53 protein-coding genes and 1 pseudogene (1 of these 54 only partly in view) are annotated in these 55,407 nt (G+C 67.9%); 32 read left to right on the top strand and 22 right to left on the bottom strand.

The genetic code is table 11. From position 1 onward, the window contains the following. Both C0481_RS10625 and acpS read left to right on the top strand, forming a co-directional pair. Window positions 1–372, top strand: partial view of a pyridoxine 5'-phosphate synthase gene (locus C0481_RS10625; RefSeq protein WP_293403445.1) — the final stretch only. Its footprint begins 387 nt before the window's first position; 372 of the gene's 759 nt are visible here — the last part of the coding sequence; its start codon lies beyond the left edge, outside the window; the stop codon is at window positions 370–372. Continuing rightward, window positions 369–767, top strand: coding sequence for a holo-ACP synthase (acpS, locus tag C0481_RS10620; RefSeq protein WP_293403443.1), 399 nt, complete (start codon window positions 369–371; stop codon window positions 765–767). Before C0481_RS10625 ends, acpS begins: the two co-directional genes overlap by 4 nt. A gap of 2 nt (window positions 768–769) precedes the next feature. Here the strand turns inward: acpS and C0481_RS10615 are convergent, their stop codons facing one another. Together C0481_RS10615 and C0481_RS10610 are read right to left on the bottom strand one after the other, a co-directional pair. Beyond that, a complete protein-coding gene (locus tag C0481_RS10615; protein ID WP_293403441.1) occupies window positions 770–1,132 on the bottom strand; it encodes a nuclear transport factor 2 family protein in 363 nt (120 codons plus the stop codon). A gap of 23 nt (window positions 1,133–1,155) precedes the next feature. Continuing rightward, on the bottom strand, window positions 1,156–2,052 hold the full coding sequence (locus tag C0481_RS10610; protein ID WP_293403439.1) for an EamA family transporter: 897 nt from the start codon (window positions 2,050–2,052) through the stop codon (window positions 1,156–1,158). A 247-nt stretch (window positions 2,053–2,299) separates the two neighbouring features. Between C0481_RS10610 and lepB the strand changes: the two genes are divergently transcribed. From lepB to aspS, 7 genes are all read left to right on the top strand, one after another. Then, window positions 2,300–3,073 carry a signal peptidase I gene (gene lepB, locus C0481_RS10605; RefSeq protein WP_293403437.1) on the top strand — a complete coding sequence of 258 codons (774 nt, stop codon included), beginning with the start codon at window positions 2,300–2,302 and terminating at the stop codon, window positions 3,071–3,073. Beyond that, window positions 3,070–3,768, top strand: coding sequence for a ribonuclease III (gene rnc, locus C0481_RS10600; RefSeq protein WP_293403435.1), 699 nt, complete (start codon window positions 3,070–3,072; stop codon window positions 3,766–3,768). Before lepB ends, rnc begins: the two co-directional genes overlap by 4 nt. After that, window positions 3,765–4,700: a GTPase Era gene (gene era, locus C0481_RS10595; protein WP_293403433.1), complete on the top strand. Its 936-nt coding sequence runs from the start codon at window positions 3,765–3,767 to the stop codon at window positions 4,698–4,700. The genes rnc and era overlap by 4 nt, the downstream gene beginning before the upstream one ends. Window positions 4,701–4,740: 40 nt before the next feature. Continuing rightward, window positions 4,741–5,472 carry a DNA repair protein RecO gene (gene recO, locus C0481_RS10590; RefSeq protein WP_293403431.1) on the top strand — a complete coding sequence of 244 codons (732 nt, stop codon included), beginning with the start codon at window positions 4,741–4,743 and terminating at the stop codon, window positions 5,470–5,472. A 73-nt stretch (window positions 5,473–5,545) separates the two neighbouring features. Beyond that, window positions 5,546–7,795 (top strand): DNA topoisomerase IV subunit A, encoded by a 2,250-nt coding sequence (gene parC, locus C0481_RS10585; RefSeq protein ID WP_293403429.1) that lies wholly within the window; start codon window positions 5,546–5,548, stop codon window positions 7,793–7,795. 72 nt (window positions 7,796–7,867) lie between these two features. Continuing rightward, window positions 7,868–9,196, top strand: a complete 1,329-nt coding sequence (locus C0481_RS10580) for a serine hydrolase domain-containing protein (protein ID WP_293403427.1) — start codon at window positions 7,868–7,870, stop codon at window positions 9,194–9,196. Between the two features lie 96 nt (window positions 9,197–9,292). After that, window positions 9,293–11,122, top strand: a complete 1,830-nt coding sequence (aspS, locus tag C0481_RS10575; RefSeq protein WP_293403425.1) for an aspartate--tRNA ligase — start codon at window positions 9,293–9,295, stop codon at window positions 11,120–11,122. A gap of 53 nt (window positions 11,123–11,175) precedes the next feature. On the opposite strand, the gene C0481_RS10570 is transcribed toward aspS, so the two are convergent. Both C0481_RS10570 and C0481_RS10565 read right to left on the bottom strand, forming a co-directional pair. Continuing rightward, window positions 11,176–12,063, bottom strand: coding sequence for a pentapeptide repeat-containing protein (locus C0481_RS10570; protein ID WP_293403423.1), 888 nt, complete (start codon window positions 12,061–12,063; stop codon window positions 11,176–11,178). Window positions 12,064–12,348: 285 nt separating this feature from the next. Beyond that, the gene (locus C0481_RS10565) at window positions 12,349–14,835 is read right to left on the bottom strand and encodes a ribonucleotide reductase (protein WP_293403421.1); all 2,487 of its coding nucleotides are present in this window, start codon (window positions 14,833–14,835) and stop codon (window positions 12,349–12,351) included. A 168-nt stretch (window positions 14,836–15,003) separates the two neighbouring features. Between C0481_RS10565 and C0481_RS10560 the strand changes: the two genes are divergently transcribed. Together C0481_RS10560 and C0481_RS10555 are read left to right on the top strand one after the other, a co-directional pair. After that, window positions 15,004–15,399 carry an NADH:ubiquinone oxidoreductase subunit NDUFA12 gene (locus C0481_RS10560; RefSeq protein WP_293403419.1) on the top strand — a complete coding sequence of 132 codons (396 nt, stop codon included), beginning with the start codon at window positions 15,004–15,006 and terminating at the stop codon, window positions 15,397–15,399. Between the two features lie 2 nt (window positions 15,400–15,401). Then, on the top strand, window positions 15,402–16,064 hold the full coding sequence (locus tag C0481_RS10555; RefSeq protein ID WP_293403417.1) for a DUF2155 domain-containing protein: 663 nt from the start codon (window positions 15,402–15,404) through the stop codon (window positions 16,062–16,064). Here C0481_RS10555 and aat read toward each other — a convergent pair. From aat to C0481_RS10535, 4 genes are all read right to left on the bottom strand, one after another. Further along, entirely contained in the window at window positions 16,004–16,651 is a 648-nt protein-coding gene (aat, locus tag C0481_RS10550) for a leucyl/phenylalanyl-tRNA--protein transferase (RefSeq protein WP_293403415.1), read from the bottom strand. The two genes, C0481_RS10555 and aat, sit on opposite strands and share 61 nt — an antisense overlap. Before the next feature lie 64 nt (window positions 16,652–16,715). Continuing rightward, window positions 16,716–18,068, bottom strand: coding sequence for an acetyl-CoA carboxylase biotin carboxylase subunit (gene accC / locus C0481_RS10545; RefSeq protein ID WP_293403413.1), 1,353 nt, complete (start codon window positions 18,066–18,068; stop codon window positions 16,716–16,718). Window positions 18,069–18,072: 4 nt separating this feature from the next. Further along, window positions 18,073–18,558 (bottom strand): acetyl-CoA carboxylase biotin carboxyl carrier protein, encoded by a 486-nt coding sequence (accB, locus tag C0481_RS10540; RefSeq protein WP_293403411.1) that lies wholly within the window; start codon window positions 18,556–18,558, stop codon window positions 18,073–18,075. Window positions 18,559–18,568: 10 nt separating this feature from the next. Further along, entirely contained in the window at window positions 18,569–19,018 is a 450-nt protein-coding gene (locus tag C0481_RS10535) for a type II 3-dehydroquinate dehydratase (RefSeq protein WP_183770249.1), read from the bottom strand. 87 nt (window positions 19,019–19,105) lie between these two features. On the opposite strand from C0481_RS10535, the gene thiS reads away from it, so the two are divergent. The 4 genes from thiS to C0481_RS10515 all read left to right on the top strand — a co-directional run bounded on the left by thiS (window position 19,106) and on the right by C0481_RS10515 (window position 21,605). Beyond that, the gene (gene thiS / locus C0481_RS10530; protein WP_293403407.1) at window positions 19,106–19,306 is read left to right on the top strand and encodes a sulfur carrier protein ThiS; all 201 of its coding nucleotides are present in this window, start codon (window positions 19,106–19,108) and stop codon (window positions 19,304–19,306) included. Window position 19,307: 1 nt separating this feature from the next. Next, the gene (locus tag C0481_RS10525; protein WP_293403405.1) at window positions 19,308–20,096 is read left to right on the top strand and encodes a thiazole synthase; all 789 of its coding nucleotides are present in this window, start codon (window positions 19,308–19,310) and stop codon (window positions 20,094–20,096) included. Continuing rightward, window positions 20,096–20,746, top strand: a complete 651-nt coding sequence (locus tag C0481_RS10520) for a DsbA family protein (RefSeq protein ID WP_293403403.1) — start codon at window positions 20,096–20,098, stop codon at window positions 20,744–20,746. Before C0481_RS10525 ends, C0481_RS10520 begins: the two co-directional genes overlap by 1 nt. A gap of 61 nt (window positions 20,747–20,807) precedes the next feature. Next, the gene (locus tag C0481_RS10515; RefSeq protein ID WP_293403401.1) at window positions 20,808–21,605 is read left to right on the top strand and encodes an SDR family oxidoreductase; all 798 of its coding nucleotides are present in this window, start codon (window positions 20,808–20,810) and stop codon (window positions 21,603–21,605) included. Here the strand turns inward: C0481_RS10515 and C0481_RS10510 are convergent, their stop codons facing one another. From C0481_RS10510 to C0481_RS10495, 4 genes are all read right to left on the bottom strand, one after another. After that, window positions 21,606–23,096, bottom strand: a complete 1,491-nt coding sequence (locus C0481_RS10510; protein WP_293403399.1) for an FAD-dependent oxidoreductase — start codon at window positions 23,094–23,096, stop codon at window positions 21,606–21,608. A 97-nt stretch (window positions 23,097–23,193) separates the two neighbouring features. Next, on the bottom strand, window positions 23,194–23,946 hold the full coding sequence (locus C0481_RS10505) for a DsbA family protein (protein ID WP_293403397.1): 753 nt from the start codon (window positions 23,944–23,946) through the stop codon (window positions 23,194–23,196). Window positions 23,947–23,997: 51 nt separating this feature from the next. Next, the gene (locus C0481_RS10500; RefSeq protein ID WP_293403395.1) at window positions 23,998–25,401 is read right to left on the bottom strand and encodes a M48 family metalloprotease; all 1,404 of its coding nucleotides are present in this window, start codon (window positions 25,399–25,401) and stop codon (window positions 23,998–24,000) included. A 117-nt stretch (window positions 25,402–25,518) separates the two neighbouring features. Beyond that, a complete protein-coding gene (locus C0481_RS10495; protein ID WP_293403393.1) occupies window positions 25,519–28,182 on the bottom strand; it encodes a ribonuclease E/G in 2,664 nt (887 codons plus the stop codon). 420 nt (window positions 28,183–28,602) lie between these two features. Between C0481_RS10495 and C0481_RS10490 the strand changes: the two genes are divergently transcribed. The 4 genes from C0481_RS10490 to C0481_RS10475 all read left to right on the top strand — a co-directional run bounded on the left by C0481_RS10490 (window position 28,603) and on the right by C0481_RS10475 (window position 34,253). Next, on the top strand, window positions 28,603–29,796 hold the full coding sequence (locus C0481_RS10490; RefSeq protein ID WP_293403391.1) for an N-acetylmuramoyl-L-alanine amidase: 1,194 nt from the start codon (window positions 28,603–28,605) through the stop codon (window positions 29,794–29,796). 96 nt (window positions 29,797–29,892) lie between these two features. After that, window positions 29,893–32,277, top strand: a complete 2,385-nt coding sequence (locus C0481_RS10485) for a penicillin-binding protein 1A (protein ID WP_293403389.1) — start codon at window positions 29,893–29,895, stop codon at window positions 32,275–32,277. A gap of 76 nt (window positions 32,278–32,353) precedes the next feature. Beyond that, window positions 32,354–33,476, top strand: a protein-coding gene (gene prfB, locus C0481_RS10480; RefSeq protein WP_293403388.1) for a peptide chain release factor 2 whose coding sequence is annotated in 2 segments (ribosomal slippage) — window positions 32,354–32,422 and window positions 32,424–33,476 — 1,122 coding nt in all. Because the reading frame shifts where the segments join, the coding sequence is not laid out codon by codon here. Between the two features lie 69 nt (window positions 33,477–33,545). Beyond that, window positions 33,546–34,253 carry a 2-phosphosulfolactate phosphatase gene (locus tag C0481_RS10475; protein WP_293403386.1) on the top strand — a complete coding sequence of 236 codons (708 nt, stop codon included), beginning with the start codon at window positions 33,546–33,548 and terminating at the stop codon, window positions 34,251–34,253. Window positions 34,254–34,390: 137 nt separating this feature from the next. Here the strand turns inward: C0481_RS10475 and C0481_RS10470 are convergent. From C0481_RS10470 to tyrS, 4 genes and pseudogenes are all read right to left on the bottom strand, one after another. After that, window positions 34,391–34,753: pseudogene (locus C0481_RS10470) on the bottom strand (polymer-forming cytoskeletal protein); the annotation flags it as partial. 55 nt (window positions 34,754–34,808) lie between these two features. Further along, window positions 34,809–35,972: a M23 family metallopeptidase gene (locus C0481_RS10465; RefSeq protein ID WP_293403384.1), complete on the bottom strand. Its 1,164-nt coding sequence runs from the start codon at window positions 35,970–35,972 to the stop codon at window positions 34,809–34,811. 294 nt (window positions 35,973–36,266) lie between these two features. Next, the gene (locus C0481_RS10460; RefSeq protein WP_293403382.1) at window positions 36,267–36,731 is read right to left on the bottom strand and encodes a peroxiredoxin; all 465 of its coding nucleotides are present in this window, start codon (window positions 36,729–36,731) and stop codon (window positions 36,267–36,269) included. 10 nt (window positions 36,732–36,741) lie between these two features. Then, complete coding sequence (gene tyrS / locus C0481_RS10455) at window positions 36,742–38,073, bottom strand: tyrosine--tRNA ligase (RefSeq protein ID WP_293403380.1); 1,332 nt, start codon at window positions 38,071–38,073, stop codon at window positions 36,742–36,744. A 189-nt stretch (window positions 38,074–38,262) separates the two neighbouring features. Between tyrS and C0481_RS10450 the strand changes: the two genes are divergently transcribed. Both C0481_RS10450 and C0481_RS10445 read left to right on the top strand, forming a co-directional pair. Continuing rightward, the gene (locus C0481_RS10450) at window positions 38,263–39,375 is read left to right on the top strand and encodes an anhydro-N-acetylmuramic acid kinase (protein WP_293403378.1); all 1,113 of its coding nucleotides are present in this window, start codon (window positions 38,263–38,265) and stop codon (window positions 39,373–39,375) included. Window positions 39,376–39,390: 15 nt separating this feature from the next. Further along, on the top strand, window positions 39,391–40,689 hold the full coding sequence (locus C0481_RS10445; protein ID WP_293403375.1) for an amidohydrolase: 1,299 nt from the start codon (window positions 39,391–39,393) through the stop codon (window positions 40,687–40,689). Window positions 40,690–40,748: 59 nt separating this feature from the next. Here the strand turns inward: C0481_RS10445 and C0481_RS10440 are convergent, their stop codons facing one another. Then, on the bottom strand, window positions 40,749–41,399 hold the full coding sequence (locus C0481_RS10440; protein WP_293403373.1) for an alpha/beta hydrolase: 651 nt from the start codon (window positions 41,397–41,399) through the stop codon (window positions 40,749–40,751). Between the two features lie 179 nt (window positions 41,400–41,578). Here C0481_RS10440 and C0481_RS10435 point away from each other — a divergent pair, with 179 nt between their 5' ends. Genes C0481_RS10435 through C0481_RS10390 form a run of 10 tightly spaced genes read left to right on the top strand, consistent with a single transcriptional unit; the run spans window position 41,579 to window position 49,086 of the window. Further along, a complete protein-coding gene (locus tag C0481_RS10435) occupies window positions 41,579–42,025 on the top strand; it encodes an Rrf2 family transcriptional regulator (RefSeq protein ID WP_293403370.1) in 447 nt (148 codons plus the stop codon). Continuing rightward, the gene (locus C0481_RS10430) at window positions 42,022–43,155 is read left to right on the top strand and encodes a cysteine desulfurase family protein (RefSeq protein ID WP_293403368.1); all 1,134 of its coding nucleotides are present in this window, start codon (window positions 42,022–42,024) and stop codon (window positions 43,153–43,155) included. The genes C0481_RS10435 and C0481_RS10430 overlap by 4 nt, the downstream gene beginning before the upstream one ends. A 12-nt stretch (window positions 43,156–43,167) precedes the next feature. Continuing rightward, on the top strand, window positions 43,168–44,637 hold the full coding sequence (sufB, locus tag C0481_RS10425) for a Fe-S cluster assembly protein SufB (protein ID WP_293403366.1): 1,470 nt from the start codon (window positions 43,168–43,170) through the stop codon (window positions 44,635–44,637). Then, a complete protein-coding gene (locus tag C0481_RS10420; protein WP_293403364.1) occupies window positions 44,634–44,906 on the top strand; it encodes a hypothetical protein in 273 nt (90 codons plus the stop codon). Before sufB ends, C0481_RS10420 begins: the two co-directional genes overlap by 4 nt. 23 nt (window positions 44,907–44,929) lie before the next feature. Beyond that, window positions 44,930–45,304: a hypothetical protein gene (locus C0481_RS10415; RefSeq protein WP_293403362.1), complete on the top strand. Its 375-nt coding sequence runs from the start codon at window positions 44,930–44,932 to the stop codon at window positions 45,302–45,304. Continuing rightward, window positions 45,304–46,050, top strand: coding sequence for a Fe-S cluster assembly ATPase SufC (gene sufC, locus C0481_RS10410; RefSeq protein WP_293403360.1), 747 nt, complete (start codon window positions 45,304–45,306; stop codon window positions 46,048–46,050). Before C0481_RS10415 ends, sufC begins: the two co-directional genes overlap by 1 nt. Beyond that, window positions 46,047–47,078, top strand: coding sequence for a Fe-S cluster assembly protein SufD (sufD, locus tag C0481_RS10405; protein ID WP_293403358.1), 1,032 nt, complete (start codon window positions 46,047–46,049; stop codon window positions 47,076–47,078). Before sufC ends, sufD begins: the two co-directional genes overlap by 4 nt. A 2-nt stretch (window positions 47,079–47,080) precedes the next feature. Continuing rightward, window positions 47,081–48,295, top strand: a complete 1,215-nt coding sequence (locus C0481_RS10400; protein ID WP_293403356.1) for a cysteine desulfurase — start codon at window positions 47,081–47,083, stop codon at window positions 48,293–48,295. A gap of 8 nt (window positions 48,296–48,303) precedes the next feature. Continuing rightward, window positions 48,304–48,666 carry an SUF system Fe-S cluster assembly protein gene (locus C0481_RS10395; protein WP_293403354.1) on the top strand — a complete coding sequence of 121 codons (363 nt, stop codon included), beginning with the start codon at window positions 48,304–48,306 and terminating at the stop codon, window positions 48,664–48,666. Between the two features lie 18 nt (window positions 48,667–48,684). Continuing rightward, the gene (locus C0481_RS10390; protein ID WP_293403352.1) at window positions 48,685–49,086 is read left to right on the top strand and encodes an iron-sulfur cluster assembly accessory protein; all 402 of its coding nucleotides are present in this window, start codon (window positions 48,685–48,687) and stop codon (window positions 49,084–49,086) included. Here C0481_RS10390 and C0481_RS10385 read toward each other — a convergent pair. After that, complete coding sequence (locus C0481_RS10385) at window positions 49,083–49,751, bottom strand: glutathione S-transferase (protein ID WP_293403350.1); 669 nt, start codon at window positions 49,749–49,751, stop codon at window positions 49,083–49,085. The genes C0481_RS10390 and C0481_RS10385 overlap by 4 nt on opposite strands. 97 nt (window positions 49,752–49,848) lie before the next feature. Here C0481_RS10385 and C0481_RS10380 point away from each other — a divergent pair, with 97 nt between their 5' ends. Beyond that, window positions 49,849–51,039: a low temperature requirement protein A gene (locus C0481_RS10380; RefSeq protein ID WP_293403348.1), complete on the top strand. Its 1,191-nt coding sequence runs from the start codon at window positions 49,849–49,851 to the stop codon at window positions 51,037–51,039. Here the strand turns inward: C0481_RS10380 and C0481_RS10375 are convergent. The 4 genes from C0481_RS10375 to C0481_RS10360 form a co-directional block, all read right to left on the bottom strand. After that, window positions 51,026–51,826, bottom strand: a complete 801-nt coding sequence (locus C0481_RS10375) for an enoyl-CoA hydratase/isomerase (protein ID WP_293403345.1) — start codon at window positions 51,824–51,826, stop codon at window positions 51,026–51,028. The genes C0481_RS10380 and C0481_RS10375 overlap by 14 nt on opposite strands. 80 nt (window positions 51,827–51,906) lie before the next feature. After that, window positions 51,907–52,962: a diguanylate cyclase gene (locus C0481_RS10370; RefSeq protein WP_293403343.1), complete on the bottom strand. Its 1,056-nt coding sequence runs from the start codon at window positions 52,960–52,962 to the stop codon at window positions 51,907–51,909. Between the two features lie 111 nt (window positions 52,963–53,073). Beyond that, entirely contained in the window at window positions 53,074–54,660 is a 1,587-nt protein-coding gene (locus C0481_RS10365; protein WP_293403341.1) for a DEAD/DEAH box helicase, read from the bottom strand. 279 nt (window positions 54,661–54,939) lie between these two features. Further along, on the bottom strand, window positions 54,940–55,407 hold a 468-nt coding region (locus C0481_RS10360; RefSeq protein WP_293403339.1), incomplete at its 5' end, for a toprim domain-containing protein.

Raw genomic sequence — 55,407 nt, 5'->3', positions numbered from 1 at the left:
GGCGTGCGGGTCTCGTGCTTCATCGACGCTGACCCCGCACAGGCCGCCGCCGCCAAGGCCATGGGCGCGCAGGTGGTCGAGTTCCATACCGGGGCCTATTGCGACGCCGTCCGTGAGCGCTCGCCGGACGCGCCGGCCCTGCTGGAGGGCTTGCGGGCCGCTGCGGCGGAAGCGGGACGCCTGGGCCTGGAAGTGCACGCCGGGCATGGCATCGACTACGAGACCGTCAAGCCGATCGCGGCGATCCCGGAAGTGATGGAGCTGAACATCGGCCACTTCCTGATCGGCGAGGCGATCTTCGTAGGCCTCTCGCCGGCGATCCACCGCATGCGCGCGTTGATGGATGAAGCGCGGGTGGGGAAAGCAGCGTGATCATCGGCATCGGGTCCGATCTGTCCGACATCCGCCGCGTCTCCGACACGCTGGCGCGGTTCGGCGAGCGCTTCACGAACCGCATCTTCACCGAGATCGAGCGGACGCGCTCGGAGCGCAAGCCGGACCGCGCTTCGAGCTACGCCAAGCGGTTTGCGGCCAAGGAAGCCTGCGCCAAGGCGCTGGGCACCGGCATGCGAGCGGGCGTGTTCTGGCGCGACATGGGCGTTGTCAATATGCGTTCGGGCCAGCCGACCATGGCGCTGACCGGCGGCGCGGCCGAGCGGCTGGCGAAGATGACGCCGCCTGGCCACAAGGCGGTGATCCACCTGTCGCTGACCGACGACCACCCCTATGCGCAGGCCTTCGTGATCATCGAGGCTGTGCCGGAGTAGGCCTAGGCCATCTGGCGCGGGTCGTAGAAGAAGGTCTCGCGGGCGATCTTGTCGCCGCGCCAGGTCTGCCAGGCGACTTCCTCCATGGCTTTGGCCGGTCCCTCGTGCGGGGTGAAGGTGAAGCGCCAGCGGATGACGACCGTGTCGCCGTCGATGAGCGGCGGGGCGAGGAGCTCGGTTCCGACGCTGGCCATCCGGGCCAGGGTGCGGGCTTCCCCGTCCATCAGCAGATCGCGGCCGACGCGGGGAGCACCCTGATTTTCCTGCATCGAGGTGTCGTCGTGATACCAATCGCGGATGGCGCCGACATGATCGCCCGACAGAACCTGGGCGGTGAAGGCGTCGACGGTCTTGCGCTCGGGCATGGGCGATCTCCTCGCCCGGAAAGCTAAGCTCGCACGAGGCGCCGTTCCAGGCGCGGCCAGAAGATATTCAGCGCCAGGCCGCTCATCACCAGGGCGGCGGCCATCAGCTTCCACGCGGGCAGGCTCTCGCCGAGGAACACGGCTGAGGCGCCCATGCCGAACACCGGGACCAGCATGGCCATCGGGGTGATGGTCGCAGCCGGGTGGCGCGACAGCAGCCAGCCCCAGGCGGCGTAACCGAACAAGGTGTTGCCCACCGATTGCCAGAGCACCGCGGCCCAGGTGGCGGCGTCGGCGGCGCGGACGCCCTCGATCATGGCGGCAGGGCCTTCGAAGACCAGGGCGAGGATGAGGAGGGGCGGGACGGAGAACAGGCTGGCCCAGACCACATAGGCGAGCATGTTCACCTGGCCGGCGGCTCGGGAGAAGGCGTTGCCGCCGGCCCAGCTGGCCGCGGCGGCCAGGACCAAGACTAGGCCAATCGGCGTCACCGAGGCGTCAGTGTTGTGGCTGACGATAACCAGAAGCCCGACGGCCGCCAGCGCCAGGGCGGCGATCTGGAAGCTGCGCAGGCGCTCCTTGGCCAACCACATGGCCAGGCCGATGGTGAAGAACACCTGGGTCTGGACGACCAGCGAAGCCAGGCCCGGGGAGATGAACCCGTTGATCGCGATGTAGAGCAGGCCGAACTGGCCGGCGCCGATCAGGACGCCGTAGGCGGCGAGGTTTTTCCACGGCACGTCCGGCTTCTTCAGGAAGAACACCGCCGGCAGCAGGGCGAAGGTGAAGCGCAGCACCGCGAAGGTCAGCGGCGGCAGGTGGTCGAGGCCGATGCGGATGACCACGAAGTTGGTGCCCCACACCGCCACCACGGCGAGAGCGAGCAGCACGTGGGTCAGCGGCAGGCCTGGGCGAGTCATGAGGTGGTGATACTCCCGGGTCGGCGCGGGGCAAGGCAGGAAAGTTGCGGGTGGTCGCTAGAAGCCCTGGATATCTCGTCGCAGGCCGCGTGCGAAAGAAAGCCCAATGCTGGCCTGGAGTTTGCTTGGGTTGGCCGCAAAATGGCCGTATCGCGCCACGAGGAGAGTCCTCCGTCGCGCGCTTGCTCAAGGCCAATGCAACGTCTAGCTAGGCGAACTGTCCGCTGCTTCGGGCTAAGGATGTAAGATGACCGACCGCGCAGAGACCGCTTCTGAAAAAGCCAGCGGGGTGAACGATTTCGTCGAGATCGTGAAGACCGTGGCTTACGCGCTGCTGATCGCGCTGTTCCTGCGGGTCTTGTTCTTCCAGCCGTTCACGATTCCGTCGGCCTCGATGGAGCCGACCCTGCTGGAAGGCGACTACATCATCGTCTCGAAGTACTCCTACGGCTATTCGCGCCACTCGATCCCGTTCAGCCCGCCGCTGTTCAAGGGCCGGATCATGGAGCGCGCGCCTGAGCGCGGCGACATCATCGTCTTCAAGCTGCCGCGCGACGGGCGCACCGACTACATCAAGCGACTGATTGGCCTGCCGGGCGACCGGGTGCAGATGCGCCAGGGGCGGTTGTGGATCAACGGCAAGGAAGTCGTCGATAAGGAACTGCCGCCGGTGATGATCGACTCCGGCTACGGCTTCACCCGCAACGTCCAGCGCTTCCAGGAAACCCTACCGGGCGGCCGGACCTTCACGACCTATGACTTCGGCCCCGACGGCGACGTCGACAACACCCCGACCTTCGTGGTGCCGGAAGGCCACTTCTTCTTCATGGGCGACAACCGCGACAACTCGCTCGACAGCCGCGTGCCGGCCGAGATCGGGGTGGGCTTCGTTCCGGCCGAGAACCTGGTCGGCAAGGCGCGGATCATCCTGTTGTCGTGGAACCCCGGGGCGTCGCTGTTCAAGCCCTGGACGTGGGTGCTGAACGCGCGGCCCAGCCGGTTCTTCAATATCCTCCAATGAACAGGCGAGAAGCCGCGGTCGCCGAACTCGAGGGCCGCATCGGCCACGTATTCCATGACCGCGAGCTTCTGGAGCGCGCGCTGACGCACGCCAGCGTTGGAGACGGCGCGCTCAAGGTGCGCCACTACGAGCGGCTGGAGTTCCTGGGCGACCGGGTACTGAACCTGCTCGCGGCCGAGCGGCTGATGGCGCTGAACTCTGAGGCGCGGGAAGGGGAGATGAGCCGGCTGATGGCCGGGCTCGTCAACTACCATGCCTGCGCCCGCGTCGCCCGGCGGATCGGCCTGCCGAACGCCCTGCGCATGGCGGCCAGCGCCAGCAAGATCGGCGCGCGCGACAAGGACACCGTGCTGGGCGATGCCTGCGAGGCGCTGATCGGGGCGATCTACATCGACGACGGGCTGGAAGCGGCTCGGGCCTTCTTCCTGGAGTTCTGGGCCGAGGAGTTCGCGCGCCTGGACGAACCGCAGATCAAGGATCCGAAGACCCAGCTGCAGGAATGGGCCCAGGGCCGCGGCATGCCGCTGCCGCTTTACAAGGTGGTCGGACGCGAAGGCCCCGACCACGCTCCCTCGTTCACCGTTTCGGTGACCGTGGGCGATTATGAACCTGAACTTGCCGAAGGCCGTTCCCGTCAGGAGGCCGAAAAGGCCGCGGCCACGGTGATGTTGCTCAAACGCGAAGGACCTCAATGACCACCCGCGCCGGCTTCGCCGCGATTATTGGAGCCCCGAATGCGGGCAAATCGACCCTGACCAACCGACTGGTCGGGGCGAAGGTCACGATCGTGACCCAGAAGGTCCAGACCACCCGCTTCCCGGTGCGCGGCGTCGCCATGGAAGGCGAGTCGCAGATCGTGCTGGTCGACACCCCCGGCATTTTCTCGCCGCGCCGCCGACTGGACCGGGCGATGGTGCGCTCTGCCTGGGGCGGAGCCGACGAGGCTGATGTAACCGTGCATCTGGTGGACGTGCAGGCCGAGCTGGCCGCCGCCGAACCGGGCGCCAAATCCGCCGACAAACGCTCGGCCGCCGACGTCCAGATGATCGTCGAGGGGCTGAAGACCTCGGGCAAGAAGGTGATCCTGGCGCTCAACAAGATCGACGGCGTCAAGCGCGAGCGTCTGCTGGCGCTGGTCCAGGGGCTGTACGACGCGGGGGTCTACTCCGAGGTCTTCATGATCTCGGCCGCCGATGGCCAGGGCGTCGATGACCTGAAGACGCGGTTGGCCGAGCTGATGCCGGAAGGGCCGTGGCTCTATCCCGAGGACCAGACCGCCGATCTGCCCGCGCGGCTGCTGGCCGCGGAGATCACCCGCGAGAAGCTGTTCCTGCGGGTGCACGAGGAGCTGCCCTATGCGGCGGCGGTGGAGACCACCGCGTTCCAGGAGCGCAAGGACGGTTCGGTGCGCATCGAGCAGTCGATCTATGTGGAGCGCGAAAGTCAGCGGCCGATCGTGCTGGGCAAGAACGGTCAGACCCTGAAGTGGATCGGCCAGAAGTCGCGCGAGGAGCTGATCGAGCTGTTCGATCGCCCGGTGCATCTGTTCCTGCACGTGAAGGTGGACGAGCGCTGGGCCGACAAGCGCGAGTTCTATGGCGACGTGGGCCTGGATTTCGACGTCTAGCGCCCTAGGTTGGCGTGATGATCCCGACGGCTCGCGGTTGATGGAATTCGAAGACGACGCCTACGTGCTGTCGGCTCGCGCCCACGGGGAGACCGGGGCGATCGTGGAACTGCTGACCGCGCGGCACGGAAAGTACGCCGCCCATGTCGCGGGCGGGGCCTCGCGGCGGATGAAGCCGTTCCTGCAGGCCGGGGCGCGGACCATCGTCCACTACCGTGCGCGGGTTTCGGACCAGCTTGGCTCGGCGCAGCTGGAGCCGGTGGGCGAGGGGCCCTCGGCGCTGTTCGACGACCGCATGGCGCTGGCCGGCCTGGCCGCCGCCGCGGCGGTGGCGGCCGCCGCGCTGCCCGAGCGTGAGCCGCATCCGGGGGTGTTTCTGGCCTTCGAGGCGCTGACCGCGGCGCTGATGGCGCCCGAGATCTGGCCGGCGGTGTTCGTGCGCTTCGAGGCGGGGCTGCTGCAGGACCTGGGCTTTGGCATGGACCTGTCCAAGTGCGCGGCGACCGGGTCGGTCGACGACCTGATCTATGTCAGTCCCCGGACGGGGCGGGCGGTGAGCCGCAACGCCGGCGAGCCTTACAAGGACCGGCTGCTGGCGCTGCCGCCGTTCATGCTGTCGGCCCAGACCGGGCTGGCGGCTGGAGACGTCAAGGCGGGCCTGGACCTGACCGCGCACTTCCTGGAGCTGTTCGTCTTCGGCCCCGTCAACAAGCCGCTGCCGCCGGCCCGTGTGTGGCTGGTCGAGCGGCTGTTGGAGGCCCAGCGGCTCTAGCCCTCAATCCGCCGCGGCGACTTCCGCGGCGTCGCCCGTTAGAACGGGACTGAACTGCGAGTTTGATTCGATCATGACCAAGCACACTCCCCCGCCGGGCGACGGCGAAGGCGACCGCATCATCGACGAGCCGCTGACCGAGGCCCTGTCTCGGCGGTACTTGGCCTATGCGCTCTCGACCATCACCGGCCGGGCGCTGCCCGACGTGCGCGACGGGATGAAGCCGGTCCACCGGCGGTTGATGTACGCCATGCGCCAGCTGCGGCTGGACCCGAACACCACGGCCAAGAAGTGCGCCCGCGTGGTCGGCGATGTGATCGGTAAGTACCACCCGCACGGCGACACCGCGGTCTATGACGCCCTGGTGCGCTTGGCCCAGGACTTCGCCCAGCGCTATCCGCTGGTCGACGGCCAGGGGAACTTCGGCAACATCGACGGCGATAACGCCGCGGCCATGCGATACACCGAGTGCAAGCTCACCGTGGCTGCGCAGCTGCTGCTGGACGGCATCGACGAGGACGCGGTCGACTTCCGCCCGACCTATGACGGCGAAGACGAGGAGCCCGTGGTGCTGCCGGCCGGGTTCCCGAACCTGCTGGCCAACGGCTCGAGCGGCATCGCCGTGGGCATGGCGACCTCGATCCCGCCGCACAACGCCGCCGAGTTGATCGACGCCTGCCTGGTGCTGCTGGAAGATCCGAACGCCGATACCGCGCGCCTGATGGAGCACGTCCAAGGCCCCGACTTCCCCACTGGCGGGGTGATCGTCGAGCCGCGCGAGAGCATGCTGGAGACCTACGCCACCGGTCGTGGCGGGGTGCGGGTGCGGGCGCGCTGGGAGAAGGAAGACACCGGGCGCGGGACCTACCAGATCATCGTCACCGAGATTCCGTACCAGGTGAAGAAGGCCGATCTGGTCGAGCAGCTGGCCGACCTGATCGAGACCAAGAAGGCGCCGCTGCTGGGCGACGTGCGCGACGAGAGCGCCGAGGACGTGCGCCTCGTGCTGGAGCCCAAGAACCGCAACGTCGAGCCCGAAGTGCTGATGGAGAGCCTGTTCAAGCTCTCGGCACTGGAGAGCCGGTTCCCGGTCAATATGAACGTGCTGGACGCCAAGGGCGCGCCGGGCGTGATGGGCCTGCGCCAACTGCTGCAGTCGTTCCTGGATCACCGCCGGGAGGTGGTGGTGCGCCGGGCGCGCTTCCGCCTGGAAAAGATCGAAGCGCGTCTGCACATCCTGGACGGCTTGGTTATCGCCTTCCTGAACCTGGACGAGGTGATCCGCATCGTCCGCTATGAGGACGAGCCCAAGGCCAGGCTGATCGAGGCCTTCGAGCTGTCGGACATCCAGGCTGACGCCATCCTCAACACCCGCCTGCGCCAACTGGCCAAGCTGGAGGAAATGGAGCTCCGGCGCGAGCACGCCGAACTGGCCGAGGAGCGCGACGGGCTGCTGAAGATGCTGGCCTCGGACCGGGCGCAATGGCGCCTGGTCGGGGTGGGTCTGAAGGACGTGCGCGCGATCCTGGGTCCCGACACCAACCTGGGCAAGCGTCGCTCGATCTTCGACACCGCCCCGGTGGTCGACGCCGAGGCGGCCATGGAAGCGATGATCGTGCGCGAGCCGATCACCGTGATTCTGTCCGAGCGCGGCTGGATCCGCGCCGCCAAAGGCAAGGTCGAGGACCCCTCGGAGCTGAAGTTCAAGGAAGGCGACAAGCTGGGCTTCATCGTCGCCGCCGAGACGACCGACAAGCTGCTGATCTTCGCCTCGGACGGCAGGTTCTTCACCATCGGTTGCGACAAGCTGCCGGGTGCGCGCGGTCACGGCGAGCCGTTGCGGCTGATGCTGGACCTCGACGACAAGACCGACATCATCGACATCTTCCCCCACAAGCCGGGGACCAAGCGGGTCATCGCCTCGAAGGAGGGCTACGGCTTCATCCTGCCCGAGGAGGAGGCGATCAGCTTCCGCCGGGCCGGCAAGCAGGTGCTGAACGCCGGGGCCAAGGGCGCGGCCTTCGCGATGCCGGTGAGCGGCGACCACTTCGGCGTGGTCGGCGACAACGGCAAGATCCTGATCTTCCCGCTGTCGGAGCTGCCGGAGATGCCGCGCGGCAAGGGCGTGAAGCTGCAGACCTACCGCGAGGGCGGACTGCGCGATGCAGTGGTGTTCAACGCCGAGGAAGGCGCGACCTGGATCGACACCGCCGGCCGCACCCGTGTCTGGGGTGAATGGCGCGAATGGCTGGGGCGGCGCGCCGCAGCCGGCAAGCTGGCGCCAAAGGGTTTCCCCACCAGCAAGCGCTTCAAGCCGAAATAGCTTTGGCGACACCTTGTAGGTGTCGGATGCAACGCTAAGCTTCGCCGGCCGATGTTCGGGAGGGGAAGTTTCATGAAGCGCCATCTGCTGGCGAGCGCTCTGGCCGCGGTTTCGCTGACCTGGGCGCTCGCGCCCGCCGCCTGGGCCAAGGAGCCCGTTGCGGGGCTAGCCCCGGCCGCCAGCCCCGAGGCGCTCGGCTTCGACAGCGCCCGGCTGCAGCGGTTGGATGTGGCGATGGCCAAGGCGGTCGCCGACGGCAGGGTGGCCGGCGTGCAGACCCTGTTGGCGCGGCATGGCCAGGTCGTCGCGTTCAACACGCATGGCAAGGCGAACCTCGAGACCGGCAAGCCGCTCGAGAACGACGCCATCTTCCGCATCTATTCGATGTCCAAGCCGGTGACCGGCGTGGCGATGATGATCCTGTTCGAGGAAGGCCGCTGGCGGCTAGACGATCCGATCACGACCTATCTGCCCGAAATGAAGGACCTGAAGGTCTGGAAGGGCGTGGACGCCAACGGCCAGCCGATCCTCGAACCGGTGAAGCGCCCGCCGACCATGCGCGAGCTGATGAGCCACACCGCCGGGTTCGGTTATGGCCTTGGCGACAAGCACCCTGTGGACCGCATGTTCCGTGAGCAGCGGGTCTTGGGCTCGACCGACCTGAAGGCCCTGACGACCAAGGTCGCGGCCATCCCGTTGATGTATCAACCGGGCGAACAGTGGAGCTATTCGGTCGCCGTCGACCTGCAGGGCGCGGTGGTCGAGCGGCTGTCGGGCCAGAGCCTGGGCGACTTCCTGGAGAGCCGCCTCTTCAAGCCGCTGAAGATGAACGAGACCGGCTTCTACACGGGCGCCGCCAACGCCTCGCGGTTGCCGACGCCGTACATCGGCAATCCCACGACGGGGAAGATCGAAGAGGCCAAAACCCTCGCGGGGCAGCCCATCCAGAACTTCGTCGACAAGCCGCGGCTGGAATCGGGCGGCGGCGGCTTGGTGTCGACCACGCGCGACTACGCCCGCTTTGCGCAGATGATCGCCAACGGCGGCGAGTTGGACGGCGTGCGGATCCTGTCGCCCGCCTCGGTCGAGTTGATGGGGACCAACGTCATCCCGCAGGCGGCGTTGGTGTCGTCGAACGGCTCGACGACGTCGTCGTTCAACGAGGCGGTTGGGTTCGGCCTCGATTTCATGGTGGTCAACGACCCGCGCAAGGCCGGCACCCTGGAAGGCAAGGGCACGATGAGCTGGGGCGGCGCGGCCGGCACCTGGTTCTGGGTCGATCCGACCAACGACGTGGTCTTCGTCGGCATGATCCAGCGCTATGGCGGCACCGGCGGGCCGGACCTGGGCGGGCTGACGCGGACGCTGGTCTACCAAGCCCTGGTCGACCCGGCGAAGTAGGAGAAGCGAGGGGAGGGAATGGGCTCGGCTCCTTGACTTTCGGGGCCCTACATGCGCCCTTCCGCCCTCGATTTTCAGAGCCTTAGCGACTCCCCCATGCACGCCTACCGCACCCATACCGCAGGCGCTCTTCGCGCCGCCGACACGGGCAAGACCGTCCGCCTTTCGGGCTGGATCCACCGCAAACGCGACCACGGCGGTCTCGTGTTCATCGACCTGCGCGACCACTACGGCCTGACGCAGCTGGTGATCAGCCCGGAGACGCCGGGCTTTGACGTCATCGAGCGCCTGCGCGCCGAAAGCGTCATCCGCATCGACGGCGAGGTCGTGGCCCGCAGCCCGGAAACCGTGAACGCCAACCTGCCGACCGGCGAGGTCGAGGTGCGCGTGCGCACCGTCGAGGTGCTGTCGGAAGCGGCCGAGCTGCCGCTGCCGGTCTTTGGCGAGCCGGATTATCCGGAAGAAATCCGCCTGAAGCACCGCTATCTGGACCTGCGTCGCGAGACGCTGCACCGGAACATCGTGCTGCGCTCGAAGGTCATCCACTCGATCCGCAACCGCATGATCGACCAGGGCTTCCTGGAGTACCAGACGCCGATCCTGACGGCTTCGTCGCCGGAAGGCGCGCGCGACTTCCTGGTGCCCTCGCGGATGCACCCGACCAAGTTCTACGCGCTGCCGCAGGCGCCCCAGCAGTTCAAGCAACTGCTGATGGTTTCGGGCTTTGACCGCTACTTCCAGATCGCGCCGTGCTTCCGCGATGAGGACCTGCGCGCCGACCGTTCGCTGGAATTCTATCAGCTCGACGTCGAGATGAGCTTCGTCACCCAAGAGGACGTGTTCGCGGCGATCGAGCCGGTGATGCACGGGGTGTTCGTGGAGTTCGGCGGCGGCAAGCGCGTCTCGCCGATCGACCAGGCGATGTCCTACGAGGACGACTTCGGCAAGACCATCGAGCACCAGGGCTTCGAGCGCCTGACCTATGTGCAGTCGATGGCCCGCTACGGCACTGACAAGCCCGACCTGCGCAACCCGATCATCATGCAGGACGTCTCCGAGCGCTTCCGCGGGGGCGGGTTCGGCCTGTTCGCGCGCATTCTGGAAGACGCCAAGAACGCGGTCTGGGCGATCCCGGCCCCGAAGGGCGGCAGCCGCGCGTTCTGCGACCGCATGAACAGCTGGGCGCAGGGCGAGGGCCAGCCGGGCCTGGGCTACATCTTCTGGTCGGAAGACCAGGGCGGCTGGGGCGGCCCGATCGCCAAGAACCTGGGTCCCGACGCGACCACCGCGCTGATGACCGGCATCGGCATGGGGCAGGGCGACGCCGCCTTCTTCGTGGCTGGCGACCCCAAGGTGTTCGCGAAGTTCGCGGGCAACGCCCGGACGAAGGTGGGCACGGACCTGAAGCTGGTCGACGAAGACCAGTTCAAGTTCTGCTGGATCGTCGACTTCCCGATGTTCGAGTGGAGCGAGGAAGAGCAGAAGGTCGACTTCTCGCACAACCCGTTCTCGATGCCGCAGGGCGGGCTGGACGCGCTGCTGAACCAGGACCCGCTGACCATCCGCGCGTTCCAGTACGACATCGTCTGCAATGGCTATGAGCTGTGCTCGGGCGCGATCCGGAACCACCTCCCCGAGGTGATGGTGAAGGCGTTCGAACTGGCCGGCTACGGCTCCAACGTCGTCGAGGAAGAGTTCGGCGGCATGCTGAACGCCTTCCGTCACGGCGCGCCGCCGCACGGCGGCCTGGCGCCCGGCATCGACCGGATCGTCATGCTGCTGGCCGGCGAGACCGCCATTCGCGAAGTCATCGCCTTCCCGCTGAACCAGCAGGGCCAGGACCTGCTGATGAACGCGCCGTCGGAAGTGCTGGAGAAGCAGCTCAAGGAGCTGCACATCCGCCTGGCGCCGCCGATCAAGGTCTGAGGCGCGACGACAGATACGGAAAAGGGGGCCGCCGGCCCCCTTTTTTGTGCGCTCTAGTCGAAGCTGGCGAAGTAGCGCGGCGGGGCCGGCGGCGCAGGGGCTGCGGGCGGGGGCGGCGGCGCAGGGCTGCGGCTGACGACGCGGACGCGGCCGCGATGGCAAGCCTTGGCGACCAGGCCGGGCGGGGCGCGGGTCGCGCCGTCGGCGCAGGCGTCGTCCAGCTGGTCCTGCTCCAGCCCCTTGGCGCGGGAGAGGTCGACCCCGGCGATATTGGCGCCGCTCAGGCTGGCGCCGCGGAAATCGGTGTTCACGAACGTCGCGCCCGACAGGTTGGCCGCAGACATGTCGGCGTCGCGGAACGAGGCATGATCAAAGGCGCCCGAGCCGAGGTTGGCGCCGGAAAGCGCGGCGTCACGGAAGTCGGCGGCCCGGCCGTTGGCCTTGGAGAAGTTGGCGGCCCGCAGTTCGGCGCCGCGCAACGAGGCGTTGGACAGGTTGGCCTTGCTGAAGACGGAGCCGGTGGCGGTCGCATCGCGCAGGTCGGCGCGCGCCAGGTTGGCGCCGCCGAAATTGACGCCGCGGGCCTCGACGTCGCGCAGCCGCGCATCGGTCAGCACCGCGCTGGTGAAGTTGGCGCCGACCATCTGGGCGTCGCTGAGGTCGGCCCGCGACAGGTCGGCCCCGCTGAAGTTGGCGCCGAGGAAGCGGGCGTCGCGCAGATCCGAGCCGACCAGCGCGGCCTGGGCGAAGTTGGCGCCGACGAACTGGGCGCCGGCCAGTTTGCGGCCCGACAGTTCGCACTTGGCGCAGGCCCCGCCGAACGTGACCATCCGCGCCACATCCTTGTCGCCCATGTTGGCGCTGGCCAAGCCGGGAATGGCGGCGAGCGCCACGGCGACCAGGGCGGAGAGGGCGGGCAGAGAACGCGTCAGACGAGGCATCGAAGCTTGGCGTTGTTGGTCCATGATGTGAGCATGTGCTCTCGACACCCTGTGGACGCTACTTAATTCGCGGTAATTGTCAGCGGCTTAGCTAGCAACTGAGGATGTGCGGGCCGCCCGGCAGGCGTGTGGAGCCGTCCCCACAGACCGGGCTCAGCTGTGCTTGGGACAAGCCGCATGCGCCAACCCACTCGACGCCGGAAAAATTGGCCCCGTTGAGTTTGGCGTCGGCGAAATTCTCCCCGCCGTCGTCCTCGGTGAAACCTGAGCTGGCGCCCCGCACGCTCAGCCGGTCATGTCACCGCCCTGCGGGGCGGCTCGGGTTCCGCAGGTCTCGCAGATCAGGCTGGCGCCCTTGCGGACCACGGCGATGTCGCCGCAGGCCGCGCAAACGTCGGCTTCGGCCGCCGGCGGCCGGGCCGCTGCGCTGGGCAGGAAGACCAGGTTGTCGGGCGCTGCGCCGCGGGCGAACCCGCGGGAGATGAAATGGCTGGCCGGTTGGGGGCCGTCCTCGTCGTCGGCCTTGCCGTCGCCCAGGCCGTCGGCGTTGAGCTCGCCTGGGTCGGCGTTGGCCAGGTCGTTGCGGCCTAGATAGGACACGCCAAGCTCACGGAACAGGTAGTCGAGGATCGAGGTCGCCGAGCGCACCGAGTCGTTGCCGGTGACCGGACCGGCCGGTTCGAAGCGGGTGAAGACAAAAGCGTCGACGAACTCGTCGAGCGGCACGCCGTATTGCAGTCCGATCGAGATCGCGATGGCGAAATTGTTCATCAGCGAGCGGAAGGCGGCGCCTTCCTTGTGCATGTCTATGAAGATCTCGCCGAGTTCGCCGTCTTCATACTCGCCGGTGTGCAGATAGACCTTGTGACCGCCCACGCTGGCCTTCTGGATGTAGCCCTTGCGGCGGTCGGGCAGCTTACGGCGGGTGCGATCGCGCTCGACGATGCGCTCGACGATCCGTTCAGCCTGCGGAGCGCGCGCCTCGGCTTCGGGTTCGCGGGCGATGCGGGGTGGCGGCTCGCTCGCCCTGGGCAGGTCCAGCACCAGGCCGGCCGGCGGCGCGGCGCGGCGCATCCGCAGGGCCTGGGCCTTGGCGCGGGCGGCCATGGTGATCACGCCGGCGGCGTCGGCCGGGGTGGTGTCCCACTCCAGTTCCAGGTCGGCCAGGGCGGGTACAGCCAGGGCGTGGGCGATCACCGCCAGCACGGCGAAGTAAGGTTCGGGGCCGAGCTCATCGGCGGTCTCGAACACCGCCTGTTGGGCCGCGGTGAGGAAGTCGGCTTGGGATAGGGCGCCTGAGCCGATGGCGTAGGCCTGGGCCTGGTCGATCTCCTCGTCGCTGAAGCCTGCGAGCTTGAGCACGTTGAGGTTGGGGTCGGCCAGGTCGGCGTCGGTGGCGCCGAGCACGTCGCAGAGGAAGCCGGCGTCGATGGCGGCGAAGGCCTCGGCCAGGGTGGCGGCCAAGGGCAGGGCGGCTTCGGCCTGGGCGATCTCGTGATCGGTGAAGCCGCGGGCGGCGAGGGCGGCGTGATCGACGCCGGGGGCCTCGGACAGGTCCAGACCGCCGAGCAGCCAGGCACGAGCCTGGGACAGGTCCGCGCCGAGCGCGGTCAGGCCGCACAGCGCGGCCTCGGTCATCACGCGGGTGAGCACGCCGTCCTCGGTCTGGGCGACCGTGACCGGGCCGAGCCAGGGCGCGGCGGAGGCGCTGACGCCGCCAAGCCGCAGCGCCAGTTCCGGATCGTCGAACACCGCCAGCCCGCCGTTGAGCTTGGCGCCCGACGCCACGCAGGCCGAAGCGGCGTGTCGGTAGAGATCACGGACTGCTGCGCGGCCGGCCTCGGAATCGTAGGTCAGGCCTTGGGCGACCAGCCAGTCGGCGACGCCGGCCAGACCGAGCGAGGCAGGCCGTTCGCCGCTGATCACGGCCAGGGCGCTCGCCAGCAGCGCGACGGCCGAAGCGAAGCTCGCGGCGTCGAAATCGTTCCCGGCCCCGAAGCCCATCAAGTTGACGGCCCCGCGCGCGCCGCCCCAGGCGCGGGCGACGCCCTGGGCGATTTCGGGGGTGAGGGCCACGGCGAGTGCGCCGGTTTCCCAAGCGGCAGCGGCGAGCGCCGGCTCGGACGTCCCGGAGAGGGCGCAGACCAGCTCCAGTTCCTCGATGGCGGCGAAGTCCGGTTCGGCGGCCGACCATTCGAGTTCGCCCGCCTTGGCCAGGGCGATGGCGTCGAGGATCATCGCATCGGTGGCGCCGGCGACGCGGGCGGCTTCGGCGCTGCGCGCGAGGCTGGCGTTGGCGCGCAGATCGGCGCAGGCGGCCGGGTCGCCTTCGCAGCGCAGGATGGAATCCATCACCGCCTGGAGGCGGGCGCCCATCTCGCGGGCGGCGGCTCTCGCCATGGCGCGGCCGCGATGCTGGGCGCGCAGGGCGTCGATGGCGGGGGCGCAGTCGTCGCCGGACCGGACGACGGGCGTCGCCGGATCGGGGCGCGGCCAGGACAGGGCGATCTGGCCGGCGAGAATGGCCGCGCCCAGATCGCGGCGGAAAGCGGCGCGGGCGCGGGCGGTCTCGAACAGGCCGGCCGAATCGCCGCGCTGCACGAGATCCTCGGCGAAGCGGAACACGGCGGCAGGCAGATCGGCGCCTTCGTCCAGCCAGTCGAGCCAGGCTTCGACCCGTGCGTCGGTCCATGACGCAGGGGCCAGAATCTCGGCCACGCTGGACGCGCGCTCGAGCGTCCGCCGTTCGATCCTTGCCGCTTCTACGCCCATATCCGGTTCTCCCGACGGCCGAGTCTAGCAGCGTCGTTAATGCGGGCAATAGATGTTGCGGTTCAGGGGGCGCCTATCCCCAAGATATTGCGAATTTCGCGCGGCTGGACGGTGGGCGGCCGGGCGCCTATAGTCCGCGCGCTTCCTGTCTGTCTGGAATTCCCAAACGTGCTCAAGAATATCTTCACCTGGTGGAACGGCGCGACCATCGGCGTCCGCAACACGGTTCGCGGCGGCGTCTTCATCGGCAAGGATGAGCTGGGCAACAGCTACTACGAAGCCAAGGATGATCGGACGTCGTACGACAAGGGCCGCAAGCGCCGCTGGGTCATTTACAACGGCTATGCCGAGGCCTCGAAGGTCCCCGCCGACTGGCACGGTTGGCTGCACTACACCTTCGATGAGCCGCCGACCAAGGCGCCGCTGAAGCGCCAGCCCTGGGAAAAGGACCATCTGCCGAACCTGACCGGCACCGTGCACGCCTGGAAGCCGCAAGGCTCGATCGCGCGGGGCGGCGAGCGTCAGAAGGCGTCGGGCGACTACGAGGCCTGGCGGCCGGAATAGGCATGTCGCGCGGCCGCACCCTTGCCGGATTGGCGATGCTGGGCGCCCTGGCGGGCGCCGGCATGGTGAGCGCGCAGCCGACCACTCAGAGCCAGCCGCCCCTGTTGCAGCCGCCGCCCGCGGCCCAGCCGTCGCCGCTCCCAAACGGCCCTGTGACGCCGCCCGCGCAGCCGCCGCCGGCGCCTGAAGAGGCCCCGCCGACCCAGGTGGCGCCGCCGCCGCCGGTCGCTGCGCCACCGATCGCCGCCGAAGAGGTCGAGCCGGCCCCGGCGCCGAAGGCCCAGGTCGCCGCCAAGCCAGCCGAGGCGGCCAAGCGCGCCCGCTACGACGTCGCCGTCATCCAGGCGTTGGATAAGGTCTCGGCCGAGTCCATGCGTTTCGAGGCCGCCGTCGGCCGACCCGTCCGCTACAAGAACCTGGTGTTCACGGTGAAGGCCTGCGAGCGCTCCGCAGCCGACGAGGCGATCGAAGACTCGGTCGCGCACGTGACCGTGGAATCTCAGCCGCGCGCCGCGCCCGGCAAGCCGACGCCGCCGCCGCGCCAGGCGTTCCGGGGCTGGATGTATGCGTCCTCGCCGGGCCTGAACCCGCTTGAGCACCCGATCTACGACGCCTGGCTGATCACCTGCAGGGCGGCCGCGCCGGTTCCGACCGCCGCGCGCTGAAACGAGGCCTGCGCCTCCAGGGCGCGCGCCAGTCGGCGGTGATACTCCCCCCGCGGGATCTCCACCGCGCCGAAGGTCGACAGGTGGTCGGTGATGAACTGGGCGTCGAGCAGCTGGAAACCGTCGCTGAGCAGCCGCGCGACCAGATGGACCAGCGCCACCTTCGAGGCGTCGGTGCGGCGGCTGAACATGCTTTCGCCGAAGAAGGCCCCGCCGAGCGAGACCCCATAGAGACCGCCGACCAGTTCGTCCCCTAGCCAGCATTCGACGCTGTGGGCGTGGCCCATCTCGAACAGCTGGGCGTAGAGGTCCTCGATGACACCGTTGATCCAGGTTTCGGTGCGGCCGGGCTTGGGCGCGGCGCATTCCAGAACTACGCGTGAGAACGCGGTGTCCATGCGGATGTCGAAAGGATCGCCGCGCACGGTGCGGGCTAGGCGGCGCGAGACGTGGAAGCCATCCAGCGGAACGACACCGCGCTTTTCAGGGTCGATGAGGAAGACGCGATCGTCTTCGCGCGCATCGGCCATCGGGAACACGCCGCGGCCGTAGCACTCCAGGAGCTCGCGGGGGCCGAAACGTTTCATGGCGGCAGCTTAGCCGATCAGGGCGCGGTTTCCTCCCCCGCTCGCGCGGGGGAGGAGGATGCGGTCAGGCCTCTTCCTGCTGCGACTTCATCCAGCGTTCGAGCCAGTGGATGTTGTAGTCGCCGGAGAGGAAGTCGGGCTGCTGGAGCAGCTCCTGGAACAGCGGGATCGAGGTCTCGATGCCGCCGACGACCATTTCGCCTAGGCAGCGGTTGACGCGGGCGATGCATTCTTCGCGGTCGCGACCATGGACGATCAGCTTGCCGACCAGACTGTCGTAGTAGGGCGGGATCGAATAGCCGGCGTAGAGCGCGCTATCGAGGCGCACGCCCAAGCCGCCCGGGGCGTGGAAATCGCTGACCAGGCCGGGCGATGGCGTGAAGGTCTTCGGGTTCTCGGCGTTGATCCGGCATTCGATGGCGTGGCCCTCGAACACGACGTCTTCCTGCTTGAAGGACAGCGGCAGGCCCGCGGCGATGCGGATCTGCTCGCGCACCAGGTCGATGCCGGTGATGGCCTCGGTGACCGGGTGTTCGACCTGCAGGCGGGTGTTCATCTCGATGAAGAAGAACTCGCCGTTCTCGTACAGGAACTCGATGGTCCCGACGCCGAGGTAGCCGATGGCCCTGATCGCATCGACCACCACCTTGCCGATCTTGGCGCGGCCGGCCGCGTCGATGACCGGCGAGGGGGCTTCTTCGAGCACCTTCTGGTGGCGACGCTGCAGCGAACAGTCGCGTTCGCCGAGGTGGCAGACATTGCCGAACTTGTCGGCGATGACCTGGATCTCGATGTGGCGCGGGGTCTGGAGGTAGCGCTCCATGTAGACCGCGTCGTCGCCGAAGGCGGCCTTGGCCTCGGCGCGGGCGGTGGAGACCGCCTCGTAGAGGTCTTCCTCGGTCTGAGCGACCTTCATGCCGCGCCCGCCGCCGCCAGCGGCGGCCTTGATGAGCACGGGGAACCCGATCTTCTTGGCCGCCTCGAAGGCTTCTTCCTCGGTGGTCACGGCGCCATCGGAGCCGGGCACCACGGGGATGCCCGCTTCCTTCACCGCCTGCTTGGCGGTGATCTTGTCGCCCATCATCTTGATGTGGTCAGCGGTCGGACCAATGAAGGTGAAGCCGTGCGCCGCCACGATCTCGGCGAAGCGGGCGTTTTCCGACAGGAAGCCGTAGCCCGGGTGGATCGCCTGAGCGCCCGTGATCTCCGCCGCAGCGATGATCGAGGGGATGTTCAGGTAGCTCTTGGCGGCGGGAGCCGGGCCGATGCAGACGCTTTCGTCAGCCAGCCGCACCCACATGGCGCCGGTGTCGGCCTCGGAATGGACCGCCACGGTCGAGATGCCCATTTCCTTGCAGGCCCGGTGGACCCGCAGGGCGATCTCGCCGCGATTGGCGATGAGGATTTTGTCGAACATCGACCTACTCGATGACGATCAGCGGTTCGCCGAATTCGACCGGCTGAGCGTCCTGGACGATGATCTCGACGATCTTGCCGCCGCGGGGCGCGGGGATCGGGTTCATCGTCTTCATGGCTTCGACGATCAGCAGGGTCTGACCAGCGGTCACGGTGTCGCCGACCTTCACGAAGGGCGGGGCGTCCGGCTGCGGCTGCAGGTAGACGGTGCCGACCATCGGCGACTTCACGACGTCGCCCTTGCGCTCGACTGCGGCCGGGGCCGCTTCGCCGGCCACGGGAGCGGCGGCCGGAGCCGGGGCGGCAGCGAACGCCGCCGGAGCGGGGGCGTACTGGACGGCGGCCGGGGCGGCGGTCTTGGCGACGCGGATCTTCAGGTCGTTGTGCTCGACTTCGATCTCGGTCAGGCCGGTCTCGGTGAGAATGTCGGCCAGTTTGCGCACCAGCCGCGCGTCGATCGGGTCGGCGGGGGCCTTCGGACTGCTAGCCATTTGATAATCCTTAGTTTTGGCTTTGACGGGCCAGGCCCGCGGCGGCCTCGACGGCCAGTTCGTAGCTCGCCCCGCCGAAGCCGGAGACGACCCCGGTGGCGACGAGGGACACATAGGTTTCACGGCGGAACGCTTCGCGCGCCGCCGGGTTGGACAGGTGACATTCGACCACAGGAATATCGAGTGTCTTCAGTGCGTCCAGCAGGGCCACGGAAGTGTGACCATAGCCCGCGGGATTGATCACAACGGCGCAGGCCTCCGTCCGGGCTTCCTGCACCCAGTCGATGAGTTGGCCTTCGTGGTTGGATTGGCGGAAGACCACGGCATGACCGAGGGCGCCGGCGCGGCGTTCGCAACGAGTGCGGACGTCCTCCAGCGTCTCCTTTCCGTAAATCTCCGGCTCCCGGACCCCCAAGAGGTTGAGGTTGGGCCCGCTAAGCACATAGATCGGTTTCGACATTCGGCTCCGCCGTCGATTCCGCCGTCTTGTAACGGGCGGCGGCGGGGGTCACAAGCATTCGGAAACTCCAAGCTTCACGAGGGCGTCATGACGCTGACCATTAACGGGGAACAAAAGGCCTTCGGCGGGATGTCGAGCGTGGCCGCCCTGGTGGCGGAACTGGGCCTGGATCCGCGCAAGGTGGCGGTGGAGCGCAACCTGGAGATCGTACCGCGATCGGCCTATGGACAGACCGCGCTCGCCGACGGCGACCGCATTGAGATTGTGCATTTTATCGGAGGCGGCTGACATGGACGGGTCTACCCACAAGGAAGACACCTGGAGCGTCGCGGGCCGGACCTTCACCTCGCGGCTGATCGTCGGGACGGGGAAGTACAAGGACTACGCGCAGAACGCCGCCGCCGCCGAGGCGGCGGGCGCCGAGATCGTCACCGTGGCGGTGCGGCGGGTGAACCTGTCCGACCCGAACCAGCCGATGCTGGTCGATTATGTGAAGCCCGACCGCTTCACTTTCCTGCCCAATACGGCCGGCTGCTTCACCGGCGAGGACGCGATCCGCACCCTGCGCCTGGCGCGCGAGGCGGGCGGCTGGGACCTGGTGAAGCTGGAGGTGCTGTCCGACACCAAGCACCTGCTGCCGGACATGGAAGAGACCCTGCGGGCGCTGAAGCTGCTGGTCGCCGACGGCTTCCAGGTGATGGTCTACTGCTCTGACGACCCGGTCTACGCCAAGAAGCTGGAAGACGCGGGCGCGGCGGCGATCATGCCGGCGGCGGCGCCGATCGGCTCGGGGCGCGGCATCCAGAACTTCCTGAACCTGGGACTGATTATCGAGCAGTCGAAGGTGCCGGTCCTGGTTGACGCAGGGGTCGGCACAGCGTCCGACGCCACCCTGGCCATGGAGACCGGCTGCGACGCGGTGCTGATGAACACCGCCATCGCCGGGGCCCAGGACCCGATTCGTATGGCGGTAGCCATGAAGCACGCCGTGATCGCGGGGCGGGAAGCATTTTTGGCAGGACGCATGCCAAAACGTATGTATGCTGATCCATCATCCCCGTTATCCGGTCTGATCTGATGAGCCTCGGCGTCGACGTCTACTGGTCCTTCCGCAGCCCTTATTCCTACCTGGTGGTCCCGCGCTTGCGGGAATTGGCTGAGACCTACGACGTCGACGTCCGGATGCGGCCGGTCTATCCGCTGGCCGTGCGCTCGGAGGGGTTCTTCACCAAGCAGGACCCGCTGTTCGTGCCGTACCTGGTGCGCGACGTGCGGCGGCTGGGGGACTTCCTGGGCCTGCCGCTGGTCTGGCCGAACCCCGATCCGGTGGTCATCGGGCAGAACCTGAACGGGGCGGCCGAACAGCCGCACCTCGAGCTGCTGATGCCGCTGGGCGTCGTCGCCGCGCACAAGCCCCAGGCCCTGGCCTTCTACGACGAGGTCTCGCGGCTGATCTGGAACGGCCAGGACATGCCCTGGAACGAAGGCGACAAGCTGGCCCGCGCGATTGAGCGGGCAGGGCTGGATATGGCGCAGATGCAGGCCGAGGCCGCCGGTAAGACGGACGAGATCGCCGCCGAGATCGAGGCCAACCAGGTCGCTCATCGCGAGAGCGGCCATTGGGGCGTGCCGACGATGGTTTTCGACGGCGAGCCGTTCTTCGGGCAGGATCGCTTCGACGTCCTCGTGTGGCGGCTCAAACAACGCGGCCTGCGCGAGCGCGGCTGAAGAATTCAGCGGCGTTCCGTGGCGGAAGGCGCTCTAGGCTCCTCGAAAACAGGAGGGGCGCATGGGCAAGTCCAACGGTCGCAAGTCCATCTTCATCACGGGCGCGGCCTCCGGCATGGGGCGTGAGACGGCCAAGCTGTTCGCGGCGAAGGGCTGGTTTGTCGGCGCCTACGACGTCAATGAGGCCGGGCTGAGCGCGCTGGAGGCCGAGCTGGGCCCTGACAACTGCGTGGTCCGCCAACTGGACGTCACCGAACGCGATGACTACCGAATGGCGGTCGCGACCTTCGGCGAGGCCACCGATGGGCAGATGGACCTGCTCTACAACAACGCCGGCATCGGCCGGGGCGGCCCGTTCGCCGAGCAGCCGTTCGAGGACGTGATCGCGGTCGTCCAGGTCAACCTGATGGGCGTGCTGATCGGCATCCACGAAGCGATCGGACTGCTGAAGGCGACGCCGAATTCGCTCTGCTTCACGACCTCGTCGTCCTCGGCGACCTTCGGCATGGCCAACATCGCGGTCTATTCGGCGACCAAGCATGCGGTGAAGGGGCTGTCCGAGGCGCTGTCGGTGGAGTTCAAGGCCTATGGCGTGCGGGTCGCCGACGTGCTGCCGGGGGTGATCGATACCCCGATCCTGCCGCCCGGCGTGGCTGAAGCGGCGCCTAAGGAGGGGATGTTCCGGGCCATCCCGCCGGTCGAGGTCGCGAAGGTCGTCTGGGAGGCCTATCACGCCGACAAGCTGCACTGGTACGTGCCGCCGGAGCTGCTCGAACTGGACAAGGCCGCGACGCTGACGCCGGAGGCGGTGCGCGATCAAATGGCCCAGGGCGGATTGTTCAACGCCCCCAGCGAGTAGCTAGGCCTGGATCATGTCGACATCTGCGGCCAGGCCAAGCGACTGGAACATCTCGGTCCGGCCGGGGCCGGGCTTGGGCGGATAGGCATCGGCCTTCTGATCTCTGCGGGTGAACCAGTAGCGCAGAACCTTGGCCAGGTTGTCGGGCCGCTTCAGCCAGGCGGAGGGGTGTTCCAGCATATGGAAGCCGCGCAAGGCCTCGCGCAGGAGGTCTGCGTCCGAGCGGATGGCTATGTTCACGCCGTCTTCCAGGAAGCTCTTGATCAGCCTGCTCCGCAGGCTGGGGCGATAGCCGGGCGTCAGTTGCTGGCGCGCCCGGCGGATCGCGGCGCGGTCCTGGTCGCGCATGTTGAGATAGTAGGGCCGCAGGTCGTCATTGATCCTGGCCTGGAAAGCTTGGATGCGATCGGCGGCGTCACCAGTCGACACGATCACGTCGCGCAAAGCGTAAGCCGTGATCGCCGCGAACGAGCAGCCCCGCCCGTAGAGCGGGTTGGTGCGCACCAGCGCGTCGCCCACAGGGAAGTAGCCGAGCAGCGGCGCGATGCCTTCGCCGGCGACCTGCCGCCAGCGACTATGCAACTCGCCCATGCCGAACACGCGGCTGACGCCCTCGGCGACCGCCGGGTCGACCCAGGGCGCCAGGCCGGGGAGGCGCGCGCAGATGGCGTCGAACACCTCGGGCCGCACGATGGCCTTGCGCAGCTCCATCTCGGGCTCGGGCGTGCAGAGGGTGATCGAGAAGCAGCCGTTGTCGGCGGGGAATAGGCCGAACTTGAGAAAGCCGAGATCGCCAGTGCCGCCGGCCTTAGTGCGCTGCGGCTCCTGCGCGCCGGCCAGCAGGCGATAGTGACGTGTGAAGTAGACGATGCCGGCGCTCTCGCTCTCTTCAGGGATCGCCGCGCCTTCCTCGACGAGTTGCTCGACACAGGACGAGGTGCGCCCGCTGGCGTCGATCACCAGGTCGCCGATAATGTCGCGCGCGCCATCTGCGTCGGCGACGGACGCGCCGACCACCCGCAGGCCCTGAGGATCGTGCTGGGTCAGCAGCTTGCGGACGAAGGTCTCCGAATCGATTCGGACGTTTGGATAGCGCTCGACATAGCGGCGGATCACCAACTCCAGCGTCGTACGCCGGCTGGTCAGGACCACGAAATCGCGGTCGGCGGCCTGGGGCCTGTAGGCCTGGCGATGCAGGTCGGTGAGCATCCGCTCGAAGCCGAGTTCGCGACAGCCGGCGGCGAGCAGGTCGGCGTGCAGTTCGGGGTGCTCGTTGCGGATGATGGTGCGCAGCCGGGCCAGGAAGGCGTGGCTGTGGCGCAGGTGCCCGACGCCGCGGCGGGTCCAGTCCGTGAAAGCGTTATCGGCGCCGCCGCGCGGCGGCGCCGGGTCACGTTCGAGAATGACGATATCGCGGCCTGTCGGCGCCAGCGCCAGCGCTGCGCATAGGCCGCCGATACCAGCTCCGATGATCAGCACTCGTTCGTGCATTCGGCTCGCCGTGGTCGGACGGACAGACTCTCAAAGCACTCGAGAGGAGCCTAGCTGCGTCGCAGGGCGACGCAAAGCCCGAGTTTGGCGAGGGGTTTTAGCCCTTGTCGATCTTCGGCGAGGGGACGGTCTTGAGCTTGCCGGTCTTGGCTTCGGCGATCGCCGCGCGCAAGGCCGGCATGTCAGCGCCGGGGATGATGCGGTCGCCGACGATGAAGGCCGGGGTGCCTTCGATGGCCAGCCCCTGGGCCAGCGCGCGGGTGTCGGCGATGTGCTTTTTGACCTCAGCAGACGCGCCGCCGGCGCGGGCGGCGGCCGGATCGACGCCGACGGCGCGCAGGTGGCGGTCGATCGCCGCCTCGTCCAGCGCCTTCTCGGCCATGAAACGCTCGAACAGCTCGATGTTCTTGGGCATGCCGGCGGGCGACAGGGCGACCTCGGCGGCCAGGTTGCTCTCGGCCCCGAAGATCGGGAACTCCTTGAACACGAAGCGAACGTCGGGGTTCTCCTTGATCAGCTTCAGCACCTCGGGCGCGCTGACCTTGCAGTAGCCGCAGCGGTAGTCGAAGAACTCGACCACGGTGATCGAGCCGTTCGGGTTGGCCACGAAGTCGCGCGGGTCGCGCTCCAACTGATCGCGGTACTTGGAGAGCGAGGCCTTGGCGGCCTCCTGGGCGGCGGCCTGCTTGTTCTCCTGCAGCTTCACGACCGCCTCCTCGATCACCTCGGGGTGAGCGAGCAGGTAGGCGCGGACCTTCTGGCCGAAGTCGTCCTCCGGCTTCTGGCAAGCGGCGAGGGGCAGGGCGAGGGCGGCGCAGGCGACGAGAACGCCGCGGGAAATCTTGGTCATGTCAGGCCAATTAGGTGAGAAGCGTGGCTTTGCGAAGGCCTTTCGGCCCGCTCAGCGGGAGGAACGGCGATTGATCGAACCCTCGGACGCCAAGTCCTTGAGGTCGTCCTTGCTGGGGTTGGAGGTGAGGACGATGTCGGTGGCGCGCCGCCATTCAGGGGTGTCCTTGTCGAGCTTTTCCCGGGCGCGCATGGCGAAGACCCGCGCCTGGTTCGCATCGCCCGTCGCGAAGAAGTACTCGCCGGTGGCCAGGCGGGCGAGGCCCTCCTTGCCCTGCTTGTCGTAGGCCTGGGCCAGGATCCGCCAGGCGGTGGCGTTGTCGTGTTCCTGGGTCAGGGCCTTGCGCAGTTCGCCGACCCCTTCCTCGATCTTGGCCTTGTCCTCAAGCGCGATCAGGGTCTGGCCCAGGTTGACGCGCAGCAGCGGCGCATCGGGCTTCAGTTCGACGGACTTGCGCTGCGGGGCCTCGGCCTCCTGGGCGCGGCCGAACTCGAACAGCACCTGGCCCTTCAGCTCCCAGAGGTAGGGATTGTTCGGCTGCTCGGTGAGCAGGGCGTCGATCAGCTTCAGCGACTGATCAGGCTGCTTCATCTGGTAGTAGGCGATGGCCCGGGCGTAGCGGGCCGGATAGGACGCGTCCTTCTCGCCGTACTTGGTGATGGCGACGGTCGGGTTGATGAACCCATCCAGCTTCGCCTTCATGATCTCGTGCTCGGCGATCGCTTCCGGCGTGTCGGGCGTGTCGTAGTGGGCGTTCTGCTCGACCCGGTGGCGAAGCGCCTCGATCCGCGAGGACGACAGCGGGTGGGACCGGAAGTAGGCGAAGCGGCGCGCTTCCTGGAAGACTTCCTGGTAGCGGAAGTTGTCGAAGAAATCGACGAGCCCTTTGCCGGACAGACCGGCGCGCTCAAGGATCGCGGCCCCAGCCTGGTCGGCGCGGCTTTCCTGTTCGCGGCTGTAGCCCATGGCGCCCAGGGTGCCGAAGTAGCTGGCGCTGCCGATCAGACCTGCCGCCCCTTCGCCCGAGCCGGCGAGCGCAGCCAGGACGCCCAGCCCCATGGTCAGCAGGAACGGCGTCATGCCAGCGGCGGTCATTTCGCCTGAGCGAGCCGAGTGGCCGGCGGCCAAGTGGCCGACTTCGTGGGCGATGACGCCCTGCAGTTGGTTGGGGTTTTCCGATTCAAGGATCAGGCCGGTGAAGACCCCCATGGTGCCGGGGCCGGCGAAGGCGTTCAGGTCCTTCGAACCAATCAGCAGGATCTCGATGGATTTGGAATCAACGCCGGCGGCCTTGAAGATCGGCTCGGAGTCCTTGCGAAGAATCTCTTCGATCTCGGTGTCGCGAATGAGCGACATGCCTTCCTCGGCGCGGGCCGGCGCGGCCTGCAGCGTCAGGCTTAGCGCCGTTACAGCGGCCAGAGCGATTCTCGAGACCGAACGGGCAGGGGACACCATGCCGAACAACTCCAAGCGCCCCCCGCAAAGCCCCAGATTTCGAAGCCTAACGCGCTTCAGACGGACTGGAAACCGGCTCGCATGGCGCGAGCCGGTTTCCGTTGTCACAGCCCAGAGTTAGCCCCGGCGCCACCAGCCCTTTTTCGGGACCGGCGGGGGCGCATTGATCTCGTTCGGATCAGGCTCGCGGGCGACCGGCGCGGCCGGCGCCGGTTCGGGCTCAGGGGCCGTTTCTGGCGCGGCCTCGACGACGACCTCGACCGGAGCGGCCTCAACCGGGGCGGCTTCGACCACCGCTTCGGCGGCCTCAGCGGCGGCCGACGCCTTGGTGCGACGCGCACGCGGCTTCTTGGCCGGCTTGGCTTCCGGCTCGGCCGCGACCGGTTCGGGCGCGGGTTCCGGTTCGGCGACGGCTTCGACGACCTCGACCGCTTCGACGGCTTCCGCCGCCTCGACGACCTCGGCCGAGGCCTCAGTGGTCTCGGCCTTGCCGCGGCCACGACCGCGGCGCGACCGGGCCTTCTTCGGCTTGTCGTCGACGGCCGGCAGTTCGACCCAGACGTCCAGATCGACGTCCGGCTGGTCGTCGGTCACGCTCGGCGCCGGGGCGACAGCTTCAGCCGCGGCCGCGACCGGAGCCGGGGCGGCGTCGTTGGCCGGAGCCTGAGCCGGAGCCGGCGCGCGGGCCGCCGGGAAGTCTTCCGACGGATCGTGCCAGACGAAGGGATCGTCGCCGTACGGCACCCAGGGACGGGTCCAGGCGAACATGTCGGCCGGACGACCATCGTCGCGCATCCGGCGACCGCCGCGGCGACCACGACGACGACGGCGGCCGCCGTCTTCGTCGTCGCGGGCCTCACGCGGCTCGCGGGGCGGGCGTTCACCGCCCTCGCGGGCTTCGACCGGCTCGCCGTCACGGCGGCCACGGCGGCGGCGGCGGCGGCCGCGGCGACCGTTGCGGTCATCGCCTTCGCCTTCATGGTCCTGGAAGCGGTGCTCGGCCTCGTCGTCGTCGGTGGCCTCGCGCTCGATGTCGGCGTCTTCTTCGTCCTCCTCGACGTCTTCTTCGTCCTCGAAGGCTTCGTCGTCGAAGTCGTCTTCAACGGGCTGATAGGGCTGCAGCGGGACGTGCTGGATCGCCGCGTGCTCAGGCCGGGTCTCGCTGGCCGTGCGCTCGATCTCGTGATCGGCGTGCGCCAGGGCGTCGTCGATGACGATGGTGATGAAGAGGCCAAGGCTCTCGTGAATGCGCGCCAGATGGTTGCGCTTTTCGTTGAGGATGTAGAGGCCGACGGCGCGCGGCACCTTCAGGGTGGCTTCGCCGCCGCCCTTCAGAGCCTCGATCTCCACGGCGCGCAGGGCGGACAGGGCGCTCGACTCGACCGAGCGCACGCGGCCGGTGCCGGCGCAATGCTCGCAGACGTGTGTCGTGCCTTCCAGGACGCCTGAGCGGCGGCGCTGGCGGCTGATTTCCATCAGGCCGAAGGTCGAGATCTTGCCCATCTGGACGCGGGCGCGGTCGTCCTTCAGCGCGTCCTTCAGCTTCTTCTCGACGGCGCGATTGTTCTTCGACTCATCCATGTCGATGAAGTCGATGACGATCAGGCCGGCCAGATCGCGCAGCCGGAGCTGGCGGGCGGCCTCTTCGGCCGCTTCCATGTTGGTCTTGAGGGCGGTGGCCTCGATGTTCCGCTCGCGGGTGGCGCGGCCGGAGTTCACGTCGACGGCGACCAGAGCCTCGGTCTGGTTGATCACCAGATAGCCGCCCGAACGTAGCGGCACGACCGGCGAATAGATCTGCGAGAGGTGGTCTTCGACCCGATGCTTGACGAACAGCGGGGTCGGCTCGCGGTAAGGCATGACCTTCTTGGCCTGGGACGGCATCAGCATGCGCATGAACTCACGCGCTTCCTTGAAGCCGGCCTCGCCCTCGACCCAGACCTCGTCGATGTCCTTGTCGTAGAGGTCGCGGATCGTGCGCTTCACCAGGTCCTCTTCCTCATAGATGAGGGCGGGGGCCACGGAGTGCAGGGTGGTGTCGCGGATGTTCTCCCACAGGCGCAGGAGGTACTCGTAGTCGCGCTTGATCTCGGCCTTGGTGCGCTTTGCGCCGGCCGTGCGCACGATCAGGCCCATGCCGTCCGGCACGTCCAGGCTCTGGACGACGCCCTTCAGGCGCTTGCGATCGGTCGTGGCGGTGATCTTGCGGCTGATGCCGCCGCCGCGGGCGGTGTTGGGCATCAGGACGCCGTAGCGGCCGGCCAGCGACAGGTAGGTGGTGAGCGCCGCGCCCTTGTTGCCGCGCTCTTCCTTGACGACCTGAACCAGCATGATCTGCCGGCGGCGGATCACTTCCTGAATCTTGTAGCGGCGCATCAGCCGGCGACGACGACGCGCGACCTCTTCTTCCATGACATCGTCATCGTCGGCGTCGACGGCGTCTTCATCCTCGTCGTCGGACCCGCGGGCCCGCGACTCGGCGATGTCGTCCTCCTCGTCTGCCTCTTCGCGCATCAGCGCTTCGCGGTCGGCGACGGGGATCTGGTAGTAGTCGGGGTGGATTTCGTTGAAGGCGAGGAAGCCGTGGCGGTTGCCGCCATACTCGATAAAGGCCGCCTGCAGCGACGGCTCAACGCGCGTCACCTTGGCGAGATAGATATTGCCTCTGAGTTGTTTGCGGTTCTGGCTCTCGAAATCGAATTCTTCAACACGCGGTCCGTCGACCACCACGACACGCGTCTCTTCGGCGTGTGCGGCGTCGATCAACATCTTCTTGGACATCAAGTACGTCTCCGAGGCGCGCCGCGAGCTCTCGGCTCGGGCGCCGCCGGTCTGTCAGGAGGGCGCGCACGCCACCGCCCATCGCAATGCCGGAACCGGCAAGGCGGGCGGTAGGCCGAAATTGGGCTCGAGCGGCGCTGCCCATTGGTGTGTTCCCAGGCGCGCCCAATCATTAGGCGCGGATCGGATGGCGCGTGGTCGCCGAAGGTGGCGAAGCCGACGCGGGGTGTGTCGCGCGGGCCGCAGCCTTGCGACGCAAGGCGCGCACGGTCCAGCGCGGGCGGACATTGCAACACTGGCGGCAAAAAGGAAAGCCGCCGCGCCGCAAAGCGGTGGCGTAAGGACGCGGTTAACCGTTTGTCCACGCCGCCGCGGTCTATATGGGTACGACGGTATAAAATGTGTAACGGGGCTGCGCGTATGGGCGGCAGGTTCAGGATCGGCGGACGAAGCGTGCTGGCCACGGTCGGCGCCGTGGTCTGCTGCCTGGCGATCGTCGCCGGAGCGCAGGCGGCCGGCGCCAAGGCAGACATCCTGAAGGTTCGCCTCGGCGGAGACCGCGCCGAAACCCGCATCGTCATCGACCTCGACAAATCGGCGACCGGCAAGGTGGCCTCGGACGGGCAGGGCGACCGCCGGGTCGTCCTGAGTCTTCCAGGGGTGTCGGTCGACAACCAGCTGCAGGGCGGGGGACTGGGCCTGGTGAAGGCCTGGGTGGTGGACGACTCGGCCGGCGGCGCGCGGCTGCGCATCGACCTGGCCGACGATGCGGTGATCAAGCGCCGCTTCCTGCTGCCGCCCGCCGACGGCGTGGCCAACTATCGCTATGTGATCGACCTGGCGGCCAAGGCCCCGGCGAACGTGAGGGTCGCCCAAGCCGCCGCGGGCCCGCGTTTCATCTCGGCCCCGGTCAAGACGACCAAGGCCGCGCTGCCGCTTAAGAAAGTCATCGTCATCGACGCCGGCCACGGCGGCAAGGATCCGGGCACCAAGGGCGCCGACGGCAACGAGAAGGACGTCACCCTGGCCGCAGCGCGGGCGCTGAAGAGCCAGCTGGAAAAGAGCGGCCGCTATAAGGTCGTGATGACCCGGGACGCCGACGTCTATGTCGATCACGCGGTGCGCGTGCAGGTCGCCCGGCGCGCCGACGCCGACCTGTTCATCTCGCTGCACGCCGACTCGGGCACCGATCCCAGCCTGCGCGGGGCCAGCGTCTATACGCTCGCCGACCGCGCGACCTCGCGCTCGGCCAAGTTCGTCAGCAAGGACGACTGGTTCATGCAGGCCGGCAGCCATGGCGATCATGGGGTTTCGACCATCTTGCTGGACCTGACCCAGCGCATGACCCGCAACCGTTCGGCCACCTTCGCCGAGGTGCTGCTGGAGCGGGTGAGCGACCACCAGCCGCTGCTGCGCCGCAGCCACCGCGAGGCTGGCCTGGCCGTGCTGCTGGCCCCGGACGTTCCGGCCGTGCTGCTGGAGATGGGCTTCCTGACCAACGCCGCCGACGAGGCGGTGCTGCGCGATCCGGGCAAGCGCACCCGGCTCATGGGTTCGGTCGCCGAAGCCATCGACGACTATTTCGGCCAGCCGACCAAGCTGGCGTCGAACTGACGCCGCGCCACGCCGACGCAGGGCCGTTGGCGCCCGGCGCGATGCACGCTAGACCAGCCTGAGCGGACGGGGCGCGCCCCGCGGAGGTCGGTCAGTTTGAAGCCCCCCGAGAGATGGATCGCGATCGCCGGCGTGACCGTGCTGAGCGCAGTCGCGTTGGCGGGGTTCGCCATCGCCATCTATGCGGCGTGGCTGTTCCACGACATGCCCGATGCGTCCGACCTGGCCGACTATCGTCCGCCCACGGCGACGCGCGCCTACGCCTGGGACGGCGTCCTCATCGGCGAGTTTTCGCGCGAGCGCCGCATTTACGTGCCGTACGACAACATGCCCCCGCAGCTGGCCCAGGCGTTCCTGGCCGCTGAGGACCGCAACTTCTTCAGCCACGGCGGCGTCGACGCCATGGGCCTGACCCGGGCGATGATGAAGAACGTCATGAACGCGGTGAACGGCCGGCGTCTCGAGGGCGGCTCGACCATCACCCAGCAGGTGGCCAAGAACGTCCTGCTGACCAGCGACGCCACGGTGGGCCGGAAGCTGAAGGAAGCGATCTTGGCCGGGCGTCTGGAGCAGACGCTCAACAAGGAGCAGATCCTCGAGCTCTATCTCAATGAAATTTGGCTCGGCTACCGCTCGTACGGCGTCGGTGCGGCCGCCTACAACTATTTCGGCAAGTCGATCAGCGACCTGTCGCTGGCCGAGTGCGCCTATCTGGCCTCGCTGCCCAAGGGCCCCGACAACTATCACCCGATCCGCCGCAAGGCGCAGGCCATGGCGCGCCGCAACTGGGTGCTGGACCAGATGGCCGAACTGGGCTGGGTCAGCCGCGCCGAGGCCGAGGCGGCCAAGCGCGAGGACCTGAAGGTCCAGAAGGCCCCGACCCGGGCCAAATACCGCGACGCCGACTTTTTCGTCGAGGAAGTGCGCCGGCGCGGTCTGGCGACCATGGGCCAGCGCCTCAACGAGGGCGGCTATTACATGCGCACCACCCTCGATCCGCAGCTGCAGACGGCGGCGCGGGTGGCGCTGATGAACGGCCTGGAACAGTACGACCGCCGCCACGGCTGGCGCGGGGCCTGGGGCCACGTCGACACGGCCGAAGGCTGGGAAGCGGTCGCCAAGCAGAAGAGCCCGCCGTCGGAACGGCGCGGATGGCGCGCGGCGCTGGTCACTGACGTCTCGGGCGGCAACGTCCGGGTGCGGGTGGCCGGCGAGGGGACCACCGGCTCGATCGTCGGCCAGGACGTGGCCTGGGCCCGGGCCGGCAAGGGGCTGCGGTCCGGCGACCTGGTGTTCGTCGAGCCGGTCGAGGGCGGCGGCGGCTTCCGGCTGCGCCAGATCCCGGCGGTCAATGGCGCGCTGGTGGCGATGGAGCCTTATTCCGGCCGGGTGCTGGCGATGGTGGGCGGCTATTCGTTCTCGCTGTCGAACTTTAACCGCGCGACCCAGGCGATGCGGCAGCCGGGCTCGGCCTTCAAGCCGATCGTGTACGCCGCGGCCCTGGAGAACGGCTACACGCCGTCCAGCGTGGTCATGGATTCGGCGATCACCCTGCGCGGCGCCGGCGGCCAGGCCTGGACGCCGGAAAACTACAACCGCCGTTACTACGGCGCGCTGACCCTGCGGCGCGGGCTGGAACTGTCGCGCAACGCCATGACGGTGCGGCTGGCCCAGGGCGTGGGGATGCGGAAAATCAGCGACCTGGCCGTGAAGATGGGTGTCGCCAAGCGCATGGACAATGTGCTGGCCATGGCCCTGGGGGCGGGCGAGACCACGCCGTTCAAGCTGACCGCGGCCTACGCCTCGTTCGTCAACGGCGGGCGACGGATCGAGCCGCACCTGATCGAACTGGTCCAGGACCGCAATGGCGAGACCATCTTCCGCGCCGACAAGCGCGACTGCCCGCGCTGTCTGGCCGGTTTCAATGGCGACGAGAGCCCGCGGATCGCGCCGGGCGGCGAGCAGGTCATGGATCCGATCACCGCCTATCAGGTGACCTCGATGCTGCAGGGCGTGGTCCAGCGCGGTACGGCGACTTCGGCCCTGGTGCTGAACCGCCCGGTCGGCGGCAAGACCGGCACCACCAACGAGTACCGCAGCGCCTGGTTCGTCGGCTTTACGCCGCAGATCGTGGCCGGCGTGTTCGTCGGCTTCGACGACAACCGCAGCCTGGGCGAGGGCGAGACCGGCACCCAAGCGGCGGTGCCGATCTTCATCGAGTTCATGCAGGCGGCGGCCAAGGACTTGCCGAAGGACGAGTTCAAGGCGCCCAAGAACGCCAAGTTCGCGACCGTGCGCGGCATCCGCGAGGCGTTCCGCCCCGGCACCGAGCCGAAGGTGGTCGTGGCGCCGGCCGGCGGCATGCCGGCGGGCGGGCCCCAGCCCTACAATCAGGTTTGGCCCGACGGGCAGCTCACGACGCCGGCCCCGTCCGCCGCGCCGCCACCAAAGAAGCAGGACGACATGAGCGGGCTGTACTAGCCGCCCGCCATTGTCATGCGCCCCTTCGCGCGCTATCTGCCCGACCCCCAGAACATTTCTGGTTTCGGAGATTCCCATGAGAGTGGATGTCGAGGCCGCGAAGGCCGACATCGAGCAGTCGATCGACTTGCTCAGGAGGAGACTTTGACTGGGAACCGGCCCTAAGAAAGCTCGATGAGCTGAACGCCCGCGTCGAAGACCCGACCCTTTGGGACGACGCGGCGGCCGCCCAGGCGATCACTCGCGAACGCGCAAAACTGGCCGCGTCCGTCGAGGCCGTGCAGTCGCTGGAACGCGACCTGGCCGACGCCATCGGTTACGCCGAGATGGCCGACGAGGAGGGCGATGAAGCCACCCTCGATGAGGCCCGCGAACAGCTGAAGGCCATCAAGGAGCGCGCTGCGCGGGCCGAGTTGGAAGCCCTGTTGTCGGGCGAGGCGGACGGCAACGACGCCTTCATGGAAATCAATTCCGGCGCCGGCGGCACCGAGTCCAACGACTGGGCCGGGATGCTGATGCGCATGTACACCCGTTGGGCCAACGCCCACGGCATGAGCGTCGACTTCCTCGAAGAGACTTCGGGCGAACAGGCCGGGATCAAGTCGGTCACCCTGCAGATCAAGGGCCCGAACGCCTATGGCTGGCTGAAGAGCGAGGCGGGCGTGCACCGGCTGGTGCGCATCTCGCCGTTCGACGCGGCGGCCAAGCGGCACACCAGTTTCGCCTCGGTCTGGGTCTATCCGGTGGTCGACGACACCATCGAGATCGACATCAACCCGTCCGACGTGCGGACCGACACCTATCGGGCGTCCGGCGCCGGCGGTCAGCACATCAACAAGACCGACTCGGCCGTGCGTCTGACGCACATTCCGACCGGCGTGGTGGTGGCCTGCCAGATGGGCCGCTCGCAGCACCAGAACCGCGACGAGGCCTGGAAGATGCTGCGCGCCCGGCTCTATGAGCTGGAACTGCAGAAGCGCGAAGCCGAGGCTCAGGCGATGAACGACCTGAAGACCGATATCGGCTGGGGCCACCAGATCCGATCCTACGTCCTGCAGCCGTATCAGATGGTCAAGGATCTGCGGACCAACGTCGAAACCTCCGACACGCAAGGCGTGCTGGACGGCGATCTCGACGAATTCATGGGTGCGGCCTTGGCGCAGCGCGTGGGCAGCACGCGTGATGGGGCGGGGGCCTAGGGAGCCCGCTCCACAGCCACGTTTGCATTTGCCCCGGGAACGGCGTTCGATCACCGCCGGAGGCGCGTGATGCAGAAGGTCCATTGCGAGTGGGGACTGAACGGGGTCGCGCTGCTGCGCGACCGGGTTGCGGTCGTGGTGATCGTCGATGTGCTGTCGTTCTCGACGGCGGTCGACGTAGCCGTGCACCGCCAAGCGCGGATTCACCCTTTTCCGTACGGCGACGAGGACGCGGCGCGGGCCGAGGCCGAGCGGGTGGGCGCGCGGCTGGCGGCGAGCCGCAAGGCCGGCGGCCAGCTGAGCCTGTCGCCCGCGAGCTTGATGAAGCTCAATCCGGGCGAGCGCCTGCTGCTGCCGTCGCCGAATGGATCACGGCTGTCGCTGGCCTGTGGGCGGGCGAGCGTGCTGGCCGGCTGTCTGCGCAACGCCGCGGCGGTGGCGGCCAAGGCCGTGGCCTTGGCCGAAGGGCGAGACATCGCGGTCATTCCGGCCGGCGAGCAATGGCCTGACGGCTCGCTGCGGCCGGCGATCGAGGACCTGCTGGGCGCAGGGGCGGTGATCGAGGCGATCGGCTTCGACGGCGAACCTGAGGCGGTCGTGGCGCGGCACGCCTTCCTGAGCGCGCGTCCGCACCTGGAGGCGACGCTCCGGACCTGTCGGTCGGGCGTGGAGCTGATCGAGAAGGAGCACGCGCTCGACGTCGACATCGCCGCCGAGTTGAACGTCAGCCACTGCACGCCGCTGCTGAAGAACGGCGCCTACGAGAACGTGGCTTAGGCGCTTTAGCCTAATACCGCTCACCCCGGCGAAAGCCGGGGCCCAAGCGGCGCTTGAGCCATGGCCGAATGCCGCGGGTTTGCTTTCGGTTCAGCTTGGGTCCCGGCTTTCGCCGGGATGAGCGGCGCCTGGCCGCTCTACGCGCTCTGGACTTCCGGCTCAGGCGCGGCGAGCGCGACCGGCGCGGGGCGCTGGAACTTCAGGCTGCGGCCCTGGAAGAAGGCGCCGGTCTCGACCGACAGCTGCTCGTGGGTGATGTCGCCGTCGACGTAGGCGGTCCCGAACAGGCGCACCTGCTTGGCGGTGACGGTGCCGATGATGCGGCCGCGGATGTCGACGCTCTCGGCCTGGATCGAGCCTTCGATGTGGCCGGTGTCGCCCAGGGTCAGGCGGCCGACCCGGACGTCGCCGCGGATCACGCCGTCGACGTGCAGTTCGCCTTCGCCGACGATGCCGCCTTCGATCGTGAGGTCCTGGCTGATGAGGGAGGCCGGCTTGGGGGCCTTGCGTTCGCCGGTCGTGGCCGACAGGGACGTGTCGGAGGTCTTCTCGGGCTTAACCGCCTTGGAGAACATAATCGCCAGCCTTTACGAAACGCGACGGGTTCTGGGCCCTACCATTGACCCAGACCTCATAGTGCAGGTGCGGCCCGGTGGACCGGCCCGTGGAACCCATGCCGCCGATCCGGCTGCCGACGGTCACGCGCTCGCCCGGTCGCACGCCGATGGCTTGCAAGTGGGCGTAACGGGTCTTGAAGCCGCGACCGTGGTCGATCTCGATGGTGTTGCCGTAGCCCGAGCGCACGCCGGTGAATGAGACCACGCCGGGCGCGGTCGAATAGATTGGCGTGTTGGTCGGGCCAGCGAAGTCGAGGCCGGAATGGAAAGCCGGGCGGCGGGTGAACGGGTCGAACCGCACGCCATAGCTGCTGGTCTGCGCCGCGGCGGTGGTCGGACGGGCGAAGGGCAGCTTGGCGGCCGCATCGACAAGCGCGCCGGCTTCGGAAAGGTTGGTCGCCGCATGCTGAATGCGTTCGGCGAAGTCCTCGTCGACATCGAGCACGGCGGCCAGGGCGCGCGGATCCTTGGCCTCGATCAGCGGGCCGCCCAGCGAACCGCCCTTGGGCACGAAAGACGACGGGGTCAGGCCGGCGAGGCGAAAGGCCAGCCGCAGCCGGTCGGCGCGGGTCTTGGCGAAATCGTCGGCGGCGTCGATCAGGCGTTCCTGGCCGGCGCGGACCAGTTCGATGCGGCGGAGCGGGCCGACCTCGGCCGAGGCGCTGGTGGCCTTGGCGATGGCCGGGGCGAGCGCGGCCTGGGCCCCTGGCTGTCCCTTGAACTCAGTCAGCAGAATGGCGAGCGCGGCGTGGCGGTTCTCGACGCTGGCGGCCAGGGCCCCGATGCCGCCCTCGGCCTGGTTCAGCTGCACCATGGCGCTGTTGAGGCGGGCTTCGCGGTCGGCGACCAGGCGTTCGGACTTGGCCTGCATGCGGGCCAGCTGCTGATCGTGGCTGGAGACCGCCATGGCGTTGACCATCATCGCCGCGGTGCTGACGCCCATCCAAAGCGCGCCGGCAGCGACCCCGCCGGCGATCGCCATCTGGCGGCCGGTGGTCAGGACGAAGGAACGCATTTCACCGCCAGAGCGGATGTAGAGGTGTCGCTCAGGGAACAGCTCTACAAGCGATCGGCGAAGGCGCGCGAAGCGTGTCATTCTCACCGTATCGGCTACGAAACTCGGGGAACGGCGCGATATGCAATGAGAATTGGCGCACGTGCAAGCGACTTCGCGCTGCAACGTACGCGAGCCGAGCGGCGGACGAGTCTGGCTGATCGTGGTTAACAGGGCCTGAATGGCCGCGCTAGATCACGATGCTCTGCAGCGCAGAACCTTGGCTGGATAGTGGTTCGGCGCGATAAATCTACAACATCGGGGAGGGCGGCCGGTTCCGTCCGGCCGCTGTGGTCAGGCGTCGCGCTGCGGCGACCGGCCGCAGCGCGCCAAGCTTAACAATCAAAGGGATTGCGCGGCTTTCAACACCTCGGCGGCGTGGCTGGGGACGCGGACCTTGCGCCAGATTCGCGCCAGCTTGCCGTCCGCGCCGATCAGGAAGGTCGACCGTTCGATGCCCATGTACTTGCGGCCGTACATGTTCTTTTCGACCCAGGATCCGTAGGCCTCGATCATCGCGCCCTCGGGGTCTGAGGCCAGCGGAACAGCGAGGTCGTACTTGGCTGTAAACTTCGCGTGACTGGCGACGCTGTCCTTGGAGACGCCGAGCAGCGCGACCCCGGCCTGGGCGAAGTGGGCGGCCAGGGCGGTGAACTCCTGGGCCTCCTTGGTGCAGCCGGAGGTGTCGTCCTTCGGATAGAAGTAGACGACCAGCGGCTTGCCGGCGAAATCAGCGAGCTTCACCGGGCCTTGCGCGCCCTGCAGTTCGAAGTCGGGGGCGCTCGCGCCTTCGGTCAGTGCGGACATGTCGGTGCTCCTAGACCGGCTTCACCAGGACGATCTTCTTCTTGCCGGCGGCCAGCTTGACGACGCCGTCGACCAGGTCGGCGCTGGTGATCGTGCGGCCAGCGTCCGCCTCGGCCTTGTCATTGACCCGCAGGCCGCCGCCTTGGGCCAGGCGGCGGGCTTCCCCGCGCGAGGCGGCCAGACCGGCGTCGGTGGCCAGGGCGGCCAGCATTAGCCCGGCTTCGAGCTCGGCGGCCGGCACCTCATGGGTCGGCATGTCGCCCGACACCGAGCCGACCTCGAAGGCCACGCGCGCGGCCTCGGCCGCGGCCGCGGCGGCTTCTTCGCCGTGCAGCATGCGGGTGGCCTCGCCGGCCAGCACCTTCTTGGCCTCGTTGATGTCGGCGCCCTGCATCGCCTCGTAGCGGGCGATCTCGTCCATCGGCAGGTCGGTGAAGAGGCGCATGAAGCGGCCGACGTCAGCGTCCTCGGTGTTGCGCCAGAACTGCCAGTAGTCGTAGGGGCTGCGCATGTCGGCGTTGAGCCAGACCGCGCCGCCGACCGTTTTGCCCATCTTCTGGCCCGAGGCGGTCGAGAGCAGCGGGGTGGTCAGGCCGAAGGACGGCTTTTGATCGACGCGGCGGATCAGCTCCACCCCGTTGACGATGTTGCCCCACTGGTCCGAGCCGCCCATCTGCAGCAGGCAGCCATGGCTGCGCTCGAGCTCCAGGAAGTCGACCGACTGCATCAGCATGTAATTGAACTCGAGGAACGTCATCGGCTGCTCGCGATCGAGCCGCGCTTTGACGCTGTCGAAGGCCAGCATCCGGTTGATCGTGAAGTGGACCCCGTAGTTCCGCAGGAACTCGACGTAGCCGAACTTGGACAGCCACTCGTCGTTGTCGACCATGATCGCGTCGGTCGGACCATCGCCGAACGTCAGGAAGCGCTGGAACGTGCCCTTGATGGTGGCGATGTTGCCCTGGATCTGCTCGTGGGTGAGCAGCGGGCGCTGGCCGTCCTTGTCGGTCGGGTCGCCGACCTTGGTGGTGCCCCCGCCCATCAGCACGATCGGCTTGTGCCCGGCCTGCTGGAGGCGGCGCAGCATCATGATCTGGATCATGTGGCCGACGTGCAGCGACGCGGCGGTGGCGTCGAAGCCGATGTAGGCGGTGATCGGCCCCTTGGCGGCGGCTTCGTCCAGCTCCACCGGGTGGGTGATCTGATGGATGTAGCCGCGCTCCTGCATGGTGCGCAGGAATTCGGATTTGAAGGGCTGCTCGGCGGACATGGGGCGTTCTTCTGGCGTCGGGGATTCAGAGGCGCGCTCTAACACGCGATTGTCTGTGATTTCGAGGGGCATCTGACAGGCTCCTAGGCGGCTTGTGGCCGGAGACCGTCTTTTCCTGGGATGCGGGCGCCGACCTTTACGGGTGGCGCAAGAGATCGATCCGCGCCTGCTTTAGGGCAGGCGGTAATAGCGGCCGGCGAGGGTGGCGCGGGTGATCATGGGCTCTAGCTACGGCCCGCATGGCGTGGCAGTCAAGCTGGCATGCGAGTTCTGGGCTTCATGACCGGCACGTCCCTGGACGCCTGCGACATGGCGATCTTGGAGACCGACGGGGAAACGATCTTCGCCTTCGGGCCGGCCGGCGAGCGCAAGCTGAGCGAGGAAACCCGCTCGCTGGTGCTTGAGGCCACTCATGCTGCGATGGCCTGGGAGCGCGGCGAGGCCGAGCCGGACTCGTTCGCGCCGGCCGCCGAGGCGGTGGCGCGTGAGCACTTCGCCGCGGCCGAGGAATTCCTGGCGCAGAACGGCCTGACCTGGGCCGATATCGATCTGATCGGCATGCATGGCCAGACCGTGCTGCACGAGCGGCCGCAGGGCGGCGTCGTCGGGCGCACGGTGCAACTCGGCGACGCGCAGCGGCTGGCCGACGCGGCTGGCGTGCCGGTGGCCTTCGACTTCCGCACCGCCGATGTCGCGGCGGGCGGCGAGGGCGCGCCGCTGGCGCCGATCTATCACCTGGCCCGGGCCCAGAGCGCGGGGATGGCCGCGCCGCTGGCGGTGCTGAACGTCGGCGGGGTGGCCAATGTCACCTTCTGGTCGGGGGGCGAGGACATCGCCGCCTTCGACACCGGCCCCGGCAACGGCATGATCGACTTGCTGATGCAGTCGCGCGGGGCCGGCCGCTTCGACGAGGGCGGCAAGTACGCCAGCGTCGGCCAGGCCGACGAAGTGGTGCTGAGCGGGCTGCTGGCGCACCCCTATTTCAAGGCGCCGCCGCCCAAGTCGCTGGACCGCTACGACTTCACGCTCGAGCCGCTGGAGGCGCTGCGGCTGGAGGATGCGGCTGCGACCCTGGTGGCGTTCACCGCCGAGGCGCTGAAGCTGGGCTTCGACATCATGGGCGGATCGCCGACCGAGCTGATCGTCTGCGGCGGCGGGCGGCGCAATCCGACCCTGATGGCGGCCTTCGCCGAACGGCTGGCCGTCCCAGTGACCACCGCCGAGGATCACGGCTGGCGCGGCGATTCCATCGAGGCCGAGGCCTTCGCCTATCTGGCGGCGCGCACGGCGCGGGGGCTGCCGATCTCATTTCCGAAGACCACCGGCGTAGCTGCGCCGATGACCGGCGGGCGCATCGTCCGCCCGAACCGCTAGAGTTTAGGAGCTTACATGTCGAAACGGGTTTGGCTGGCGGGCGTCGCCGCAGCAGTGGCGATGACGGGGACTGCGTCGGCTCAGGAAGCGCCGGCGGCCAAGCCTTATGATGCAGCGGTGTTCGCCCAGGCCGCGGCGTTGCAGCCCAAGGTGATCGCCTGGCGGCGGGATTTCCACGAGCATCCGGAGCTGTCCAACAGCGAGGTCCGCACCGCCAAGATCGTCGCCGATCACCTGCGCAAGCTGGGCTTGGAGGTGCGCACCGGCGTCGGCAAGACCGGCGTGGTCGGCATCCTGAAGGGCGGCAAGCCCGGCAAGGTGGTCGCCTTGCGCGCCGATATGGACGCCCTGCCGGTGGCCGAGCAGACCGGCCTGCCGTTCGCCTCGAAGGTCATGGGGACCTATCTCGGCAAGCCCGTGCCGGTGATGCACGCCTGCGGCCATGACAGCCATGTGGCGATCCTGATGGGCACGGCCGAGATCCTGGCCGGCATGAAGGACCAGATCGAAGGCACGGTGGTCTTCATCTTCCAGCCGGCCGAGGAAGGTCCGCCTCCGGGCGAGGAAGGCGGCGCGCCCCTGATGGTCAAGGAAGGCGTGCTGACCAGCCCCAAGGTCGACGCGATCTTCGGGCTGCACGCGTTTCCGGGGCCCGTCGGGATGCTGGTCTGGCGTCCGGGTCCGATGATGGCCGCTTCGGACCGCTTCGAGATCCATCTGAAGGGCAAGCAGGCGCACGGCTCGATGCCGTGGCAGGGCATCGACATGTCGTCGCTGACCGCCGACATCGTCACCGCCTTCAACCAGATCACCTCGCGGCAGATCAACGTCTCCAAGACCCCGACGGTGCTGACCATCGCTACCCTGCAGGGCGGCCTGCGCTACAACATCATCCCCGAAGACATGGCCATGACAGGGACCCTGCGCACCTTCGATCCGGGCATGCGCACCGACGTCATGGCGCGGGCCGACAAGGCCGTGGCCTCGATCACCGAGCGCTATGGCGCCAGCGGCAAGATCGACTGGGGTCAGCCCAACCCGGTGACCGACAACAACCGTGCGCTCTCGGCGCAGATGAAGCCGACCCTGACGCGCGCCGCCCAGGGCAAGGTCGCCGACGACATCGACTACATCATGGGGGCTGAGGACTTCTCGTACTTCCAGAAGGAAATCCCAGGCTTCTTCTATCACCTGGGCGTCGGCAATCCGAAAGGCGGCAACCACTCGCCGTTCTTCGACGTCGACGAGAAGGCCATGGAGACCGGCGTGCGGGCCCAGGCGCTGCTGGCGCTGGATTACCTGGCCGCGAAGTAGACAAAAGAAAAGGCCGAGGCGTGAGCCTCGGCCTTTGAACTTCTCGTGCTGGCGCCCGATCAGATCGGGTCGGCCTCGATGCGCTTATCGAGATAGGCGCCGACGCGCTTTTCGACGTCGGGCAGGTTCTCGGCCCAGAAGTGGCTGGCCCCGTCGACGACCTCGTGGTCGATGACGATGCCCTTCTGGGTGCGCAGCTTGGAGACCACGCGCTCGACTTCCACCGGCGGGACGACGGTGTCGGCGCCGCCGTGCAGGATCAGGCCCGAGGCCGGGCAGGGCGCCAGGAAGCTGAAGTCATACATGTTGGTCGGCGGCGAGACGCTGATAAAGCCGTCGGTCTCCGGCCGGCGCATCAGCAGTTGCATGCCGATCCAGGCGCCGAACGAGTAGCCGGCCACCCAGCATTGCGAGGCGGCGGGATTGGTGGACTGCAGCCAATCGAGCGCGGTGGCTGCGTCGGCCAGCTCGCCGATGCCCGAATCGAACTCGCCCTGGCTGCGGCCGACACCGCGGAAATTGAACCGCAGGGTCGAGAAGCCGCGCTTCATGAACAGGTGGAAGAGCTGCACCGCCACAGGGTGGTTCATCTGCCCGCCAGCCTTGGGGTGGGGGTGCAGGATCAGCGCAATTGGCGACGTCGGGCTCTTGCCCTGGGTGTAGCGACCCTCGATCCGCCCGGCCGCGCCGGTCAGAACCACTTCTGGCATGCCATTCCTCTCGTCAGGCGCGGCGTCCGAATACTTGACTAACGCGCTCGGTCTTCCTAAGTCGCGACCGTCGGCCGGTTCCGGCGACAAGCCCCGTGCAAGCGGGGGCCTGTAACATATGGGACCCGGCAAACGCTCGAAAAAAAGCAATCGGGCTGCTGAGAGCTTCAAGGAGCGATATGCGCCTTTCGACCAAGGGACGTTATGCGGTGATGGCCATGGCCGACCTCGCGCGCCGCCAGGCCGCGTTGGCGGAAGGCGATCGCGCCGTGACCCTGGCCGAAATCGCCGCTCGGCAACAGATTTCGCTCTCGTACCTGGAACAACTTTTCGCGCGCCTGCGCCGTCGCGGCCTGGTCAAGAGCCTGCGCGGTCCGGGCGGCGGCTATCGCCTCGCGAAGACCGCCGAAGAGACCAACATCGCCGACATCGTCCTGGCCGTCGACGAGCCGCTGCGGGCCACCCGCTGCGGCATGCAGGGCAAGGGCTGCATGCTGAAGGGCGAGCGTTGCATCACCCATGACCTCTGGGAGGACATGGGCCGGCATCTGCACAGCTATCTGGCCTCGGTCAGCCTCGCCGACCTGGTGAACGGCCGCTTTGCGCCCCACGAGGCGGCTGCATGAGCGGGATCTATCTGGATTACAACGCCACCGCGCCGGTGCGGCCGCAGGCCGCCGAAGCGGTGGCGCGCGCCTTTACGATCGGCGGCAATCCATCGTCAGTGCACACCGGCGGACGCGCCGCGCGCGCGATCGTCGAGGACGCCAGGAACGCCGTCGCGGCCCTGATCGGTGGTCCGGCCTCGACCGTAGTGTTCACTTCGGGCGGGACCGAGGCCAACGCCTTGGCCATCGACAGCGCCGTGGCGACCGGCTCCAAGCGCCTGATCATCAGCGCCATCGAGCATGACAGCGTGCTGGAGACCGCCAAGATGAGCGGGGCGGCGGTGGAGTTCTTGCCCGTGACGGCGGACGGCGTCGCCGACCTGGCCTGGCTGGCCGAGCGGCTGGCGCGCTGGGACGCCGGCGACGGGCGGCCGTTCGTGGCGCTGATGCACGCCAACAACGAGACCGGCGTCGTCCAGCCGATCCGCGAAGCCTCCGAGATCGTGCGCGCCGCCGAGGGGTGGCTGCATGTCGACGCCATCCAGACCGCCGGCAAGATCATCACCGACAGCCGCGCCTTGGGCGCGGAGACACTGGTCGTCTCGGCGCACAAGCTAGGCGGACCACAGGGCGTCGGCGCCCTGACGTTCGGCCCGCGCGCGACCCTGGTGCGTCGCCAGCATGGTGGCGGGCAGGAGCGCGGACGCCGGGCCGGGACCGAGAACGTCGCCGGGATCGCCGGTTTCGGCGCGGCGGCGCTGGCCGCGTTGCGCGATCGCGAGATCGATGCGGGGTGGCGTGACGCCGCAGCCGCGCGCCTGACGGCTGCAGGGGCGGTCGTGATCGGCGAGACTGCGCCGCGGCTGCCCAACACGCTGTGCGTGGCCACGCCGGAGTGGGGCGCGGAGCTGCAGGTGATGGCCCTGGATCTGGCTGGGATCATGGTCAGCGCCGGTTCGGCCTGTTCGTCGGGCAAGGTGAAGGCCAGCCATGTGCTGACCGCGATGGGCCTGACCGACCTGGCCGGGTGCGCGATCCGCGTCTCGGGCGGCTGGGCCACCACGGAAGAAGACTGGGCGGCGTTCGCGACCGCCTGGGAGCAAGTTCAGTCCCGTCACGCCGCGCGTCGCCGCGCGCCGGCGGCGTGAGGAGGTAAGAGTATGGCCGCCGTCAAGCAGACCGTCGAACACGTCGAAAGCCTCGAAAAGTACAAGCACGGCTTCGTCACGGAGATCGACCAGGAGTTCGCGCCCAAGGGGCTGTCGGCCGACATCGTGCGCTTCATCTCGGCCAAGAAGGACGAGCCCGAGTGGATGCTGCAATGGCGGCTGGATGCGTTCGAGCGTTGGCTGGCCATGGACGAGCCGACCTGGGCCAAGGTCGACTTCCCGCCGATCGACTATCAGGACGCCTATTACTACGCCGCGCCGAAGGGCAAGGACGGGCCGATGAGCCTGGACGAGGTCGATCCCGACATCCTGGCGACTTACGAGAAGCTGGGTATCCCGCTGCGCGAGCAGGAAGTGCTGGCCGGCGTGCAGGGCGCGCCGCGCTACGCCGTCGACGCCGTGTTCGACAGCGTCTCGGTGGTGACCACCTTCAAGAAGGAGCTGGCCGAGGCCGGGGTGATCTTCTGCTCGATGAGCGAGGCGATCCGCGAGCATCCGGAGCTGGTCCAGAAGTACCTGGGCTCGGTGGTGCCGGTCTCCGACAACTACTACGCCTGCCTGAACGCTGCGGTCTTCTCGGACGGCAGCTTCGTCTATGTGCCGCCAGGCGTGCGCTGCCCGATGGAGCTGTCGACCTATTTCCGCATCAATGCGGAGAACAGCGGGCAGTTCGAGCGCACCCTGATCATCGCCGACGCCGGCGCCTATGTCTCGTACCTGGAGGGCTGCACCGCCCCGATGCGCGACGAGAACCAGCTGCACGCCGCAGTGGTCGAGCTGGTCGTGCTGGACGACGCCGAAATCAAGTACTCGACCGTCCAGAACTGGTACCCGGGCGATCCGGAGACCGGCAAGGGCGGCATCTACAACTTCGTCACCAAGCGCGCCGACTGCCGCGGCGACCGCTCGAAGGTGTCGTGGACCCAGGTCGAAACCGGCTCGGCGATCACCTGGAAGTATCCGTCCTGCGTGCTGCGCGGCGAGGCCAGCGTCGGCGAGTTCTATTCGATCGCCATCACCAACGGACGCCAGCAGGCCGACACCGGCACCAAGATGATCCATCTGGGCGCCAATTCGCGCTCGCGGATCATCTCCAAGGGCATCAGCGCCGGGAAGTCCTCGAACACCTATCGCGGCTTGGTCTCGGCTCACCCGAAGGCCAAGGGCGCGCGCAATTTCACCCAGTGCGACAGCCTGCTGATCGGCAAGACCTGCGCCGCCCACACCGTGCCCTATGTCGAGGCGCGCAACGGCAGCAGCGTGTTCGAGCACGAGGCCACGACCACCAAGCTTTCCGAAGACCAGCTGTTCTACGCCATGCAGCGCGGCCTTTCGCAGGAAGAAGCCGTCCAGCTGCTGGTCAACGGCTTCGTCAAGGACGTGCTGCAGGAGCTGCCCATGGAATTCGCCGTGGAAGCCCAGAAGCTCGTCGCCATCTCCCTTGAGGGCTCCGTCGGATGACCTATCCCGAGACGCCTCTCGACAAGCTCAGCGTTGAACTGCAGGCAGATGCGGAAGCATATGCGGCCAAGGTCGATGGATTGGCGCGAGATCCCTATTTCAGGGAAGCCGCCGTCAAGGTCTCGGTGTCCGGCTTTGTCTGGGCCCTGTTCCATCAATTCAAAGATGATCCCTTCGCGCGCGACGCACTAAGGGAGGAGCTGAAAATGCAGGGCGCGGCGATTGAGCGTGCGCTCGGCGCTTCGGCTGTTTCAGGCGTCGTTCAATGAATAACCCAGCAGAGACCCGCTCCATGTCCCTTCGCCGCGCCTTCGACGCCGAGCACGCCCGCCGCGATGCGGTCCGCCATGCCCGCGAGGAGGCCGAGCGCAAGCAGCAGGAAGAGGACCTGGCGCGCGCGCAGCAGCTGTACGACGCCCTCGCCGAAGACGAGAGCTTCCTGCGCGAGAAGGGCTTGGTGCTCGGCCTGCGTCGCTACACGGTCACGCTGAACCACGATGATTTCCTGATCGATGCGTACTTCGAATCCGGGAGCATCAATGTGCGCTCGGCCGACAAGCGCACGGCGACGACCTCCACCGCCGCGCCCCGCAAGCAGCAGTTTGTGAACACCCCCGGCGAAGCCCTTGATGTGATGGCCCAGTTCCTGGCCGACGAGACCGACTGATGCTTTCGATTTCCAATCTGCGCGCCGAAGTCGACGGCAACGAGATCCTGAAGGGCCTGTCGCTGGAGGTTCCGGCCGGCGAGGTGCACGCGATCATGGGGCCGAACGGCGCCGGCAAGTCGACGCTGTCCTATGTGCTGACCGGCCGCGACGGCTATGACGTCACCGGCGGAACCGCGACCCTGAACGGCGAGGATCTGCTAAGCCTGGACCCAGCCGAGCGCGCGGCCAAGGGCATGTTCCTGTCGTTCCAGTATCCGCTGGAGATCCCGGGCGTGCCGGCGCTGACCTTCATCCGCACCGCGATGAACGCTCAGCGCAAGGCGCGCGGCGAGCCGGAAGTGAGCGCGCCCGAGTTCCTGAAGCTGGCCAAGGCGACCGCCGCGTCGCTGAAGATCGACTTCGACATGCTCAAGCGCGCGCTCAATGTCGGCTTCTCGGGCGGTGAGAAGAAGCGCATGGAAATCTTTCAAATGGCGATGCTTTCGCCGCGTTTCCTGATCCTGGACGAGACCGATTCCGGCCTCGACATCGACGCGCTGAAGATCGTCTCGGACGGGGTCAACGCCATGCGTTCGCCCGACCGCGGCATGCTGGTGATCACCCACTACCAGCGGCTGCTCGACTACATCAAACCCGACCGCGTGCACGTGCTGTCGGCTGGGCGGATCGTGGAATCCGGCGGGCCGGAGCTGGCGCTCGAGCTCGAGCGCGAAGGCTACGACAAGTATGCGAGGGCCGCGTGAACATCGCTGAGGCCATCACCTCCGGCGACGCCAGCCTGCTGCCTGGCAAGCGCGACGAGGATTGGCGCTGGACCGATCTGCGCGGCCTGATCCGCCAGATCCCAGCCGCCTCGCCCGAGGGGCGCGCCTGGGCATGGGAAAGCCCGCTCGCGGGCCAGCCCGACATCGTGGTCGGCGTGGTCAATGGGCGCGGCTCCAGCGACCTGGAGGTCGCTGCCGGTGAAGAGAAGTTCGTCGCGTGGCGTTTCCTGTCCACGGCCGAGGCCGGTGCGCATAACGCCGAGCTCTGGGTGACGGTGGGCGAGGGCGCCAAGTTGACCCTGGTCGAGAGCTATGAGAGCGCGGCCGGCGGCTATCTCGCCAACACTGCGGTCAACATTCGACTGGCCAAGGGCGCGAAGGTCGAGCGCATCGTCTTCGCGGCCGATCACGCCGAAGGCGTGTCGGTGGTGGACGCCAGCGTCGAGTTGGCTGCGGACGCCGCCTATGCCCAGACTGTGCTGACCCATGGCGCGCGCCGCCAGCGGATCGAGACACGGGTCAACCATCCCGGCGCGCACGCGCAGGTTCGGCTGGACGGCGCCTATCTGCTCGAAGGCCAGCACAACGCCGACCTGACGACCGTAGTCGAGCATCAGGGCGTCGACGGGACCACCACGCAGCTGACCAAGGGCGTGGTGCGCGACCAGTCGCGCGGCGTGTTCCAGGGCCGCATCGTCGTGGCGGAGGGCGCCGACCGCACTGACGCGCGCATGGGCCATCACGCGCTGATCTTGTCGGACAAGGCCGAGATCGACGCCAAGCCCGAGCTGCTGATCTTCGCCGACGACGTGCAGTGCGCGCACGGCAATACGGTCGGCGCGCTCGATGAGGACGCGCTGTTCTATGCCGAACAGCGGGGCATGCCGGAAGACCTGGCGCGGGCGCTGCTGACCGCGGCGTTCGTGGGCGAGGTGATCGAGCGCATCGAGCACGACGCCGTGCGCGAGGCCGCGCAGGCCTGGGCCGCCCAGCGGCTGGAGGTCTGAGCATGGCCTTCGATGTCGAAGCGGTGCGGGCGCAGTTCCCGATCCTAAGCCGCCAGGTGAACGGCAAGCCGCTGGTCTATCTGGATAGCGCGGCCTCGGCCCAGAAGCCGCGGGCGGTGATCGACGCCATGACTGCTGTGATGGAGGGCTCGTACTCCAACGTCCACCGCGGCCTGCACACCCTGGCCAACGAAACGACGGACGCCTACGAGGCGGCCCGGAAGTCGGTGGCGAAGTTCATTAACGCCGGCGAGCACGAGATCGTCTTCACCAAGGGCGGCACCGAGGCGATCAACCTGGTGGCCTCCGGCCTGGGCGCGAGCCTGGTCGAGGGGGACGAAATCCTCCTGACGGTGATGGAGCATCACGCCAACATCGTGCCGTGGCATTTCCTGCGTGAGCGCAAGGGCGTGGTGCTGAAGTTCGTGCCGGTGCTGGACGACGGATCGCTGGACCTGGCGGCGATCCCCGATCTGCTGACCGACCGGACCAAGGTCGTGGCTCTGACCCAGATGTCGAACGTGCTGGGTACGATCAATCCGGTCGCCGAGATCGCGCGCATGGCGCATGCGGCCGGCGCCAAGGTGCTGGTCGACGGCTGCCAGGGCGTGGTCCACTTGGACATCGACGTGAAGGCGCTGGACGTCGACTACTACGTGTTCTCCAGCCACAAGCTCTACGGCCCGACCGGGATCGGCGTGCTCTACGGAAAACAAGAGGCGCTGGCTGAGCTGCCGCCTTACCAGGGCGGCGGCGAGATGATCGGCGAAGTGCGGCTGGAGGCGATCACCTATGCCGACCCGCCGCACCGGTTCGAAGCCGGCACGCCGCCGATCATCGAGGCGATCGGGCTTGGCGCGGCGATCGAGTGGCTGAACACCCTCGACCGCAAAGCCGCCGCCGAGCACGAGGCCAGGCTCTATGCCCGCGTCCGCGAGGGCTTGAAGGGCTACAACTGGCTGCGCGTGATCGGCGAGGCGCCGGGCAAGGGCGCGATCATGGCCTTTACGGTCGACGGCGCGCACGCCCATGACGTGGCTCAGATCCTCGACCGCTATGGCGTCGCCGTGCGGGCCGGAACCCACTGCGCCGAACCCTTGATGCGGCGTTTCTGCTTGACTGCGAGCGCCAGAGCTTCCTTCGCCCTATATAATACGGAAGGGGAGGCCGACGCATTCGTCGACGCGCTGACCCGCACCCAGGCCTTTTTCGCTTGAGTTTGAACATGGACGACGCCGCCTCCATCGAGCCGACCGCGACCACGCCGCTTTCGCAAGCCGAGCTGGACGCCCTGACTGATCAGCTGATCGAGAAGCTGAAGACGGTGTACGACCCGGAAATCCCGGTCGACATCTACGAGCTGGGCCTGATCTACAAGGTCGACGTCTCCGACGACAAGGACGTGGCGATCGACATGACGCTGACCGCGCCGGGATGCCCGGTGGCCGGCGAAATGCCAGGCTGGGTGCAGGACGCGGTGCGCGAGATCCCTGGCATCCGCAACGTGACCGTCGAGCTGGTCTTCGATCCGCCGTGGGACTCCTCGCGGATGTCCGACGAGGCCAAGCTTCAACTCAACATGTTCTGACCCCATATGGAGGGGAGCATGAGCGATCTGAACCTGACCCCTGCGCCTCGCGCGCGCCGCCCCCGGCCCAAGGTCGTCACCCTGACGGATGCGGCCGCCGAGCGCGTGCGCGCCATCATGGCCAAGGCTGAGAAGCCGTATGCCGGCCTGCGGGTCGGTGTGAAGAACAGCGGCTGCGCTGGTCAGGAATACGTCCTGGAGTACGCCGAAGCGGCCAACCCGCTGGACGAGGTGGTCGAGGACAAGGGCGTCACGATTCTGATCGAGCCGAAGGCCGTGCTGTTCCTGGTCGGCACCGAGATCGACTACGTGACCACCAAGCTCTCGGCCAAGTTCCAGTTCCGCAATCCGAACGAGACCGACGCCTGCGGCTGCGGCGAGAGCGTCACCATCGAGCCGGCCAAGCCCGCCGACGCCTAGGTCGCGTAGGCGTAGGGCCCGCCGCGCTCGAGGGCGCGGCGATAGGCCGGGCGCGCGTGGATCTTCTGCAGGAAGGCGGCGAGGCGAGGGCGTCCGGTCAGGGCGCCGGCGCGATCGGCGGCCGCCTCGACTGGGAAGCTCATCATCACATCGGCGGCGGTGAACTCAGGGCCGGCGAACCACTCCGACTTGCCCAGTTCGGATTCCCAATAGTCGAAGTGCGTCTTCAGGTTGGGGTCGACGAAGCTGGATTGGGCGCGGGCGGCGATCGAGCCGACCAGGCCCCGCAGGAAGAACGGGGCGCCGGCGGGCAGCCGACCGAACACGAGTTTCAGCAGCAGCGGCGGCATGGCCGAGCCCTCGGCATAGTGGAGCCAGTAGGTCCAGCGCAGGCGTTCAGGCGATCCCGGCGCGGGGGCGAGACGGCCTTGGCCATGACGCTCGATGATCCATTCGACGATGGCTCCCGTCTCGGCGACCGTCAGGTCGCCCTCGGTGACCACAGGCGACTTGCCCAGCGGGTGGACGGCCCGCAGTTCAGGCGGCGCCAGCATGGTCGCGGCGTCGCGCTGATAGGGCTTGATCTCGTAGGGGACGCCCAACTCCTCCAGCAGCCAGAGCACGCGTTGCGAGCGGGAATTGTTCAGGTGATGGACCGTGAGCATAGAAGTTACATTTACAGCGTAAGAACGTGGTGGCAAGGCGATAGCGCCACGGTGTGTCTCATGCCTAGATGGTCGGGCTTGCAGAGAGGGCGGGACCATGTTCGGCGCGACGAAGGATCTCCAGCGGACTCGACACGAGCACGAGCATCACCGGGTCACTTTCATCGAGCTGTTCTTCGACCTGGTGTTCGTGTTCGCGATCACCCAGCTGTCGCACTCGCTGCTCAAGCATCTGACCCCGATGGGGGCGCTGGAGACCGGCCTGCTGTTCCTGGCGGTATGGTGGGTGTGGATCTTCACCTGCTGGATCACCAACTGGATGGACCCGGAGCAGCCGGTCGTGCGGCTGCTGATGCTGGCTCTGATGCTCGCCGGCCTGCTGATGACGACGTCGCTGCCGGAGGCGTTCGAGGACAAGGGGATGCTCTTTGCCTGCGCCTTCGTCGCCATGCAGGTGGGGCGCTCGCTGTTCATGCTGTGGGCCCTGAGGCGGCACAATGAGCGGAATTATCGCAACTTTCTGCGCATCACCGCCTGGCTGACTGTCTCGGGTGCGTTCTGGATCGCGGGCGGACTTTCCGAGGGAGCCATGCGCCTGGCGTTGTGGGGCGTGGCGGTGGCGATCGAGTTTTCGTCGCCGTCGCTGGGCTTTTGGACGCCCGGCCTCGGGCGCTCGACGACGGCTGACTGGGACGTCGAGGGCGCGCACATGGCCGAACGCTGCGCGCTGTTCGTAATCATCGCCCTGGGCGAAACCCTGCTGGTGACCGGCGCCACCTTCGCCGAGTTGCCGATGAGCGTCGGCGTGGTGACCGCGTTCGGGGCCTCGTTCGTCGCCAGCGTGGCGATGTGGTGGATCTATTTCGACGCCGCCGCCGAACGGGCCAGCACACATTTCGCGAGGTCGGACGATCCGGGGCGGATCGCTCGGCTGGCCTACACCTACATCCATCTGCCGCTGATCGCCGGCGTCGTGGTGAGCGCGGTGGGCGACGAACTGGCTCTGGCCCACCCGGACGGACATGTGGACGTGAAGAGCGCCGTGGTGCTGCTGGCGGGCCCGGCGCTCTATCTGTTCGGCGACCTGCTGTTTCGGCGGGTCACGACGCAGCGGTTCCCCCGATCGCATCTGGCCGGGTTGATCGGTCTGGCGGTGTTGGCCCCCTTGGCGACCGGCCTGACGCCCGCGCTCCTCAGCGTGGCGACATCGACCCTGCTGGTCGCGGTGGCGGCCTCGGAGTCGCTGTCGCGTCGGCGGGAAGCCCGCAGCGCCGTCAGCGCCCCTTGAACAGGGCCGGGCGCTTCTGAAGGAAGGCCAGGATGCCCTCGCGGTTGTCCTCGGTCCGGCCCGCGTGCTTTTGTGCGACGCGCTCGGCGTGGAGCTGATCAGCCCATTCGGCGTCCAGGCTCTCCCACATCAGCTTGCGGATGGCGCCGAGGGCCTTCGGTCCCGTGGCGAGGTTCTGGGCGAACTCCATGGCCGTGGCCATCAACTGGTCGTCAGGCACGACGCGGTTGGCCAGACCCCATTCCACGGCGGTTTTGGCGGGCACCTTCTCGCCCATCAACGCCATCTCCATGGCGCGCGCCTTGCCGATCAGGCGCGGCAGCAGGTAGGTCGAGCCGCCGTCGGGGACCAGGCCGATGCGGCGGAACGCCTGCAGGAAGTAGGCGCTCTCGGCGCAGACGATGATGTCGCCCATCAGCGCCAGCGAGCAGCCGACGCCTGCAGCCACGCCGTTCACCGCGGTGACGATCGGCAGGGGGTATTCGCGGAGCGACTTCACGAAGGGATTGTAGACGCTTTCCAGCGCCGCGCCGGCGTCTGGTCCCTCCGGATCGGGGTTGGCGGGGGCGGCCCCGCCGCGGCCGGAGAGGTTGGCGCCCGAGCAGAAGCCGCGGCCTTCGCCGGTCAGCACCACGCAGCGGACGGAGGCGTCGGCCTTCATGCCGTCGAAGGCCTGCTGCAGTTCGTCCATGAGGTCGAGGCCCGCGGCGTTGAGCGTGCCAGGGTCCGCCAGCGTGATGACGCCGATCCCGTCCGCGACCGAAGTTTTGATCTTCGAATAGGCCATGGCGTCCTCCCTCAAGGTCCTGACGGAACTTAAAGAGGGATGTCGCCGCGTCAGGCTAGGGGAAAAACATCGACCGCGGCTCAGGCCGCCGCGGACACCGCCTCGGCGCTGGTCACACGGTTGCGGCCCGAGCGCTTGGAGACGTAGAGGGCGCTGTCGGCGCGCTCCATCAGGCCATGGGCGCTCTCGCCGGCCCGCAGCTCGGCCAGACCGGCGGAGACGGTGATCGCCCCGAGATCGTCATTAGTCGAGCGGCGCTTCAGCATCCGGGAGGAGACCTCCTCGCGGATCTCTTCCAGGACGATCGCGGCCAGTTCGGCGCGTTCGCGCGGGAAGATCAGGGCGAATTCCTCGCCGCCGTAGCGGGCGGCGAAGCGCGGCGGGGCGCCGACGCGGCCGATGACGCTGGCCACATAGCGGATGACCTGATCGCCGGTTTGGTGACCCCAGGTGTCGTTGAACGACTTGAAGTGGTCGATGTCGATGACCGCGAGGGTCAGGCTTTGTCCCTGTTCCTCGGCGTCGGAGCAGGCGCGCTCAAGCTCCTCGTCGAAAGCCTTGCGGTTGGCCAGGTTGGTCAGGCCGTCGGTCGTCGCCTCGCGGCGGACCTGCTCGAGGTGATCGCGCAGCTTGGAGACCTGGTCGGTGGATTCGCTGAGGCGGCGCTCAAGCGACTTGTTCTCGCGCTGAACGCGCTTGGTGGCGCTCACCAGCGTCTCGACGGTCGCCTTGAGGTCAAGGGCGCTGCCGGCGGCGGTGAGGGATTTGGAGGCGTCGGCCAGGGTCTCGCCATAGGCCTCGCTGGACTTCTGCGCCGTCTCGATGGCGCGGCTGACCGCGTCGAGTTCCTTGGTCAGGGCGTCGCCGGCGTCGCGGATCTGATCGTTGAGGCGCGCCTTCGGGAGATAAGTGGCGGCGAGTTCGTCGGCGACGGTGTCGGTGAACGCTTCGCCAGTGGAGAGCATCCGGGCGATTTCGCGGCCCAGGGCGCTGTCAGGGGCGGCGATGAAGTGTGTCCAGAGCTCGAAGTTGACCGCTGTCGGCCAGACCTTGTGCGCCTCCATGGCGTCCATGGTCTGCCTGGCCAGAGCATATGCGCCCGGACCCCGCAGCTTGGTTTCGATGTCGCCCGACATTCTGTCTTCCCCGAATCCCCGATACCGCCGCGATTTTTCCGCAGCGGCTCGTATCCGAGGTGAAGACTACCAGCGAGATTCCAACGAGCCGTTAAAAACTCGGCTTTTCAGCTATTCCGTAGTCGAACTGCGCGGCGGGGCCCGCAGGAGGAATGCTGGGATGTCCGATCCGAAGCCGACGACGTTGTCGCGGTCTTCTCGGTTGTCTCGGTGGTCGCGGCCGTCGCGGCCGTCGCGGTTGTCGCGGCGGGAACGCTCGCGACGCGCGGGTTCCGGCGCAGCGGCGACGGGGGCCGGGGCGGGCGGAGCGGCCTTCGGCGGCTGGGCCTTGGCGGCGGGTTCGGGACGTGCGCGGCTGCGGCGCTTGGGGGCCTCGGCCTGGCCTTCTTCGCTGGCAGGCGCGGCGACGACCGGTTCCATCGAGGCGACTTCGCCGTGCGGCGCAATCGGGCGCGAGCGTTCGCGGGAACCGCGCTCGCTCCGGCCGCCGCGTTCGCGCGAGCCGCCACGTTCGCGGCCGCTGCCGCTGGCGCGGCGTTCGTCCTTGATGGCGGCGAAGTCGACGCCCTCTAGCACGACCTCTTCAGGGGTCTTGCCGATGAGCTTGAGCACCTTGTCGATGTTCTTGGCGTCGGCGGGCGTGACGATCATGTACGCCTCGCCGGTCCGGCCGGCGCGGCCGGTCCGCCCGATACGATGGACGTAGTCGTCGGCGTGGTGCGGGACGTCGTAGTTGAAGACGTGGCCGACGGCCGGAATATCCAGGCCGCGGGCGGCTACGTCGGAGGCGCAGAGCAGTTTCAGTTCACCCTTACGGAACGACTCCAGGGTGCGCATGCGCGTCGCCTGGTCGAGGTCACCGTGGATGGCGCCAGCGTCGAAGCCGTGCTTCTTCAGCGACTTGGCGACGATATCGACTTCGGATTTGCGGTTGCAGAACACGATGCCGGTATCGACCTTGGCGCGCTCGATCAGCATGCGCAGAGCGGTGCGCTTGGCCTTCGGGTCGGAGGTCGGCAGCTTGATCATGTGCTGCGAGATGGTCTCGGCCGTCGTCGCCGGGCGCGCCACTTCGATCCGCAGCGGATCGTTGAGGAACTGCTTGGTCAGCCGGGTGATCTCCGGCGGCATGGTCGCCGAGAAGAACAGCGTCTGCTTCTTGGCCGGGGTCAGCTTGAAGATGCGCTCGATGTCCGGGATGAAGCCCATGTCGAGCATGCGGTCGGCTTCGTCGACGACCATGATCTGGACGCCGGTGAGCAGCAGCTTGCCGCGTTCGAAGTGGTCGAGCAGGCGGCCCGGCGTGGCGATCAGCACGTCCACGCCACGATCGAGCTTCAGTTCCTGGTCGCCGAACGAAACGCCGCCGATGAGCAGCGCCCACGACAAGGTGCGCTTCTGGCCCTTGGCGTACTTCTCGAACGAGGCGGCGACCTGATCGGCCAGTTCGCGCGTGGGGGCGATGACCAACGAGCGCGGCATCCGCGCCTTGGACCGGCCGGCGGCCAGCCGATCAATCATCGGCAGCGTGAAGGCCGCGGTCTTGCCGGTGCCGGTCTGAGCGATGCCGAGGACGTCGCGACCCTGAAGGGCCACAGGAATGGCCTGCGCCTGGATCGGAGTAGCGGTCGTGTAGCCGGTGTCGGCAACAGCCTGGAGCGTCGCGGGCGACAGGCCCAGTTCGGAAAATTCGGTCATTCAGCAGCAATGGGGGCGGGGGGCTCGCCCGAAGACGAGCTAGCGAACCGCGGCGGCGCAGACGGCGATCGTCGCGCGACGCGGAAGATACGGAGACATAGCGTCAAGTCAAACGCGTTCTGCCCCTTGCAGTTCAAGGGGAGGTCGAAGCTTCTCGCATGTCGTGCTCTGGGCCCGACGCGTCGCGGCCTGGCCGGAGCGCTTTGCACAGCAGTCACGCCGCCGCTCCCAACTCGCCGGAACGCGGCGGAAGGGCCGACTTGGACGCGCCGATCCCGCCTAGACGTCGAGATCGTCGGCGGCGAACTCGGCGTTTTCCTGGATGAAGCGGAAGCGCAACTCGGGCTTGCGGCCCATCAGCGCCTCGACCAGGTCTTCGACCGTCTCTTCGGCGCGAGGCAGGGTGACACGGGCCATGGTCCGTGTGGCCGGATCCATGGTGGTCTCCTTGAGCTGACCAGGCATCATCTCGCCGAGGCCTTTGAAGCGGCCGATCTCGGGCTTCTTGCCCTTGTACTCGGTCGCCAGCAACTCTTCGCGGTGGGCGTCGTCTCGGGCGTAGATGGTCTTGCCCCCGTGGCTCATCCGATAGAGCGGCGGCAGAGCCAGATAGAGGCGCCCCGCACGGATCAGGTCCGGCATGGTCCGGTAGAAGAAGGTGATCAGCAGCGATGCGATGTGGGCGCCGTCGACGTCGGCGTCCGTCATGATCACCACGCGCTCGTAGCGCAGGTCCTCTTCCTTGAA

The sequence above is a fragment of the Phenylobacterium sp. genome (assembly GCF_013822795.1).
Lineage (GTDB): Bacteria > Pseudomonadota > Alphaproteobacteria > Caulobacterales > Caulobacteraceae > Phenylobacterium.
This window is presented reverse-complemented; position numbering and strand designations above follow the sequence as displayed.

What these genes read in the sequence shown, in the direction of transcription:
- C0481_RS10615 (WP_293403441.1), bottom strand. Translation starts at nt 1,132, where the DNA reads ATGCCCGAGCGCAAGACCGTCGACGCCTTCACCGCCCAGGTTCTGTCG.
- C0481_RS10610 (WP_293403439.1), bottom strand. Translation starts at nt 2,052, where the DNA reads ATGACTCGCCCAGGCCTGCCGCTGACCCACGTGCTGCTCGCTCTCGCC.
- lepB (WP_293403437.1), top strand. Translation starts at nt 2,300, where the DNA reads ATGACCGACCGCGCAGAGACCGCTTCTGAAAAAGCCAGCGGGGTGAAC.
- rnc (WP_293403435.1), top strand. Translation starts at nt 3,070, where the DNA reads ATGAACAGGCGAGAAGCCGCGGTCGCCGAACTCGAGGGCCGCATCGGC.
- era (WP_293403433.1), top strand. Translation starts at nt 3,765, where the DNA reads ATGACCACCCGCGCCGGCTTCGCCGCGATTATTGGAGCCCCGAATGCG.
- recO (WP_293403431.1), top strand. Translation starts at nt 4,741, where the DNA reads ATGGAATTCGAAGACGACGCCTACGTGCTGTCGGCTCGCGCCCACGGG.
- parC (WP_293403429.1), top strand. Translation starts at nt 5,546, where the DNA reads ATGACCAAGCACACTCCCCCGCCGGGCGACGGCGAAGGCGACCGCATC.
- C0481_RS10580 (WP_293403427.1), top strand. Translation starts at nt 7,868, where the DNA reads ATGAAGCGCCATCTGCTGGCGAGCGCTCTGGCCGCGGTTTCGCTGACC.
- aspS (WP_293403425.1), top strand. Translation starts at nt 9,293, where the DNA reads ATGCACGCCTACCGCACCCATACCGCAGGCGCTCTTCGCGCCGCCGAC.
- C0481_RS10570 (WP_293403423.1), bottom strand. Translation starts at nt 12,063, where the DNA reads ATGCCTCGTCTGACGCGTTCTCTGCCCGCCCTCTCCGCCCTGGTCGCC.
- C0481_RS10565 (WP_293403421.1), bottom strand. Translation starts at nt 14,835, where the DNA reads ATGGGCGTAGAAGCGGCAAGGATCGAACGGCGGACGCTCGAGCGCGCG.
- C0481_RS10555 (WP_293403417.1), top strand. Translation starts at nt 15,402, where the DNA reads ATGTCGCGCGGCCGCACCCTTGCCGGATTGGCGATGCTGGGCGCCCTG.
- aat (WP_293403415.1), bottom strand. Translation starts at nt 16,651, where the DNA reads ATGAAACGTTTCGGCCCCCGCGAGCTCCTGGAGTGCTACGGCCGCGGC.
- accC (WP_293403413.1), bottom strand. Translation starts at nt 18,068, where the DNA reads ATGTTCGACAAAATCCTCATCGCCAATCGCGGCGAGATCGCCCTGCGG.
- accB (WP_293403411.1), bottom strand. Translation starts at nt 18,558, where the DNA reads ATGGCTAGCAGTCCGAAGGCCCCCGCCGACCCGATCGACGCGCGGCTG.
- C0481_RS10535 (WP_183770249.1), bottom strand. Translation starts at nt 19,018, where the DNA reads ATGTCGAAACCGATCTATGTGCTTAGCGGGCCCAACCTCAACCTCTTG.
- thiS (WP_293403407.1), top strand. Translation starts at nt 19,106, where the DNA reads ATGACGCTGACCATTAACGGGGAACAAAAGGCCTTCGGCGGGATGTCG.
- C0481_RS10525 (WP_293403405.1), top strand. Translation starts at nt 19,308, where the DNA reads ATGGACGGGTCTACCCACAAGGAAGACACCTGGAGCGTCGCGGGCCGG.
- C0481_RS10520 (WP_293403403.1), top strand. Translation starts at nt 20,096, where the DNA reads ATGAGCCTCGGCGTCGACGTCTACTGGTCCTTCCGCAGCCCTTATTCC.
- C0481_RS10515 (WP_293403401.1), top strand. Translation starts at nt 20,808, where the DNA reads ATGGGCAAGTCCAACGGTCGCAAGTCCATCTTCATCACGGGCGCGGCC.
- C0481_RS10510 (WP_293403399.1), bottom strand. Translation starts at nt 23,096, where the DNA reads ATGCACGAACGAGTGCTGATCATCGGAGCTGGTATCGGCGGCCTATGC.
- C0481_RS10505 (WP_293403397.1), bottom strand. Translation starts at nt 23,946, where the DNA reads ATGACCAAGATTTCCCGCGGCGTTCTCGTCGCCTGCGCCGCCCTCGCC.
- C0481_RS10500 (WP_293403395.1), bottom strand. Translation starts at nt 25,401, where the DNA reads ATGGTGTCCCCTGCCCGTTCGGTCTCGAGAATCGCTCTGGCCGCTGTA.
- C0481_RS10495 (WP_293403393.1), bottom strand. Translation starts at nt 28,182, where the DNA reads ATGTCCAAGAAGATGTTGATCGACGCCGCACACGCCGAAGAGACGCGT.
- C0481_RS10490 (WP_293403391.1), top strand. Translation starts at nt 28,603, where the DNA reads ATGGGCGGCAGGTTCAGGATCGGCGGACGAAGCGTGCTGGCCACGGTC.
- C0481_RS10475 (WP_293403386.1), top strand. Translation starts at nt 33,546, where the DNA reads ATGCAGAAGGTCCATTGCGAGTGGGGACTGAACGGGGTCGCGCTGCTG.
- C0481_RS10460 (WP_293403382.1), bottom strand. Translation starts at nt 36,731, where the DNA reads ATGTCCGCACTGACCGAAGGCGCGAGCGCCCCCGACTTCGAACTGCAG.
- tyrS (WP_293403380.1), bottom strand. Translation starts at nt 38,073, where the DNA reads ATGCCCCTCGAAATCACAGACAATCGCGTGTTAGAGCGCGCCTCTGAA.
- C0481_RS10450 (WP_293403378.1), top strand. Translation starts at nt 38,263, where the DNA reads ATGCGAGTTCTGGGCTTCATGACCGGCACGTCCCTGGACGCCTGCGAC.
- C0481_RS10445 (WP_293403375.1), top strand. Translation starts at nt 39,391, where the DNA reads ATGTCGAAACGGGTTTGGCTGGCGGGCGTCGCCGCAGCAGTGGCGATG.
- C0481_RS10440 (WP_293403373.1), bottom strand. Translation starts at nt 41,399, where the DNA reads ATGCCAGAAGTGGTTCTGACCGGCGCGGCCGGGCGGATCGAGGGTCGC.
- C0481_RS10435 (WP_293403370.1), top strand. Translation starts at nt 41,579, where the DNA reads ATGCGCCTTTCGACCAAGGGACGTTATGCGGTGATGGCCATGGCCGAC.
- C0481_RS10430 (WP_293403368.1), top strand. Translation starts at nt 42,022, where the DNA reads ATGAGCGGGATCTATCTGGATTACAACGCCACCGCGCCGGTGCGGCCG.
- sufB (WP_293403366.1), top strand. Translation starts at nt 43,168, where the DNA reads ATGGCCGCCGTCAAGCAGACCGTCGAACACGTCGAAAGCCTCGAAAAG.
- C0481_RS10420 (WP_293403364.1), top strand. Translation starts at nt 44,634, where the DNA reads ATGACCTATCCCGAGACGCCTCTCGACAAGCTCAGCGTTGAACTGCAG.
- C0481_RS10415 (WP_293403362.1), top strand. Translation starts at nt 44,930, where the DNA reads ATGTCCCTTCGCCGCGCCTTCGACGCCGAGCACGCCCGCCGCGATGCG.
- sufC (WP_293403360.1), top strand. Translation starts at nt 45,304, where the DNA reads ATGCTTTCGATTTCCAATCTGCGCGCCGAAGTCGACGGCAACGAGATC.
- C0481_RS10400 (WP_293403356.1), top strand. Translation starts at nt 47,081, where the DNA reads ATGGCCTTCGATGTCGAAGCGGTGCGGGCGCAGTTCCCGATCCTAAGC.
- C0481_RS10395 (WP_293403354.1), top strand. Translation starts at nt 48,304, where the DNA reads ATGGACGACGCCGCCTCCATCGAGCCGACCGCGACCACGCCGCTTTCG.
- C0481_RS10390 (WP_293403352.1), top strand. Translation starts at nt 48,685, where the DNA reads ATGAGCGATCTGAACCTGACCCCTGCGCCTCGCGCGCGCCGCCCCCGG.
- C0481_RS10385 (WP_293403350.1), bottom strand. Translation starts at nt 49,751, where the DNA reads ATGCTCACGGTCCATCACCTGAACAATTCCCGCTCGCAACGCGTGCTC.
- C0481_RS10380 (WP_293403348.1), top strand. Translation starts at nt 49,849, where the DNA reads ATGTTCGGCGCGACGAAGGATCTCCAGCGGACTCGACACGAGCACGAG.
- C0481_RS10375 (WP_293403345.1), bottom strand. Translation starts at nt 51,826, where the DNA reads ATGGCCTATTCGAAGATCAAAACTTCGGTCGCGGACGGGATCGGCGTC.
- C0481_RS10370 (WP_293403343.1), bottom strand. Translation starts at nt 52,962, where the DNA reads ATGTCGGGCGACATCGAAACCAAGCTGCGGGGTCCGGGCGCATATGCT.
- C0481_RS10365 (WP_293403341.1), bottom strand. Translation starts at nt 54,660, where the DNA reads ATGACCGAATTTTCCGAACTGGGCCTGTCGCCCGCGACGCTCCAGGCT.